47 protein-coding genes, 1 tRNA gene and 1 pseudogene (1 of these 49 running past the window's edge) are annotated in these 57671 nt (G+C 42.1%); 21 read left to right on the forward strand and 28 right to left on the reverse strand.

Annotation, left to right across the window (positions count from 1 at the left end; all coding sequences use genetic code 11):
• The first annotated feature begins 18 nt into the window (after nucleotides 1-18).
• The 9 genes from DW173_RS16160 (at nucleotide 19) to DW173_RS16200 (ending at nucleotide 10429) form a co-directional block, all read left to right on the forward strand.
• The gene (locus DW173_RS16160) at nucleotides 19-1359 is read left to right on the forward strand and encodes a hypothetical protein (protein ID WP_004309501.1); all 1341 of its coding nucleotides are present in this window, start codon (nucleotides 19-21) and stop codon (nucleotides 1357-1359) included.
• Nucleotides 1360-1365: 6 nt separating this feature from the next.
• On the forward strand, nucleotides 1366-3015 hold the full coding sequence (locus tag DW173_RS16165) for an MAC/perforin domain-containing protein (RefSeq protein WP_004309498.1): 1650 nt from the start codon (nucleotides 1366-1368) through the stop codon (nucleotides 3013-3015).
• A 94-nt stretch (nucleotides 3016-3109) separates the two neighbouring features.
• Nucleotides 3110-4219 carry a hypothetical protein gene (locus tag DW173_RS16170; protein ID WP_004309496.1) on the forward strand — a complete coding sequence of 370 codons (1110 nt, stop codon included), beginning with the start codon at nucleotides 3110-3112 and terminating at the stop codon, nucleotides 4217-4219.
• A gap of 54 nt (nucleotides 4220-4273) precedes the next feature.
• The gene (locus tag DW173_RS16175) at nucleotides 4274-4861 is read left to right on the forward strand and encodes a hypothetical protein (protein ID WP_008776054.1); all 588 of its coding nucleotides are present in this window, start codon (nucleotides 4274-4276) and stop codon (nucleotides 4859-4861) included.
• Between the two features lie 26 nt (nucleotides 4862-4887).
• The gene (locus DW173_RS16180) at nucleotides 4888-5613 is read left to right on the forward strand and encodes a DUF5036 family protein (protein WP_004315401.1); all 726 of its coding nucleotides are present in this window, start codon (nucleotides 4888-4890) and stop codon (nucleotides 5611-5613) included.
• An 80-nt stretch (nucleotides 5614-5693) separates the two neighbouring features.
• Nucleotides 5694-6443 (forward strand): hypothetical protein, encoded by a 750-nt coding sequence (locus DW173_RS16185; RefSeq protein ID WP_120144771.1) that lies wholly within the window; start codon nucleotides 5694-5696, stop codon nucleotides 6441-6443.
• Between the two features lie 23 nt (nucleotides 6444-6466).
• Nucleotides 6467-7186: a hypothetical protein gene (locus DW173_RS16190; RefSeq protein WP_120144796.1), complete on the forward strand. Its 720-nt coding sequence runs from the start codon at nucleotides 6467-6469 to the stop codon at nucleotides 7184-7186.
• A gap of 19 nt (nucleotides 7187-7205) precedes the next feature.
• Nucleotides 7206-8453, forward strand: coding sequence for a C10 family peptidase (locus tag DW173_RS16195; protein WP_120144772.1), 1248 nt, complete (start codon nucleotides 7206-7208; stop codon nucleotides 8451-8453).
• A gap of 236 nt (nucleotides 8454-8689) precedes the next feature.
• Nucleotides 8690-10429, forward strand: a complete 1740-nt coding sequence (locus DW173_RS16200) for an ATP-binding protein (RefSeq protein ID WP_049701641.1) — start codon at nucleotides 8690-8692, stop codon at nucleotides 10427-10429.
• A 35-nt stretch (nucleotides 10430-10464) separates the two neighbouring features.
• On the opposite strand, the gene DW173_RS16205 is transcribed toward DW173_RS16200, so the two are convergent.
• The 3 genes from DW173_RS16205 to recO form a co-directional block, all read right to left on the reverse strand.
• Nucleotides 10465-11691 (reverse strand): acyloxyacyl hydrolase, encoded by a 1227-nt coding sequence (locus tag DW173_RS16205; protein WP_118219513.1) that lies wholly within the window; start codon nucleotides 11689-11691, stop codon nucleotides 10465-10467.
• Nucleotides 11692-11713: 22 nt separating this feature from the next.
• A complete protein-coding gene (locus DW173_RS16210) occupies nucleotides 11714-12661 on the reverse strand; it encodes a hypothetical protein (protein WP_118219511.1) in 948 nt (315 codons plus the stop codon).
• A gap of 94 nt (nucleotides 12662-12755) precedes the next feature.
• Nucleotides 12756-13484, reverse strand: a complete 729-nt coding sequence (gene recO / locus DW173_RS16215; RefSeq protein ID WP_118219509.1) for a DNA repair protein RecO — start codon at nucleotides 13482-13484, stop codon at nucleotides 12756-12758.
• A 422-nt stretch (nucleotides 13485-13906) separates the two neighbouring features.
• Between recO and DW173_RS16220 the strand changes: the two genes are divergently transcribed.
• The 4 genes from DW173_RS16220 to DW173_RS23995 all read left to right on the forward strand — a co-directional run bounded on the left by DW173_RS16220 (nucleotide 13907) and on the right by DW173_RS23995 (nucleotide 16853).
• Nucleotides 13907-13978, forward strand: a tRNA-Glu gene (locus DW173_RS16220).
• Nucleotides 13979-14019: 41 nt separating this feature from the next.
• On the forward strand, nucleotides 14020-14274 hold the full coding sequence (rpsT, locus tag DW173_RS16225) for a 30S ribosomal protein S20 (protein WP_004309474.1): 255 nt from the start codon (nucleotides 14020-14022) through the stop codon (nucleotides 14272-14274).
• A gap of 198 nt (nucleotides 14275-14472) precedes the next feature.
• Nucleotides 14473-16431, forward strand: coding sequence for a DNA topoisomerase (ATP-hydrolyzing) subunit B (gene gyrB / locus DW173_RS16230; protein ID WP_004315406.1), 1959 nt, complete (start codon nucleotides 14473-14475; stop codon nucleotides 16429-16431).
• A 212-nt stretch (nucleotides 16432-16643) separates the two neighbouring features.
• Nucleotides 16644-16853 (forward strand): hypothetical protein, encoded by a 210-nt coding sequence (locus DW173_RS23995; protein ID WP_008770429.1) that lies wholly within the window; start codon nucleotides 16644-16646, stop codon nucleotides 16851-16853.
• On the opposite strand, the gene DW173_RS16240 is transcribed toward DW173_RS23995, so the two are convergent.
• Nucleotides 16850-17431, reverse strand: coding sequence for a DUF3109 family protein (locus tag DW173_RS16240; RefSeq protein ID WP_074706947.1), 582 nt, complete (start codon nucleotides 17429-17431; stop codon nucleotides 16850-16852). The genes DW173_RS23995 and DW173_RS16240 overlap by 4 nt on opposite strands.
• A gap of 66 nt (nucleotides 17432-17497) precedes the next feature.
• Nucleotides 17498-19012: a 2,3-bisphosphoglycerate-independent phosphoglycerate mutase gene (gene gpmI, locus DW173_RS16245; RefSeq protein ID WP_120144773.1), complete on the reverse strand. Its 1515-nt coding sequence runs from the start codon at nucleotides 19010-19012 to the stop codon at nucleotides 17498-17500.
• A gap of 172 nt (nucleotides 19013-19184) precedes the next feature.
• Here gpmI and DW173_RS16250 point away from each other — a divergent pair, with 172 nt between their 5' ends.
• Together DW173_RS16250 and DW173_RS16255 are read left to right on the forward strand one after the other, a co-directional pair.
• Nucleotides 19185-21644 (forward strand): TlpA family protein disulfide reductase, encoded by a 2460-nt coding sequence (locus tag DW173_RS16250; RefSeq protein WP_120144774.1) that lies wholly within the window; start codon nucleotides 19185-19187, stop codon nucleotides 21642-21644.
• A 244-nt stretch (nucleotides 21645-21888) separates the two neighbouring features.
• Nucleotides 21889-22818: a magnesium transporter CorA family protein gene (locus DW173_RS16255; protein ID WP_008770430.1), complete on the forward strand. Its 930-nt coding sequence runs from the start codon at nucleotides 21889-21891 to the stop codon at nucleotides 22816-22818.
• A gap of 138 nt (nucleotides 22819-22956) precedes the next feature.
• Here the strand turns inward: DW173_RS16255 and DW173_RS16260 are convergent, their stop codons facing one another.
• The 4 genes from DW173_RS16260 to DW173_RS16275 form a co-directional block, all read right to left on the reverse strand.
• A complete protein-coding gene (locus DW173_RS16260) occupies nucleotides 22957-24498 on the reverse strand; it encodes a DUF5723 family protein (protein WP_120144775.1) in 1542 nt (513 codons plus the stop codon).
• A gap of 180 nt (nucleotides 24499-24678) precedes the next feature.
• A complete protein-coding gene (locus DW173_RS16265; RefSeq protein ID WP_117809337.1) occupies nucleotides 24679-25281 on the reverse strand; it encodes a ribonuclease HII in 603 nt (200 codons plus the stop codon).
• 90 nt (nucleotides 25282-25371) lie between these two features.
• Complete coding sequence (locus tag DW173_RS16270; RefSeq protein ID WP_120144797.1) at nucleotides 25372-27576, reverse strand: sodium-translocating pyrophosphatase; 2205 nt, start codon at nucleotides 27574-27576, stop codon at nucleotides 25372-25374.
• A 596-nt stretch (nucleotides 27577-28172) separates the two neighbouring features.
• On the reverse strand, nucleotides 28173-28325 hold the full coding sequence (locus DW173_RS16275; protein WP_369904721.1) for a helix-turn-helix domain-containing protein: 153 nt from the start codon (nucleotides 28323-28325) through the stop codon (nucleotides 28173-28175).
• A gap of 51 nt (nucleotides 28326-28376) precedes the next feature.
• Between DW173_RS16275 and DW173_RS16280 the strand changes: the two are divergent.
• Together DW173_RS16280 and DW173_RS16285 are read left to right on the forward strand one after the other, a co-directional pair.
• A pseudogene (locus tag DW173_RS16280) lies at nucleotides 28377-28754 on the forward strand (TonB-dependent receptor); the annotation flags it as partial.
• An 82-nt stretch (nucleotides 28755-28836) separates the two neighbouring features.
• Nucleotides 28837-31026 carry an alpha-galactosidase gene (locus tag DW173_RS16285; protein ID WP_120144776.1) on the forward strand — a complete coding sequence of 730 codons (2190 nt, stop codon included), beginning with the start codon at nucleotides 28837-28839 and terminating at the stop codon, nucleotides 31024-31026.
• Nucleotides 31027-31132: 106 nt separating this feature from the next.
• Here DW173_RS16285 and DW173_RS16290 read toward each other — a convergent pair whose 3' ends face one another.
• The 9 genes from DW173_RS16290 to rimP all read right to left on the reverse strand — a co-directional run bounded on the left by DW173_RS16290 (nucleotide 31133) and on the right by rimP (nucleotide 42455).
• On the reverse strand, nucleotides 31133-31459 hold the full coding sequence (locus tag DW173_RS16290) for a heavy metal-binding domain-containing protein (protein WP_004315412.1): 327 nt from the start codon (nucleotides 31457-31459) through the stop codon (nucleotides 31133-31135).
• Between the two features lie 280 nt (nucleotides 31460-31739).
• On the reverse strand, nucleotides 31740-32951 hold the full coding sequence (locus tag DW173_RS16295; protein WP_120144777.1) for an aminotransferase class V-fold PLP-dependent enzyme: 1212 nt from the start codon (nucleotides 32949-32951) through the stop codon (nucleotides 31740-31742).
• Between the two features lie 19 nt (nucleotides 32952-32970).
• Nucleotides 32971-34314: a Fe-S cluster assembly protein SufD gene (gene sufD / locus DW173_RS16300; RefSeq protein ID WP_120144778.1), complete on the reverse strand. Its 1344-nt coding sequence runs from the start codon at nucleotides 34312-34314 to the stop codon at nucleotides 32971-32973.
• 13 nt (nucleotides 34315-34327) lie between these two features.
• Entirely contained in the window at nucleotides 34328-35080 is a 753-nt protein-coding gene (gene sufC / locus DW173_RS16305; RefSeq protein ID WP_004307398.1) for a Fe-S cluster assembly ATPase SufC, read from the reverse strand.
• A gap of 214 nt (nucleotides 35081-35294) precedes the next feature.
• Complete coding sequence (gene sufB, locus DW173_RS16310; RefSeq protein ID WP_004309458.1) at nucleotides 35295-36797, reverse strand: Fe-S cluster assembly protein SufB; 1503 nt, start codon at nucleotides 36795-36797, stop codon at nucleotides 35295-35297.
• Nucleotides 36775-37305, reverse strand: a complete 531-nt coding sequence (locus DW173_RS16315; protein WP_004309457.1) for a CvpA family protein — start codon at nucleotides 37303-37305, stop codon at nucleotides 36775-36777. The genes sufB and DW173_RS16315 overlap by 23 nt, the downstream gene beginning before the upstream one ends.
• Before the next feature lie 204 nt (nucleotides 37306-37509).
• A complete protein-coding gene (gene infB / locus DW173_RS16320) occupies nucleotides 37510-40605 on the reverse strand; it encodes a translation initiation factor IF-2 (protein ID WP_008642742.1) in 3096 nt (1031 codons plus the stop codon).
• Between the two features lie 105 nt (nucleotides 40606-40710).
• Nucleotides 40711-41985: a transcription termination factor NusA gene (gene nusA, locus DW173_RS16325; protein ID WP_118195439.1), complete on the reverse strand. Its 1275-nt coding sequence runs from the start codon at nucleotides 41983-41985 to the stop codon at nucleotides 40711-40713.
• 2 nt (nucleotides 41986-41987) lie between these two features.
• The gene (rimP, locus tag DW173_RS16330) at nucleotides 41988-42455 is read right to left on the reverse strand and encodes a ribosome assembly cofactor RimP (protein ID WP_008642741.1); all 468 of its coding nucleotides are present in this window, start codon (nucleotides 42453-42455) and stop codon (nucleotides 41988-41990) included.
• 172 nt (nucleotides 42456-42627) lie between these two features.
• Here rimP and DW173_RS16335 point away from each other — a divergent pair, with 172 nt between their 5' ends.
• Nucleotides 42628-43023: a hypothetical protein gene (locus DW173_RS16335; RefSeq protein WP_120144779.1), complete on the forward strand. Its 396-nt coding sequence runs from the start codon at nucleotides 42628-42630 to the stop codon at nucleotides 43021-43023.
• Nucleotides 43024-43181: 158 nt separating this feature from the next.
• Here the strand turns inward: DW173_RS16335 and DW173_RS16340 are convergent, their stop codons facing one another.
• Nucleotides 43182-43880: a SprT family zinc-dependent metalloprotease gene (locus DW173_RS16340; protein ID WP_118195441.1), complete on the reverse strand. Its 699-nt coding sequence runs from the start codon at nucleotides 43878-43880 to the stop codon at nucleotides 43182-43184.
• A gap of 129 nt (nucleotides 43881-44009) precedes the next feature.
• On the opposite strand from DW173_RS16340, the gene DW173_RS16345 reads away from it, so the two are divergent.
• A complete protein-coding gene (locus tag DW173_RS16345; protein WP_120144780.1) occupies nucleotides 44010-44792 on the forward strand; it encodes a head GIN domain-containing protein in 783 nt (260 codons plus the stop codon).
• Nucleotides 44793-44974: 182 nt separating this feature from the next.
• Here the strand turns inward: DW173_RS16345 and DW173_RS16350 are convergent, their stop codons facing one another.
• From DW173_RS16350 to DW173_RS16390, 9 genes are all read right to left on the reverse strand, one after another.
• Nucleotides 44975-45454: a hypothetical protein gene (locus DW173_RS16350; RefSeq protein ID WP_004315419.1), complete on the reverse strand. Its 480-nt coding sequence runs from the start codon at nucleotides 45452-45454 to the stop codon at nucleotides 44975-44977.
• On the reverse strand, nucleotides 45444-45953 hold the full coding sequence (locus DW173_RS16355; protein WP_120144781.1) for an RNA polymerase sigma factor: 510 nt from the start codon (nucleotides 45951-45953) through the stop codon (nucleotides 45444-45446). Before DW173_RS16355 ends, DW173_RS16350 begins: the two co-directional genes overlap by 11 nt.
• A 61-nt stretch (nucleotides 45954-46014) precedes the next feature.
• Nucleotides 46015-46788, reverse strand: coding sequence for an acetylglutamate kinase (argB, locus tag DW173_RS16360; RefSeq protein ID WP_044129844.1), 774 nt, complete (start codon nucleotides 46786-46788; stop codon nucleotides 46015-46017).
• A 56-nt stretch (nucleotides 46789-46844) separates the two neighbouring features.
• Entirely contained in the window at nucleotides 46845-48737 is a 1893-nt protein-coding gene (gene speA / locus DW173_RS16365; RefSeq protein ID WP_120144782.1) for a biosynthetic arginine decarboxylase, read from the reverse strand.
• A gap of 69 nt (nucleotides 48738-48806) precedes the next feature.
• On the reverse strand, nucleotides 48807-49877 hold the full coding sequence (locus DW173_RS16370; RefSeq protein ID WP_055236082.1) for a hypothetical protein: 1071 nt from the start codon (nucleotides 49875-49877) through the stop codon (nucleotides 48807-48809).
• A 9-nt stretch (nucleotides 49878-49886) separates the two neighbouring features.
• Entirely contained in the window at nucleotides 49887-51653 is a 1767-nt protein-coding gene (locus tag DW173_RS16375) for an HSP90 family protein (protein ID WP_117809341.1), read from the reverse strand.
• 9 nt (nucleotides 51654-51662) lie between these two features.
• Nucleotides 51663-54161, reverse strand: coding sequence for a tetratricopeptide repeat protein (locus DW173_RS16380; protein WP_120144783.1), 2499 nt, complete (start codon nucleotides 54159-54161; stop codon nucleotides 51663-51665).
• Between the two features lie 135 nt (nucleotides 54162-54296).
• Entirely contained in the window at nucleotides 54297-54824 is a 528-nt protein-coding gene (locus DW173_RS16385) for a shikimate kinase (protein ID WP_004314493.1), read from the reverse strand.
• Between the two features lie 115 nt (nucleotides 54825-54939).
• The gene (locus DW173_RS16390; RefSeq protein WP_120144784.1) at nucleotides 54940-55542 is read right to left on the reverse strand and encodes a nitroreductase family protein; all 603 of its coding nucleotides are present in this window, start codon (nucleotides 55540-55542) and stop codon (nucleotides 54940-54942) included.
• 139 nt (nucleotides 55543-55681) lie between these two features.
• Here DW173_RS16390 and DW173_RS16395 point away from each other — a divergent pair, with 139 nt between their 5' ends.
• Both DW173_RS16395 and DW173_RS16400 read left to right on the forward strand, forming a co-directional pair.
• Nucleotides 55682-56317 carry a viroplasmin family protein gene (locus DW173_RS16395; RefSeq protein ID WP_120144785.1) on the forward strand — a complete coding sequence of 212 codons (636 nt, stop codon included), beginning with the start codon at nucleotides 55682-55684 and terminating at the stop codon, nucleotides 56315-56317.
• 29 nt (nucleotides 56318-56346) lie between these two features.
• Nucleotides 56347-57671 carry the 5' portion of an ArnT family glycosyltransferase gene (locus tag DW173_RS16400; protein WP_120144786.1) on the forward strand. The gene runs 448 nt beyond the window's last position, so the window shows 1325 of its 1773 coding nt (coding positions 1-1325); it begins with the start codon at nucleotides 56347-56349; the stop codon falls past the right edge of the window.

Below are 57671 nucleotides of genomic sequence, written 5' to 3' on the forward strand. Positions count from 1 at the left end.
CCTATAAAACTAATAATTATGGGAAACATTTTTAGATTCTTATTGGTGCTGCCTTGCATCACCTTGTTATTGTACTCTTGCGAAAGTGAGATTGAAAATGAGATCCAGTCATCTACAGAAAAACTGAACTTATCAGGATTGGAATCGGATAGCCTTCAATTAGAAAGTTATGAATTGTCTGAAATGACAGATGAGCTAAAAGCATTAAAAGAAAGGATAGATGAACTAAAGAAAGCGAAGACACGATCAGTAGCTTCAAGTAACTATAGCCAATATTTTTCAGAAAATATGTGGGCTATTAGAGAGTTACCCTTCACACTTAGCACTGGAGGTGGATATTTATCATGTACTGGTTGGGGACAGAGAGTGACCTATGAGGGATATAATCCTGGCTCTTATGGTAAATTCTATGTCCAAATTCCCTCATCAATTACCGGCATACCCTATTTAATTTATTCAAACTACTCGAAAACTCGTCTAGCTGTAGGACATTACACTAGTAATCCGGAATCAAAAATATTACTTGCAATGAGCAGTAATTCCACTACAGGAGCCATGGATTCCTGGGACATTATACCTGCTACTAATAATCCAGGAACTTATGTCCTTCAAAATGAGCTATATCTTGGCCAAGGAAGTAGTGGTTCATGGTGGGATGTATTCAATTATGTGGTAGATATACAAGCTAATAATGTTGGTTTCAGCCAATATACACAAAGAGCCCAACAGGAATTTACTATCACCCCTGATGCTGTATTCACACTGAAAAGCCTAGAATTTATCAATCCATATTCCGCAACTGTGACCCAAAGGGAGAATGTCTCTATCAAACGAGCCATAACAAACTCTTCATCCCAATTTATACGAGAGAACCTCGTATTTGAAAAGGCTATACAAGAGGACTCCTATTTTAAAGAAGAAAAGGGAATAGCATTTAAGGTTCCAGCTTCAGATATGCTATTTGCACGCCCTACAGTTACATTAGGAGAAATAGATCTTGTTCCTAATGCAAGTATACCAATTGATACAAAATACCAGCCCAATGTACGCAGAGTAATGGAAAATACATTAAAGCATATAGAACCTGTCAAAGTTTCTCCACGTACAAAACTCACGGTGACCTATTATTTTAAAGAGTATGATGTATCAGTAGACTATGTTGCCACAATTGAATATAAAGAAAAAGATAAAGATGCTAGAATAGCCAAATTGCCTGGACGTTGGAGCGGAAGGATTCATGTAGATGAAATATCCGATGTTGATTTAGAAGAGACAAACTTGGATACTCAACAAAGTGTAAAAAGAAGAGTGAACACCAGAAATGCAAGTCAATCATCACCAATCATATTAAAAAAATAGACCTATATGAGAAAATTTACTATATTTTCATGTATCATATTGTTTGTTATAGCATCATGTAACAATGAAGACGAAATAAGTGATTCTGCTTCGCTAAACAATCAGGATGATTCAACATCAGAAATCATCTTGCAAGAACGTGACCCGAATCTACCAAAAGTTTGGTCTAAAAAGATAGCACCCAGACCCAGTACTAGGACATCATTTACCGATGCTACTGATTTTCTTGGAAATTCTTATGCCATAGAAAACGGAACATCAATTATCGGGGACTTTTCAAATGCGAGATTTCCAATTGTTAATATGGAAAAGCTACTTGAAAGATATCCTTCATATATAATTGCCAAAGAGTTAAGGACAACGTCAACAGAAGCCATGTCATACGCCAGCTTCGAACGCTTAGAAACAACTTCATCGTTTACTAAAACTGTCAAATCCGGATTCTCACTAAATATTGGTCCGTTCAAACTGGGAAGAAAGAAAACTGTAACCGATATTTTCAAGCATAACACAAGTAATTCCGAACAAGCAGTACACGGAGAACTTAGTGTTGAAGTTATTAATGGAATGATATCCTTACAAACAGCACCTAGTGCATTGAGAAGAATTTCGGCAGATTATTTGGACGAATTATTTGTAGATGCCCTTTATAATTCATCCATGGTAGAATTAATTCAAAGTTACGGAGAATTTGTCTTAACAAGCTATTATACAGGTGGGCGGGCATCGGCTTTATACTATGGTCTTGACACACAAAGTACAGATTTCAATAGTAAAGAGCGCGACATGGATAAATCAATAAACGCAACTTATTCATGGAACAAGGACTCTGTTTCAGGAGATTTTTCTGTTGGAACAAAAGATGGCAATTCTTCTACAGAGACTAAATCTTTTTCCGAATTACATGTATCTATCAAAACATTGGGCGGCGCTTATGGTTATAATGTTGCAACACCTCCTTATGACGTTAAAAGTACATCCATTAATTTAACGAGTTGGCTTCAATCATTAAATGATTCAAGAACACATACAATGATTGACATTCAAGATGGTGGGCTCTATCCAATATCGGATTTTATTTTGGAAGAAAACTTTAAGCAAAGATATAACGACACCCACATGGATTTTCAGCACCAAGAACAACTTGAAGAACCGTATATAGAAATAATGAAAGTATACGTCCGCAAAAGTAGCTCGGGAGAGAAATTATATGATATTGTACCTGTGCTAAATACAAGACAAGGAGATAAGCTCATTTTCTCAAATTCAAGTGCAGCAAGTCAATCCGATGCAGAATTAAAAGCGAACAGTGTTGCCACAACCTTTACCGAAAAAAGTAATGCTATAAAAGATGAAAAGAGCAAATATTATAAACTAGCTATCAAAGCTAATCCGAATAAAGTAATAAATCCTATCCTACAAACCACATTATCATTTTCAATAAACGATGTAGATGAGGCTGGAATGTACAAGTTTAAAAATACAAACACCAATATTTGGTATATCTACAATCCGACATCGTTATATTGTTTTGCATACTACGACGATGACTATATTCTTGATGCATACGGAATCTTAGATTGGGTAAACAGCATACCTGTAAAATCTGTTTCAATGACGACTTTATATCAACGATATAGAATATTCGGTTTGTAATGAAGAGCATTAATAGATATTCACCAATAAAAAAGACAATCCTTTTAAGGAAGAGGTAAAATACGTATCATTTATTAATTCAAATTATCCGCTTATGAAAAAATTATTGTTACCTTTGACCATTCTGCTGTTTTTCGGATTAGTCGTATCATCATGTTCTTCAGACGATGTACTTCAAAGAGAAAACAACGAACAGCCAAACATTGTAAAAAGAAACAATGAAAAAGCTCGTGAGGCTGGTATAAGATTATTAGAATCATTTGGAATGACAAAAACTCGTTCATTAAGTACTAGTGACTATCCGGACTATTATGGGGGAAGTTATATTAACGGGAATGGTAAACTTGTTGTTTTTCTTAAAGGAGAAATAGAAAGTACCAAAGCCACTCTTATAAGGTTAATAGGTGAGAATGATGTCATATATACACAAGGCAATTATTCTTATACGGAGCTGAATAATGTTCTAACCAAAATAACTTCATTTATTAGCAGTAATAAAGATTCTCAAATTGCCAAGAATATAAGATACTATTATCTAAATGATTTTGAGAACTGTGTCGTGGTAGAACTTGACAAATCTAATGAAATGGAAATAAAAGAGTTTAAATCAGAAGTAGTGAACTTTTCAGGAATTGTATTTAAACAATGCACAAGAGAATTTCAAAACCACTCATTATCGCCAGGAAGTTCTATAGGCACACCTAAAGGCACTGCGTCAATGGGATATAGAGCTACTAGATTTAACACTGACGGTTTTGTTACTGCAGGACATGCTTATAACACGGGTGACCCGGCATATTATAATAACACACTAATCGGTAGTTGTGACTTTTCAATCCAAGGTGGTTCCGTTGATGCAGCATTCATTAGTATAACTAATTTCTCCATCGTTCCCAATAATGGAAATCTTACTGGAGAAGAATATAATATTTGGGCAGGAGATAATGTAACCAAGTTAGGAGAGACTATAGCTCAATCTGAAGGTTATATTACAAGTACCAATGCAAATGTAAATGCCGATGGAATATACTATACAGATATGGGTGAAGCTACATATTTAAGTGCGTTCGGAGATAGCGGGGGACCAGTATATCTTACAGATAGTAAAAAAGTAATAGGTATACATAAAGGAAGCACAGCTTTCACATCTATATTTGTTAAGGTTGATAATATAGCATCAAAACTAAATGCTCATTTCAACTAATAATTACCAATGGATTGGATAAGTAACTTATCCAATCCATTTCATACTTAACTTATGCTCAAATTAATATCGATTTTGCTAACCAATGGAATTGTTTTATTCATGCTAATCAGTTGTCATAATAAAACAGGCAATTCTAAAAGCACTGTAAACCTTGAATATGAAAATAGTATCGACTCTCTTAATTCATATAAAATGGATATATCACATTTCATTAATTCCATCGAACCAGGAGAAACGATTGTAGAAGAAAAACAAATGCAGGGGGAAGAATTTATTACAAGAGAAAATGAGAATATAAAAGTACGCTTTTTATTAAAAGACTCCTGCTCAAAAGACGGATTCTTGAAAACAGAAATTATTAATAATACAAACGATACAATTATCTATATTAGCAATACTTTCTTACACTATAGAGAAAGTAATAATTCATGGATTCCTTTAGTTTATCCAGATAATTATGTAAAAAATGATCTTGGATATTTAATACCTTCTCATGAAAGCGTCAAAATAAGGTTCTTTTTACCTTCTCAAGAAAAATATCCTAAAGGGAAATACAAGCTTCAACTATTATTCCGCAATACTTCCAAGAGTATTGACTATTATATCGATAAAATATTTCTAAGCAACAAGTCAAACTAAGTTCCTGATAAATTAAAAATTAAAAAATGAATACAAAGAAAATAGTTGGGATTTTCTTATTATCCCTTTGTACTATGTGTTTCGTTAATTGTAGTGATGATGACACACCAGATGATCCGGCAGACACCATCACACTCAATATGCTTAATGAGCACAATGGAAAAACCTATTTAGGTGAATCAAATGTTTACATCAATGAAGCCAATAATTTTATCACATCTAAAAATTTCATTTCTGACGTAGGAAATGGCGCAGGAGTTGGAGCAAATATTCTACCCTCGTTAACCAACCTCACACACGAAGTGGCGGTTACACCCGGGCATATTTATCAGATTTTTGATAAAAATACACTGATAAATTTTCCGTCAGGCAATTACGCTATTCAAGTAGAAACAAGTTATTATCAAGCCTATGTTGTATCTAAAATAGTAAATAGTGACATGAATATCGGTGCAATTGTAAAATATATATCTGTTTTCCCTAACAATAATGGACTGCCTGCATATAGGTATAATATTGGAAGCCTTTACCGCATAGGTGAAACGGTTGAATTAGCATTACCCCAAGATATTGAGTTTTTCTTGAAAGAACATAGCGCAGGTATAAAAGGATTAAATGTAACATATGCCAATAACAAATTAAGAATAACCCTAACTAAAGCACCTGACATTGTCAACGGACCTTATGGAACATTTGACCTTTATATCCGTTCAAACAATGTCTTTACGATCGTAGAAGTCCACGTGGAATAAGCAATAAAGACTTTATTAGCCAGTAAAACAAAGGGATTATCACCCATATTAGCATATATTTGCAACAAACATTTAAAAGTATGAGAATTGATAGATTTTTACTATTCGTATTATTACTGGCAACTTCGTATGGTTGCTCTGAAGAACAACCATACGAAGTTGAAAAGGAATCAGTTTCTATATGGGAAGGAGACACAAGGCATGTCATCATAGAAACAGACTTAACAGAGCACAACTATAAGTTAGAATCAGAAAATCAAGAAATTGCAACTGCAACTCTTGACGTAATGGGCGTATGCATCGCTACATACAAAAGTGGGAGCACCATGATACGACTTATTGATACTGACAATAATAAGATAGTATGTGAGATCTACGTATATGTAATATACTTCAACAGCTCGGAAATTATCAATTGGGGAATTTCGTTCGAAGGTCATCCTGGTTCTCCGGGAATAATAATAAAAGCAATAGATCTAAAAATCCCTCCAGAGATAGAAATTGAGTTACGAGAAAAAGAAAAGCCATTCATCGGTGCCACTTATACATTCAATCAAGAAACCAAAAAGTTCACAATGAAAACTGATTCGGGGATATTCAAAGAAGGTACATACGAATGGGACATTACCTCTTTAACCCTAATGTATGACGATAAAACAGAGAAATTCGGCTTCAAATTTGCTACAGGAATGTCACACGGATATATTCTACAGAGTGACAAAACATCAGAATATCAGCAACGATATCCTGATGCCGGTATCACAGAAGTAAAAGTTAATTATGTCTGGAAGGATAATGAAATAATTCAATTAGGAGGGCTTACATTTTGATCGATACAAAAGTAGATAGACAAGTGAAACTGTTATTTCTGATATTCTGTATATTTACAATTAGCTGCTCAAACGAAGACAAACTAAATTGTGAACCCATTGAATTAAGTAGCAACTCCATACATATTTTAGCAGGAGAAAAAAGAATTGTATATATATTGTCTGATTTAGAAAAATTCCAAATGGGGCTTGGATTACAGTCTGAAAATCCTCGAATAGCAACAGTTGAACCTCAAAATGATAGTAAGGCAATCCTAATCACAGGAAACAGTGTAGGAAACACTTCCATATATCTGCGTGACTTAAGAAATCCTGATAATTTTGCAGAGATTGAAGTTATTTCCGACTACCTTTCCGGAAAGTTCATAGAAAAAGGAGATTCCTCCAGCACTTGGATAAATGGTGGTGACCTGCACATTCGAGAAATAATAGAGAGCGAATTAAAAGAAATTGCCAAGAACCGAACGGGAATACTATACTCTTTTGATAAAGATACTAAAGCTGTGGAAATTGATTACTCTTCATCCGACTATGACAATAATAAAAAGGCCGGAACCTACGAGTGGGATAAAGACAGCCTCACCTTAAACTTTAACAACAACATATCTAAACACGGATTCGCCGTAGTAAACGACCATGCAATTATCATTGTATTAGACTTTACTGAAAAGTATAAATCAAAATATCCGAATGCATCTGTAAGAGGTGCAAAAATCCAATGTTTTCTATCAGCAATTGAATAATTAAGTAAACAAAAACATTATGAGAAAAAACATATTTATATGTATCATTTTTGCTGTATCAATTTCAGCATGTACAAATGAACTAGACAAAGAGATTAATATAGAGACTAATAGTAGTCTTTATGATTTGTCAGAAAGTGAAGCACTTACAATTGCCAAAACGTTTCACGAATCTGTAACATCCGAACCACGAACTAGAGATAATAATACTGCATTTGGTATAAAAAGTACATATAGGCTACACGCTTCTGAAAAAACAAGAGCTTTATCAAGTGAAAAACTCCCCTTAATTTATGAAATAGAAATAAATAACGGTCCGAAGAATGGGAGAATTATTGTTTCCGGAGATAAAAGATTCCAAAAAGTACTCGCATATATACCTTCATTCAATGATTCGGTTTATCAAGTCTCTTTAGGGCCCAACATAATGATGCAAATGGCCAAAAATATTTTAATGGAAAAAATTCAAAACTACAAAGATACATCATCAACACGTTCTCGTCCAGTAGAGTCTATACCTGGGGAAGTAAGCGTAATGATTGTATCATTTTGCAGAACAAACTGGCATCAATTTACTCCATATAACCAACTATTGCCTCAAGCTTTCGTAGAACGTTATGAACGCATATCTCCTAACAGACCTGGAGGAGCTCTATATGGCAACTATCCTACAGGACAAGCTTCTATTGCTATTGCCCAAGCTATGGCATATTTAAGACCTTATTTAAACATTGACGGAATAAATATAAATTGGGAAATATTAACCATGGAAAAAGAAGCGACACAATCCAATGAAAAAATGATCGCAACTTTACTAAAATATGTCTACAATACAATTGGTGCATATCCAGTATGGGGAGAATGTTATAATTATGATAAATGGACTGCTACTGGACCTTCCACCGAGATTGTAAATTCTGTTATTGCAGTGAAAACCCCAATAAGAAATATTTCAAGACAAATAAATACTTCTCAATGCGGACTGACTTGCGATAATGATCAAAGCTGGAATTTAGAAGTTGTAAAAAAATCCCTACTTTCTCTTTATCCTGTTTTCGTAGGTGACCTAGACAAAGTCGCTTTTTTAGTTGATGGATATGCCATTAATGAAGAAAACTCCGTTTACCTCCATTGTAACTTTGGTATGAATGAGAGTTTTAATGGCTATTACATGGTTAATGATAACGGAAGCATAGTATTTGAGCCCGGTGGTTATTTTTATAGAGACATAAATCTTGGTATAATCGCTAATATAAGAAACCGATAAACTCAAAACAACGTTATTTACACATTAGTTGTCCACCTCTTTTATCACTTTTTATATTTGCAAGACATATATACTCAATCCTGCGATGAAAGAGATGAACAGTCAATAGAAACTAAGAAGGGGAAATAGTTTTCCCCTTCGGCAAATTTACAACCAACGCTGGAATAAGTCTCTATTTGATTGTCGGATAGAAGAAAATAAGCTAACTTTGTTCTCTATAATTAAAAAGGGCAATTATGGAGGCAGCAATCAAGAAAATACCATACGGGATGACGGACTTCGAGTCTATCATCCGTGATGGTTATTATTATGTAGATAAAACCCAATATATAGAGAAAGTAGAAAATATAAGCCGTTTCTTTTTCTTTGTCCGTCCCCGTCGTTTCGGGAAGAGTCTTTTCCTGAACATGCTGGGTCTTTACTACGACATCAACAAGAAAGACAAGTTCGAGGAAAGCTTCGGAGAATTATATATAGGCAAACATCCCACGCCCAACCGTAACAAATATCTGGTGTTGACGCTCAACTTCAGCAGTGTAGCCAGCGATATGGAGACTTTGAAACAGACTTTCAATACCTATTGTAAACTGGTGATGAGTGCTTTTGCCAAAGATTATAGTGACCTATTAGGGAAAAATATCGCAGAAGAACTGGAAAAATATGATACCGCAGCCGAGATATTGGGATTCTTATGCTTGTCCGCCAAAAGCAAAGGATTGAAAATATATCTTATCCTTGACGAATATGACAACTTCGCCAATAACATTCTGGTAGATTACGGCAATGAACGTTATCACAGCATCACCCACGGCAACGGATTCTTCCGCGGATTCCTCAAGGTAGTGAAGGATTATTCAAACTCTGTCATCGAGCGAATCTTCCTCACGGGAGTCAGTCCTGTGACAATGGACGACCTGACAAGCGGATTCAACATTGCGGATAATTATAGCAGCAACTCCATATTTAATAATATGATAGGTTTCAACGAATACGAAGTGCGCGATTTGATAGATTATTACAAAGAACGCCGGGACCTACCGCACTCTACAGACGAACTGATAGAAATCATGAAACCGTGGTATGATAATTATTGCTTTTCCACCGAAGCACTGGACGAACCGTCCATGTACAATTCGGACATGGTGCTCTACTTCATGAACCGCTATCTGCTAAACATGCGCATACCCAACACAATGCTCGATGCCAACATCCGTACCGACTATAACAAACTGCGCCACCTTATCCGCGTAGACAAGACTTTTGGAGAAAATGCAAGTGTCGTACAGGAAATAGTAGAGAAGGGCGCCACTAGCGGAATCATTGCCGACAGTTTCCCGGCCGAGAATATTATAAAAACCGAATACTTCAAGAGTCTCCTCTATTATTATGGTATGCTTACCATCAACGGCACTAGAGGCCCGATGAATATACTCTCCATCCCCAACCAAACGGTGCGCGAGCAACTCTATGGATACATGATAGACATCTACAAAGATAGCTCCGGTCTCAATTTGGAAGTGGAAAAGCTAAACATACTGATGTATGAAATGGCATACGAAGGTGATTGGAATCCTTACTTCGAATATATCGTCGAACGCCTGAACAACCAAAGCAGCATCCGTGAATTTATAGAGGGGGAAGCACACGTGAAAGCTTTCATTCTCGCTTATCTGGGACTAAATAGTTACTATATCGCACGCCCCGAATACGAAAGCAACAAAGGATATGCCGACATCTTCCTCCACCCCCGCCTGATGCAGCTTCCCGACATGGCATACAGCTACTGCATTGAAGTGAAATACGCCAAACGGGACGCTTCGGATGCTGAAATCAAAAAGCTACTGTCTGATGCAAAAACGCAACTGAAACAGTATGCGGCAAGCGAATGGATCAGGCATGACAAGGGAACGACAGAATTGAAATGCATCGCATTGGTATTTCAGGGTTGGAAACTGGTGAAAGTGGAAGAGGCATAAACAGCTAAGCCCTCCCTATACCTTATCATACTCTTTCATCGTTTATCATGGAATCTATATCCAAGCCCCAGCATCAGATTGTTGGGGTCTTTAAATTTGCTCAACTGATACCCCACGTGTAGAAACAAATGACGGGTGACATAAGTCTTGAGAGCCAGAACTTGGTAGAACCCTTTTGTATCATCACCGCTGTATATCAGGTTCCGACCGACGCCGACATTGATAGAGAAAACAGGCATCACCAGCTCTGCCCGAAGAGATAAACCTACGGAAAACTGCTCGCGGAAAGGAGGACGATGAAACTTCAAATCGCCCGAGTAATACTCGCCCACTCTATACTCTTTAAGATTGGCACTCTCATCATATTGCGCATCCGCAGAAAGCCCTGCCCGAAAATAGTTGTTGAAATTATACATCGGGGCGAAATTGATGCCCGCCACACCAAACGAACCGGGAATCATACTCGACACATCGTCTCCAATCAGTCCTCTTTTGCGGGTGGCTCCGTAGATCACCAGGTCATAGCTGACGTGAGGTTTTATAAAGAGCCGTCCGGGAGTGATGGGACCGGGTCCCTCATCCACGCCCAAAGTACGCACGATGCCGATTCTTCCTCCAATAACATTAAGGCCGCCATTAGGATAATGCGTGTTTCCATTGGAAAAATGGGTGAGATCTACACCTGCCGCCAGTTTCCAGTACTTGTGAACTTGCCAGTTCAGCAAAAAGCCGAGATTGATGTACGCATTGATTTTGGAGCCAATCAGCACGTTTTGCGGATTGGATAGTTCATCATATTTCTTCCAGCCAAAAGAAGCCCCGAAGTTCCATTCGTAATCGAGCGACAAACGGGGGGACAGTTGCGCGATACGTGACCCTTGAAAAGCGTATACCGACACGGGATTTCCCAATTCAGCGGGACTAAAGAAAGTATGGTAGGAAATGCCAATACCCTGATAGGTATGGGGAAAGAGCCTGCCGAGATTGGATTCTTTGCTGAATCTGAAAGCGTACTTGAAATGGAAGGAAAGCGATTGGTCGATTTTCTTTTGCTGCGCATTGTCTCCTTGCAGAAAACTATGGGTGGAGACGATATATCCCGGACGGATGTCGAAGCCAAGCTGATGGCGGATCAGGGGATGGCTGACGCTGTCGTTCCGTTGCCCGATGATTGTCCGGGCTTCCAGATTTGCGTTGATTGCCGGATGTACCAGGATGCAAAAGAGGCACAGCAACCGTATGGCGTTTCTATTTCTAATCATTGATATATTAGTTGTTGAAAGGTTAGTTTTTGAGAGAGACATCCCTGTGTGTTATGTGATATTTTACAGGCATTTCGCTATGCAACGTGCCGCTTACGATTCGTTGTTTCTTGGTTTTGGGGTGAGAAACATAGAGGGTATACCGCGTTTCCAACCAATCATACACCATCCATAAGGTATAGATTCGAGCAGTCCGGGGAGGAATTATGTCTTCTTCCTGCTCCGTACTGGAGCAAGGCAACATTTGTTGCGCAGAAATGAACGGCGCCCGCTTGCCGTTCATCCCTAAATATCCGTCTTTCATGCTTGGTATTTCCACCGTCAGACCGGCTTCGCCCAGTAGTTGAAAAGCTTCGGGCACATCGCTTTTGAATCTCATAAAATGGTAAAAAGACTCGAAAGGGGAAAACGTGTATGTAGAAAAAACATCTGTAAAGTTATGAAAGGAGACGCCTTCTTTTCTCTCTGTCCTGTTTTCTGGATTGTAAGAATATGCATTCAAAGAATAAGTGATGCTATCCATCACATATCTGTCTGTCGGAGAAATCTCGACGCGTATCTCCTGCCACTCATACTCGTTGCTCGCCCTGAGCTGGAATTGAAAAGGAGCGGAAAGGGCATTCTCGCCCACCGTTATCTTCACTTCTTTGGGATGAACGCGTTCGATGGTGAAATCAATCATCTCTCCGGTGCACACAATCTTTCCCAACCCGTTCAGCGATGGACCTTGGTCGGTTGTTATCAGGCGATTGTCCGCATCATATATGTTATATTGAATGGGAAAATCGAAGGCTACATACATCCAATCCCAATTGGCAGCTGCAAATTGAATAGTGGCAACATCCCCATTCCCGTCCAGCGTCAGTTCGGAATCGGAAGAACGGAAGTCGTCGACAAACACGTCTCCGTTACAACCATAAAACTTCCCTAGGATAAAAAAACAGACCGTCAGGTACAGGAATCTTTTCATATTGTTTCTCGCTTGTTCATTCTCTTTTGTTCTCTACCGACAAAAGTAACATATATTTTCAGGAACAGCATACAAACCTGCAAGAAATTACTAATTAATCAAACAGTTCTTTCAACACCTCCAATGATTTCAATGCCGGGAAGTCGGGCAGATGCAAGCGGTAATAATCATTCATAATCGTCAGGCAACGGGTACGCTCCGCACGGCTCATGCCAAAGAGATGCATTGTCTCATAGTTCATGCGCATCAGTTGACGGAGACGAGCAGCCTCTTCGGGATTGATATAGGAAGAATGCAGCTGGGGACGAATAGAAGTGAAGCAGGCATTCAATAAATCAAAGTAATCGCCGGTATGATAATCCTCCAGATTCGGATAAAGTCCCAGGAAACGGGAAAGACGCATCAAGAACACCAGATGAAAATTGGCAAAGCCGTCTCCACACTCATCCAGCCAAATGATGGAATGTTGCAGATAAGCAAATAACGGACGATTCTCCGCCTCCTCCCGGACAGCCCTGTAAAGAAACTCCGACAGGAAAAGTGCCATCGAAGACTTATACGGATCGTATGGAATGGAAGAAAAAGGATAAAAGGATTTCGCTTCCTTCACACGATAGAGAGTTGCGTTGGGGCGATAGTCGGCCTCGAACTCAATAAAAGACAACGGCTGGAAAAGTACGGATTTTACAGCCGCTTTCCGCGAACGGGGTACTGCTACAAGGAAAGAAGCCCTGCCGGACAACTCTGTATACATATCCACAATGATAGATGTATCATTGTATTTTAATGTATGAAGAACTATTCCTTTCGTTTTTTGCAGCATAGCCGAATAATCTCGTTTTCAATCCGAGGCAAAACTACAAAAAAATACAAGGTAATCAGAGACATCCAGCGTTAAATATCGCTTCCACATCCTTATTTTTCGCGTGCATAAAACATACCTTATGTTACAAAAGAAGTCACAAATAATCTGACTTTTTATTTCTTTATAATATAATAAGGTATATAAGAAAGCATACTCTCTACCGTTTTTCACAGAAAAGATACTTTTTCCCTAAAAGTGAAACTTTATATTTCACTGAATATCAACAGAAAAGAGAGATCATTTTGAAAAAAGTCACATATTCAATGAAAAAATTTCTATGAATCATTTGCCAGTTTCAAAAAAGTTCCTACCTTTGCATCCGCAATCGAGAAACAAACACAGATTCGAGAAAGCAAAAAGCAGAAATGCTACAACAGGATGGCCCGTTCGTCTATCGGTTAGGACGCAAGATTTTCATTCTTGAAAGGGGGGTTCGATTCCCCCACGGGCTACAAGTTAAAAGAATAAAGAACTAAAAAATAGATTAGTCGAGATGGCAAATCATAAATCATCACTGAAAAGAATCAGACAAGAAGAGACAAGAAGACTTCACAACAGATATTATGGCAAGACCATGAGAAATGCTGTTAGAAAGCTTCGTGCAACTACTGATAAAGCAGAAGCAGTTGCAATGTACCCAGGCATTACAAAGATGTTGGATAAGTTGGCTAAAGTGAACATCATTCACAAAAACAAAGCTAACAATCTGAAATCTAAGTTGGCTCTTTACATCAACAAGCTCGCTTAATAACAAGAATTTAACAATTCTATATAGCATCCAGGCTGAACTTTTAAGTTCGGCCTTTCTTGTTTATAACCCACTGAATATCAAGCCTATCAAGAATACAGAGAAACCGCCCGCATTCTTTATTTTTCACTGATTATTCTTCGTCAAGTCGACAATTTTCACTATATTTGCTCTGTTATTAAAGTTAGAAAGGCAATTATGAGCGAAGAACAAATCACTCCCAATAACGGGTCTTATTCTGCGGATAGTATCCAAGTATTGGAAGGTCTTGAAGCAGTAAGAAAACGCCCTGCGATGTACATTGGTGACATCAGCGTCAAGGGACTTCACCACTTGGTATACGAAATCGTTGACAACTCTATCGACGAAGCATTGGCCGGCTATTGCGACCATATCGAAGTAACGATCAACGAAGACAATTCAATCACAGTACAGGACAACGGACGCGGTATTCCGGTTGACTATCACGAGAAAGAAAAGAAGTCGGCACTGGAAGTAGCCATGACCGTATTGCACGCCGGAGGTAAATTCGACAAGGGTTCTTACAAAGTATCCGGAGGTTTGCACGGTGTAGGTATGTCCTGCGTAAACGCGCTGTCTACCCACATGACTACACAAGTATTCCGTAATGGCAAAATCTATCAGCAGGAATACGAGATCGGTAAACCGCTTTATTCTGTAAAGGAAGTCGGTACAGCCGACATTACGGGAACCCGCCAACAATTCTGGCCGGATGGTACCATCTTTACTGAAACGGTATACGACTACAAGATTCTGGCTTCACGTCTGCGCGAATTGGCTTATCTGAACGCCGGTCTTCGTATCTCCCTGACTGACCGTCGGGTAGTGAACGAAGACGGAAGTTTCAAGAGCGAGCAATTCTATTCAGAAGAAGGTTTGAGAGAGTTCGTGCGTTTTATCGAGTCTTCACGCGAGCACTTGATTAACGATGTGATCTATCTGAACTCGGAAAAACAGGGAATTCCTATTGAAGTGGCTATCATGTACAATACCGGATTCTCCGAAAACGTTCACTCATACGTCAACAATATCAACACCATTGAAGGTGGTACACACTTGGCAGGTTTCCGCCGTGCGTTGACTCGTACGTTGAAAAAATACGCCGAAGACAGCAAGATGCTGGAAAAGGTGAAAGTTGAAATTTCGGGAGATGACTTCCGTGAAGGTTTGACTGCCGTTATTTCTGTAAAAGTAGCTGAACCACAGTTTGAAGGACAGACTAAAACGAAGTTGGGTAACAACGAAGTGATGGGTGCTGTTGACCAGGCAGTGGGCGAAGTATTAGCATATTATCTGGAAGAACATCCGAAGGAAGCCAAAACAATTGTCGACAAAGTGATTCTTGCCGCTACTGCACGTCACGCAGCAAGAAAAGCCCGTGAAATGGTACAACGCAAGTCGCCGATGTCGGGTGGTGGTCTGCCGGGTAAGTTGGCCGACTGTTCGGATAAGGATCCTTCAAAATGTGAATTGTTCCTCGTCGAGGGAGACTCGGCAGGTGGTACTGCCAAACAGGGACGTAACCGTATGTTCCAGGCTATCCTCCCATTACGCGGTAAGATTCTGAACGTAGAAAAAGCCATGTATCATAAGGCTTTGGAAAGTGATGAAATCCGCAATATCTACACAGCTCTCGGTGTGACTATCGGAACTGACGAAGACAGCAAGGAAGCAAACATACAGAAGCTGCGCTATCACAAGATTATCATCATGACCGATGCCGACGTCGATGGTTCTCACATCGACACACTGATCATGACGTTCTTCTTCCGTTATATGCCGCAGGTTATCCAGAACGGTTATCTGTACATCGCCACTCCCCCGCTCTACCTCTGCAAAAAGGGTAAAGTAGAAGAGTATTGCTGGACAGATGCACAACGCCAAAAGTTTATTGACACTTACGGTGGTGGTTCAGAAAATGCAATTCATACACAACGCTACAAAGGTTTGGGTGAGATGAACGCCCAGCAGTTGTGGGAAACAACTATGGACCCTGAAAACCGTATGCTGAAACAAGTAAATATTGACAACGCCGCAGAAGCTGATTATATCTTCTCTATGTTGATGGGTGAAGATGTAGGGCCACGCCGCGAGTTTATTGAAGAGAATGCAACGTATGCAAATATCGATGCATAATTTTAATATTACGTTTTTATAAACCAACCTCACATCTTACAACGAGGAAACGCCGATGGCGAAGGAACATCCTTCGATCGGCGTTTTTCTTTTGTCTGAAGGGGCTTTCATGTTCGAATCGTTCAACCGCCCATCTCTTAATAAAACCTAACAGCAGAAACGTTTTCCATACAAAATCACTATCTTGCATAAAAAGCAAAGAAAACATAACTATGAAAATGAAAACTACTGCGCCCAATCCGTTATTTGCAAAGATCAGGTTGTTTCTTATTGTACTGACTTCCTGCGTGATCGCGACTTGTATCTTCTTGATTATTATCCATCCGGAAGCATGGATTATGCCGGCATGCGGAATCATAATCGCATTGTGCATTTTGCTCTATCAGCTATATTGCATACGCAAGAACCGGAAGAGAATTTAAATATATTGTTGCTTTTTCAGCTCTTCAGCAACAGTGACCAGCTCTTTGTACCATTCTTCACCGAACTTACGGATTAAAGGTTCTTTCAAAAACTGATATACGGGAAGATTCTCTTTTTTCCCCAGCAAAACCGCTGCTTTACATACGTCCCAACGATTATAATTCACCGCTTTATAGGGTCCGTAATCGCCGATCCGGATAGGATAAAGATGACAGGACACCGGTTTATAGAAGTCTGTTTTCCCCTCCCGATAAGCCTTCTCAATAGCACAGTAGCAACAGCCTTTCTCATCGTAGCAGGTAAACACACAGTCTTTATTATTAACAATAGAAGTCACTAGATCACCTTCCTCATCCGTATATACTACTCCTTGCTTTTCAATCACCGCACGTGCTTCCGGAGCCAGTTCATCCCAAATAATCGGCAAAACTTCTTCCAACTCCATCACCTCGTCCAGCTCTACCGGAGCACCGGCATCACCTTCAATACAACAAGCTCCCTTGCAGGCGCCCAAATCGCAAAGGAACTTCTCCTGAAATACATCAAGAGACACTACTACATCACCTATTTGTATCATTTTAAACCTTATGTGAGACAAAAAGGGCGGAGTTCTACTCCGCCCTCCCAATTATAGAAATCTAAATTACTTAATCAAAACGTTTCCGTCCATTTCAGCCGGAGCAGCCAGCCCCATAATCTTCAGAATAGTTGGAGCAACATCTGCCAAACGACCATCTCCTACTTTCGCAGCCTTGTTCTCTGTCACGTAAACACAAGGAACAGGGTTCAAAGAGTGAGCAGTGTTCGGAGTACCGTCTTCGTTCAAAGCATGGTCAGCATTACCATGATCGGCAATAATAATTGCTTCGTAATCTTGTGCTTTAGCGGCTTCGATTACATCTTTCACACAAGCATCTACAGCAACAACCGCTTTCTCGATTGCTTCGTAAATACCGGTATGACCAACCATGTCACCATTAGCAAAATTCACTACAATGAAATCATATTTGTTCTCGTTGATGGCAGCTACCAGTTTATCTTTTACTTCAAAAGCGCTCATTTCCGGCTTCAAGTCGTAAGTAGCAACTTTTGGAGAAGGAACAAGGATACGTTCTTCTTTATCGAACGGAGTTTCACGTCCACCGTTGAAGAAGAATGTTACGTGAGCATACTTTTCTGTTTCAGCGATATGAAGTTGGCTCAAACCTTTGGAAGCAAGATATTCGCCCAATGTGTTGGACACGTTTTCTTTGTCGAACAGGATATGAACGCCTTTGAAAGATGCATCATACGGAGTCATACAGTAATATTGCAGCCCCGGGATGGTATGCATGCCAGCTTCCGGCATATCTTGTTGAGTCAGTACGACAGTCAACTCTTTAGCACGGTCGTTACGGTAGTTGAAGAAGATCACTACATCACCCTCTTTGATTGTTCCGTCACAGTTAGCGTTTACAATCGGTTTGATGAATTCATCTGTCACGCCTTCGTCGTAAGACTCCTGCATTGCCTGAACCATATCAGTAGCTTTCTTGCCTACACCGTTTACGAGCAGGTCGTATGCTTCTTTTACACGTTCCCAACGCTTGTCACGGTCCATTGCATAATAACGGCCGATGATAGAAGCAATCTTTCCTGCTGATTTCTCGCAGTGTGCAGAAAGTTCTTCGATAAAGCCTTTACCACTCTTCGGGTCAGTATCACGACCATCCATGAAGCAGTGGATAAATGTATTGTTGATGTTGTATTCTTTTGCGATATCGCAAAGTTTGAAGAGATGAACGAGTGAGCTGTGTACACCACCGTTAGAAGTCAGCCCCATAAAGTGAATATTCTTTCCGTTTTCTTTTGCATAAGAGAAAGCAGAAACGATTTCAGGATTTTTCATGATGCTGTTGTCCGCACATGCACGATTGATTTTCACCAAGTCCTGATAAACCACGCGTCCGGCACCGATATTCAAGTGACCTACTTCCGAGTTACCCATCTGTCCGTCGGGCAAACCTACGTTTTCACCGCTTGCCTGAAGTTGAGAGTGAGGATAAGTACTCATCAGATAATCCCAATAAGGAGTGGGAGTGTTGAAGATTACGTCGTCTTTCTTTTGGTCACCTAATCCCCAACCATCGAGGATCATTAAAAGGGCTTTCTTACTCATAATATTTTAATATTTAAATTATCACACTGATTTTCGGGCGCAAAGGTACAAAAAAGATGGTTACGTAAACGTTTAATCTATGTTAAGTTACAGGGCAGAAGTGTATCAGTTCATGGATATTTTTCTTACTTTGTAAAATTACTTTCAACATGTTTATCGAAAAACTATTATTATGAAAACAACCCTATTTTGCATCTTCCTTTTGTTATCGGGTATAATATCCGCACAAACAATCGACAATCCTCCTTTCAAAGCCCGATCAGGAAGTATTTCCAACATCACCCGCATAGAACGTACTCCCGAAAACACAAGAGTATATATTCATGCCATCTTCCGCCCGCACTGGTGGATCATGGAAGATGGGGATACCTATCTGGAAGATGCTGCCACCAGAAAGAAATATATGTTTAAAAGTGCCGAAGGCATCGAGCTCAAAAAAGAAGTCTATATGCCGGCTTCAGGCACGATGGATTATGTTCTTGTTTTCGAACCGTTACCGTCAGAAACGCAAACGATTCATTTTCTCAATCCGACTGACCCCGAAGGCAATATTTACGATATATCGCTGGTACCGCAAAAGAAGAAAAAGTCTTCCCCTTTAGCCATCATCAAAGGCAATTGGTTCAAGACGGACGGTTCCGGTTCATGGGAATATGGAGTTTACGACTCCATCAGCATTCTGAATAACCGGATATACACCAATGAAAATATCCGAAAAAAGGGAAAGCGGATTGAAATGGCTTTAAAAGACAAACAGAGTCATGAAGAAATTGCTTTATCATTTACTCCACAAAAAGACGGAACGTGTAAGATTCAACAGAAAGGAACAGAAGAAATAGTATACAGCAAGGAAAGAACTCCGGTGACACTTGTTAATGCGGAAAATGACTTTCAGCAGTTCTTCCGTCAGGATTCAGCTTACCTGCAAGGGTATATAGACGGATACGATCCCCGTTTAGGGTTCGACACCGGTCTTATTTACCTGTCAAACGAACTCACTCGCGAAGATTATCCGACCGTTATCCAAATAGCTCCGAACGGCAGTTTTAGCTGTCGATTTATTATTAATCATCCGGTAGAATCATCGGTAGTACTGGGAAACAACTGGATTCCATTCTATATCGAACCCGGACAAACTCTCACCATGTATATCGACTGGGAAGCAGTAATGGCACGCAGCCGTGCACGCGACCATTACTTCCCTATCAGGAACACAGCATATATGGGACCATCTGCACCTCTCTCCTACTTACTGAAAGACCTTGACAAACTGATTACTTATCGCTACGAAGCTCTCACTAAAGCACAAAAGACACTGACTCCGAACCAATATAAGGAGCACATGAAACCTATCATTGCACAGTGGAAACAGGTCGCAGATTCCGTAAGCCAAATCTATCAGCCCTCCCTCAAGGCTGTTCATCTGATAAAAAACAAAGTAGATTTGCAAGCAGGAAACATGTTTTTTGACTTCTTGATGAGTAGGGATTACTATGCAAAACAGGATAGCACCAATCAGGTGTTGAAAGTAAAGGAAGACAACTCGTATTACAGCTTCCTGAAAAATATGCCACTCGACGATGCAACTGTACTTGCAAATACAAACGCAAGCACATTTATCAACCGCTTTGAATACATGGATCTGTTCCGGAAAGTGTATCCCGGTTATTCCTTTTCTCTATCAGACAGCATCGACTGCACGTATCCGGAGAAATCTCTGTTGACTTTCCTTAAAGAAAAAGGCGTGAAACTGAATGATGAGCAGGAAAAAATAAGACTTGAACAGGAAAAGTTGGCCGGAACTACTGTCAAAACCATCATCAAACAGATAATTGATGAAAACAAGAAGATAACACCACTCTATGAAAAGGAAGAAAAACTCGTACAAGAATATGACGCTTTATATACGAAGAAATTGGGGAAGAAGGAGAAATCCCAACAAGATAAAGACAGAGCCTTAATAAATTCGGACCGAAAATATGCTTTCAAGAAAGACTCTATCATTGCTCTATTATATCCTATTCCGAATCCAATACTCTGGCAAATAGCCAAGGTGCGGAGTCTTAATTATAGTTTGGAGGAGATCAAAGACAGGCAAATAGCACATGAATATGTGGACAGTATCAAACAAATATTCACCGAACCGTTTCTCGTAACGGAAACCAACCGAATATTAGAAAAAATACACCCGATAAATATAACGAACTCTTATCAGCTGCCTGAAGGAAAAGCAACTGAAGTATTCCGCAACATCATAAAGGATCATTCAGGCAAGGTTCTTTTTGTAGATTTCTGGGCAACAACTTGCGGACCTTGCCGTGGTGGAATAGAAGCAACTGCCGACTTGCGAAAGAAATACAAAGACCACCCGGAATTTCAATTCATCTATATCACAAGCCAGAAAGATTCGCCCGAGAAAGCCTACAAAAAATATGTAGAGAAGAATCTAAAAGGAGAAGCCTGTTACTATGTATCGGAAACAGAGTTTAACTACCTTCGCCAACTATTTCAATTTAATGCTATACCGCACTACGAACTTGTTGAAAAAGATGGCAGTATATCAAAAGAAGGTTTAAGCAGCCACAGTATCAGGAAATATCTGGATAATCATTTCGAAGTAAAAGGTGAATAGTATCAGGACCTCTAAATAACGGATGCCAATATAAGGCCACCCATAAAAGAATATCAAAAAAAGCAATGCAAAGCACGGAAACCATCTCATTTTTCCGTACCTTTGCATCGCTTTTAAATTAAAATCATAGAAATATGGACGATTCAAACCCGCGAACGTGCACAACTAGTATTAATTAAAGCGAACAGAGCCATTGAAGACCGATGCCTCTGCTCGTGTCAAACAAACGAAAGGAGGCAATAAGATGAGAACGTATCTTTATTGTGAGGCTGGCTTTGTGGAAAAAGCACAATGGCTTCCCAACAGCTGGGTAAATGTAGTATGCCCAAACAATGACGACTTTGAATTTCTAACTCAAACTCTCAACGTACCCGAATCATTTCTGAACGATATAGCCGACACGGACGAACGTCCGCGTACGGATACGGAAGGCAACTGGTTGTTGACGATTCTTCGTATCCCGGTAGTGAACAAACAGAATGGCAGTCTGCCTTTCGACACCGTACCGATTGGAATTATCACTAATAACGAGATTATTGTGTCCGTCTGTTATCACAACACGGATTTGTTACCGGATTTCATAGAGCATACCCGTCGAAAAGGGATCGTTGTACGCAACAAGCTGGATCTGATTTTCCGGTTAATCTATTCTTCTGCCGTGTGGTTCCTGAAATATCTAAAGCAGATAAACATAGACATCAGTGCCGCAGAAAAGGAACTGGAACGAAGCATCCGTAACGAAGACCTGCTTCGCCTGATGAGACTGCAAAAAACACTTGTCTACTTCAACACTTCCATCCGTGGAAATGAAGTAATGATCGGTAAGTTAAGGACTATTTTTCAGGATACGGATTATCTGGACACTGAATTAGTGGAAGATGTAATTATCGAGCTGAAACAGGCGCTCAATACGGTGAATATTTACAGTGATATCCTCACAGGGACAATGGATGCTTTTGCGTCTATTATCTCCAATAATGTGAATACGATCATGAAACGTATGACAAGTCTGTCCATCGTCCTAATGCTTCCGACATTGATTGCCAGTTTCTATGGCATGAATGTGGATATTCACCTGGAAGAAGTGCCCTTTGCTTTCTCTTTGATTGTGCTCTTTTCCATCGGATTGTCAACGCTTGCGTTTGTGATATTCCGAAAGATTAAGTGGTTCTAAAAGGAGAACATAAAAAAACAGCTTACCATCTATGATCCTTTATAAGGATTCTTTATGACGGTAAGCTGTAATTATACGTTTTTTATTCTATAGAGAATTAATTAAAAGAGAATGTTTAGAGAGAGAAATTAAAATATTTTATCCTTCTTTATTTGCTTTTCTTCCACCCAACGGAATAGATACCCCAACGAATCCATTAACAGAGTTAGAGTTCTTTCCTAAGAACATGTAGTCAGTTCCGACAAACACAGGACCTAATTTCAGACCCAAACCGAAGGATTTACCAGCTGACTGGATAGCTGAATAGCTAAGCGCTACATTGAACCAGCTTTTCGGACGGTAGTTTGCGGAGAATGTTAATTCTGTAAGAGCATCAGGCTGTACAAAACGAGTTGTTGACAATACACCGACTGCTAATTTGTTATTGAAGAATCCGTATTCTGCACCTAGTACAAGAGTAGAAGCAAGACGAGATTTACGAGATTCTTTAGCATCACTTACTTCGAGTTGCAACATGTCATAGTCAAGTACATCACCATTTGTTACACGGTCCATATATCCTTGAGCGTCATTCTGCAACTGATTTACAGCGTTCATAACAGTATTCGGATTATTCGGATCAACCATATTTGCATAGGTACTTCCTTTAATATCAATCGGATCCGGGTTAGCTGACGCGATTTTTGTGCTTGATTTCGACCAAGAAATAAAACCGAGATCAAGAACAGATGCAGACACTGTCAGATTATCCAATATTTTATAAGAAGCTCCCAAGTCGATACCAAAACCATAACCTGCAATACCCAATTTACCACTGTCAAAGTCGAAATCTGTAACATAGTCTTTACCTTCTTCTTCTTTCAATTCCAAACCTTTGAAAGAACTTTTCAGTTCTGCGCCAACAGTCAAGTTTGCATGATAATTATCAAACTTAGTTTTCAGTTCCTGTGCAGCTCTTATTGCTTCGGGAGTACTCATAGAATTCCAGTAGCTCTCACTAGACCATTTTGTGATTTCTGCATCGTTAGGTAAATTAGCATTCATCGCAACTTTATTAAGTTTCAACTCCATGTTGCCAATACCCAATAATGCTTTCACTCTAGCACCAACAGTCAAACGACTGTTAATTTGACGTGAAAGTCCTAAACCGACTTCTGTATAAGCATTAATGTTCAATCGCTGACCACTAATATCATAGTTACTGTTTCTCCAGTTTTCTTCAACTGTTTCCATCTCATTTAAGAAGGTAAACATATTCTTAGTCAAGTTAGCACCGATATCTGTACGCAGACCGATATTGAATGACCAGAAGTTCTTACCTTTGTACCATCCTGCAGAAAGAATCTCCGTACTGAAGTTCACATTCAACTTATTATTATCTTTCAGACGATTCATAAAATCTGGTTTAGTATAGAAATCGTCACCATCATCAATGATATCAATGATATCTTGATAACCTAATGAAGTAGAACCGACAGTTGCATTAACAGCGCCAATCACCGGAAGGTTGAAATAACCTTTCGTCGGTGTTAAAGCCGGATTTAGTTGTTGACGATAATGAGTACCTTCCATGAAATAAGAAGTACGTAAAAACTGTGCATTTGCAGAAAGAGTGCAAACCAACATCATAAAAAATACCCCAATAATTTTAGAAGACCACAATAGTTTGTTCGTTGCCATGATTTTAAACTTTTTAATTCTTATTATTGTTTGCAAAGATATAGTATTTCAATAACAAATAAAAGCACTAGGCAACACTTTTTCAGCCTAAACAGAACAATTTTAGGGTTATCCGTAACAAAATCGTGCTTATTTTGCAAAAAAATGTAGAATGTTTGTGCAAAATGAAACAAAGTGACTTTAGAAGTTCAAAGTTAGCTGCCCATCTCCTAATAGATTGAACGTCATTCGATGGTAAGGAGTGGTTCCACGTTCGGCAATGGCGGCGCGATGTTTTTTAGTTGGGTAGCCTTTATTGTGATCCCAGTCATAATAAGGAAACTCTTCGTGGAGACGGTTCATATAATCATCTCTGTATGTCTTAGCTAAAATAGAAGCCGCAGCTATTGAAAGATATTTCCCGTCGCCTTTCACTACCGTGGTATGGGGGATGCCGGGATATTTAGTGAAACGGTTTCCGTCGATCAGTAAATGCTGTGGGCGGGTAGTCAGTTGGTCCACTGCACGATGCATGGCTAAGAAAGAAGCCCGCAGGATATTTATTTCATCAATTTCTTCCGGTGACACGACGCCAACCGCCCAGGCTATCGCTTCCTTCTCTATTACCTCACGCAGTGCATAACGTTGCTTTTCCGACAGTTGCTTGGAATCATTCAACAGTTCATTCTTAAAATCTTTTGGAAGAATAACCGCAGCAGCGTATACTGCTCCCGCCAAACATCCACGACCGGCCTCATCACATCCGGCTTCAATCAGATTCTCGTTTAAATAAGGTAATAACATATTTATCGCTTCTATTTTGACACAAAGGTAATTCAAATTAAAAAAGGAGACTTGTTTTGCCTCCTTTTTCTTACTTCTTTCCTGCTTTTTTTAGAATAAACTCCAGGCAACCGTAAGCCCTGCCATTACAATGGCTACCATGCTCATTAGCTTTATTAAGATATTCAAGCTCGGCCCGGATGTATCTTTAAACGGATCGCCCACGGTATCTCCTACTACGGTTGCTTTATGAACTTCACCGCCTTTTCCTCCAAAGTTTCCTTCTTCTACATATTTCTTTGCATTATCCCATGCACCACCGGCATTAGCCATAAAGATAGCCAGTACGAAGCCACTGCTCAAGCCACCAATCAGCAAACCGAGCACACCGGGAACACCGAAAATAAGACCTGTAAGGATAGGGGCAATAATAGCGATTAAGGAAGGCACAACCATTTCACGTTGCGCACCTTTTGTTGATATTGCAACACAACGTTCGTAATCCGGCTCCGCTTCTCCTGTCAAAATACCCTTTATTTCACGGAATTGGCGACGTACTTCATCTACCATGTGCCCAGCTGCACGTCCTACGGCATTCATTGTCAATCCACAGAACAGGAAAGCCATCATGGAACCGAGGAACATACCCGAAAGAACTTTCGGATTCATCAGATGTACTTCATAATAATCCATGAAGTCGATAAAAGTAGCATTCGCCACACTGATGGAGCTACCATCCGCAAAGGTCAGATCTACATTACCAAGCCGTGTAAGGCCGATTCGGATTTCTTCAATATAAGAAGCCAGCAAAGCCAACCCTGTCAATGCAGCAGAACCGATTGCAAAACCTTTTCCGGTGGCAGCAGTCGTATTCCCCAATGAATCGAGCGCATCGGTACGTTTGCGGACTTCGGCACCCAAGCCGGACATTTCCGCGTTACCTCCTGCATTATCCGCAATCGGGCCGTAAGCATCCGTTGCCAGAGTGATGCCTAAAGTAGAAAGCATGCTGACAGCCGCAATACCGATTCCATACAGTCCCATACCGACATTGGCAAAATCGCCGGCGGAAGCCAACAGATAGGAAGCAATGATACCAATCACGACTGCAATTACCGGAATAGCCGTAGAAAGCATACCTAAACCGATACCGGAGATAATTACGGTGGCGGGTCCGGTCTTACCGCTTTCACTTAGTTTCTGGGTAGGGCGATAGGATTGGGAAGTATAATATTCTGTAGAACGTCCAATGATAATACCTACCAATAGTCCGACTACTACGGCACAAGAAATCCAAATCCAGTTATCAAGTTGCAGAAGCCACAGAATAAGGAATGTAGCAGCAACAATTAATACGGAACTAAGATTCGTACCGAAAGCCAACGAACCGAGCAGGTCCTTCATTGTCGCATTCTCCTTGGTACGGACAGCGAATATACCTATAATAGAAAGGATAATACCAACAGCCGCAATCAGCATCGGGGCGATCACTGCCTTGAATTGCATCACTGTATCTGCCGAATGGATAAAAGCAGCAGCACCCAGAGCGGCTGTTGCCAGAATCGAGCCACAGTAAGATTCGTATAAATCGGCTCCCATACCGGCCACGTCGCCTACATTATCGCCCACATTATCGGCAATAGTGGCAGGATTACGAGGGTCATCTTCCGGGATTCCGGCTTCTACTTTGCCTACCAAGTCGGCTCCGACATCGGCTGCCTTTGTATAGATACCACCGCCTACACGGGCAAAGAGCGCCTGGGTAGAAGCTCCCATACCAAATGTCAGCATGGTGGTAGTGATTACACAGAGTTTATGAGTAGGTGTCAGTGCATCAGCAGGAATCACTGCATTCAGCAACAGATACCAAAAAGAAATATCGAGCAGCCCCAGGCCAACGACCACCAGTCCCATCACGGCACCACTTCGGAAAGCAATTCTTAATCCTGCATTCAGAGAAGTACGGGCAGCATTAGCGGTACGAGCGGACGCGTATGTCGCCGTCTTCATCCCCAGAAATCCGGAAAGTCCGGAGAAGAATCCACCTGTAAGGAAAGCAATGGGAACCCAAGCATTCTGTACATGAAAACCGTATGCCATAATTGAAAACAAAATAACCAGCCCCAAGAATACCCAACCTACTATTTTGTATTGTTGTTTTAGATAAGACATAGCTCCTTTGCGTACAGCAGCAGCTATTTTTATCATTTGGGGTGTACCTTCACTCTCTTTCATCATTTGCTTATGAAAGTAATAAGCAAAGCAGAGGGCTAACACGGAAGCGACTGGAACGAGCCAGAAAAGAATGTTGTCCATAGGGTCAATTTTTAAAGGATTACGGAGGCTAAAAGTATGGAAATCAATCGAAATAAGCAAGTAAAAAAGAAAGAATTTACAGAGTTGAATCATTCTATTTTTATACGTCACTTTGGACAAATGAGCAGATGGTAGTTATTTTTAGACATAAGAACAAAAGAACATAAAAGCTGCGCTTTGAAAATTATTTCTGTTGCTTATTGAACGGCTATTCTATTTTTTGTTCTTATGTTCTTCTGTCTGAATTAAATTTCTATTTAACCAGAAACTGCCTGGTTTGGGACCAATTGCCACTAATGATTTTATTAGTTATTTTTAAGCAAGTGTTTACCTATTAATAGTTATTTCATTGCCTAACAAATTTTCGTTTGACTATAGTCAAGCGATAGTTCAACATATGTCAAGCGTTCGTTCAACTATAGTCAAACGAAAACTCCTTAGGCAATTGAAAAAATAATATAAGCAAGAGAAAGAAATAAAAGCTGCATACTGACGAGTTATTGCCAGCAATAGTATCTTGGGATATTTCTGTATAGAAATGAACTAATTTCAGTTCAAATTCAAACAAGAAGGCAACGAATGACAGTCAATAACGACTAACTATCTGCCATTCTCTGCTTATTTTGCTGGGCAAACTCCGTAGGAGTAACTCCAAACTGTTTCTGAAATACTTTGGCGAAGTAAGAAGGTGACTGAAATTCTACCCTGTCACAAATTTCATTGGTGCGCAGTTCTCCCTCCTGCAACAATTCCGCAGCATGTTTTAGCCGGATGATACGGATAAATCGAGTGAGGAAAGGTCGGTCAATGCCAACGAAATGATCGTAAAAGAGATCCCGCAGATACTTGTCGAACTCGACCCAAGCTACAACATCACGAACGACTTACGCCTCTGGCTTAGTTTCCGCTATTTCGGCAAGACGTACGCCAATCTTCAGGAAGCGCTCTACTTCAACGGCCGCTGGGAAACGTTCGGAGGAATCAACTGGAACGTAAACAAACACCTGTCTCTAGGTGCAACAGTCATCAACTTCCTGAATCAGAAAGGAGCCAGCGGAACCATCAACGGTTCGGAACTGATTACGAAAGAAGAAGCTGCCCAGTACGCCGGAAATTATATGAGTGGAAATTATTTACGCCCATTCACCGTAGAATTTAGCGCAAGCATCAAATTCTAGTTCATACCAAACAAATTATAATTATCTTTGTGGCATTATATGCCCACAAACTAACTAATACCTAATTAATTATTAAAAAACCATGAAGAAACTTTTCGTATTACTTACGGCATTGTTTACCCTGGCACAAGTGAACGCCCAGGAAAAGAACGTTATCCGCATCGCAACGGACAACACAGACTTAATTCTCCAAGTAGCTCCCAACGGACGACTTTATCAGGCTTATCTGGGCGATAAGTTGCTGAACGAGAAAGACATCAACAACTTTTCTCCATACGTGAAAGGAGGCAGTGACGGCAGCGTATCCACCCGTGGATGGGAAGTATATCCGGGCTCCGGCGCCGAGGATTATTTTGAACCGGCTGTAGCAATCACGCACAATGATGGAAACCCAAGCACGATTCTCCGTTATGTATCTTCCGAACAAAAAGCAGTGGCAGGCGGCACGGAGACAGTCATCCAACTGAAAGACGATCAGTACCCGGTGGAAGTCACGCTGCATTACATCGCTTATCCGAAAGAAAACGTCATCAAGACGTGGAGTGAAATCAAACATGCTGAAAAGAAACCTGTCACCATCTGGCGTTATGCCTCGACCATGCTTTATTTCTCGGGAAACGAGTATTATCTGACTGAATTCAGCAGCGACTGGGCTAAAGAAGCACAAATGAGCACACAACCTCTATTGTTCGGTAAAAAGGTGATCGACACCAAACTGGGAAGCCGTGCCGCCATGCATACCCACCCGTTCTTCGAACTTGGTTTTGAACAACCGGCACAGGAAACACAAGGACGTGCCATGCTAGGGACTATCGGATGGACAGGCAACTTCCAGTTTACCTTTGAAGTGGACAACGTAGGCAACCTCCGCGTCATCCCCGCCATCAACCCGTATGCATCTGATTATGAACTAAAACCGAACGAAGTATTTACCACTCCCGAATTTATCTTTACTTTCAGCAACAACGGTACGGGCGAAGCCAGCCGCAACCTCCACGCATGGGCACGCAACTACCAACTGAAAGACGGACAAGGCGACCGCATGACTTTATTGAACAACTGGGAAAATACGTACTTCAAATTCGATGAGAAACTGCTTGCCGAACTGATGAAAGAAGCCAAACATCTGGATGTAGACATGTTCTTGTTGGATGATGGCTGGTTCGGCAACAAGCATCCGCGCAACAGCGACAATGCCGGACTGGGTGACTGGGAAGTGATGAAATCCAAACTGCCGGGCGGTATTCCCGCACTCGTGAAGTCTGCCAAAGAAGCCGGAGTGAAATTCGGTATCTGGATCGAACCGGAGATGATAAACCCCAAAAGTGAATTATTCGAGAAGCATCCTGACTGGGCAATCACACTGCCCAATCGCGAAACATACTATTACCGTAACCAACTGGTGCTCGATCTTAGCAATCCGAAAGTACAGGATTTTGTGTTTGGCGTAGTGGATAACATCCTGACAGCGAACCCGGAAGTAGCTTTCTTTAAATGGGACTGCAACTCTCCCATCACAAATATTTATTCTCCCTATTTGAAGAATAAACAAGGACAACTTTATATCGACCATGTACGTGGTATATATAATGTATTGGAACGTATCAAAGACAAATATCCGAACGTACCGATGATGCTTTGCTCCGGCGGTGGCGCCCGTTGCGACTACGAAGCATTGAAATACTTTACAGAATTCTGGTGCAGTGACAATACAGACCCGATAGAGCGCCTGTTTATCCAATGGGGATTCTCACAAATCTTCCCTGCAAAAGCAATGGATGCACACGTAACCAGCTGGAACAAGAAGACAAGCGTGAAATTCCGTACCGATGTAGCAAGTATGTGTAAACTGGGCTTCGATCTCGGACTGAAAGAGCTGAATGCGGACGAACAGACTTTTTGCCAAAATGCAGTTGCCAACTGGACGCGTCTGAAGAAAGTGATTCTGGATGGTGACCAGTACAGACTGGTTTCTCCATACGATGGTAATCACATGTCTGTCATGTACGCCGCACCGGATAAGAACAAAGCAGTGCTTTATACCTACGATATCCACCCACGTTTCGGTGAGAAGCTGCTCCCGGTTAAACTTCAGGGATTGGATGCGAAGAAAATGTATAAGGTGAAAGAAATCAACCTGATGCCGAACTCTAAATCGAATCTTGCTGCCAATGAGAAGACTTATTCAGGAGATTATCTGATGAAAGTAGGAATCAATGCTTTCACTACCAATCAGGCTTTCAGCCGTGTGATTGAGCTGACTGCCGAATAATATTCACCACAGAAGTACGGAGGACACAGTGTTTTATACTATTGATACTAAACAAAGTATATGCGCTGCGTCTTCCGTGTTCTCTGTAGAAAAAAACAATAATCAATTAATCCTCTTCAATCTTTACGGCTGTGCCGTTAGCAGTCACCATCAGCATACTGCCACTACCTCCAACTGTCTCATAATCCAAATCAACACCTATCACGGCATTAGCTCCCATTTGAGCTGCTTGTGCCTCCATTTCCTTCAACGCTGTATCTTTTGCCATACGCAGCACTTCTTCATAAGAACCGGAACGACCACCCACAATATCCCGAATACTTGCAAACAAGTCGCGGAATACATTGGCACCTATGATTGTCTCTCCGGAAACTATTCCATAATATTTCACTATTCGTTTTCCCTCAATGATGGGAGTGGTTGTCATCAGCATAGTTTTTTCTTTATTAGTTATACGTATTTAGTTAGACGCAAGTCCCCCTAAAAAAGTTGCAGCTACACCGTAATTTCTTACGATATAGCTGCGATTAATGTTAAAGAGAGAGAATTTATATAATATGAGCATGGTCTCACGACCCTCCTAATATTCAATGAACATTTTGTTTCTTTACCTATTAGACGCACAAAAGCTCAAATCACTGCACTTGAAGGCATCTTTTTTTAGTTAAAGAATAAAAAAAGCCGCCATCCCACAGGAATAGCGGCTTATATTGTTAGAACATCTTGCTGACGCGTTCAATTCCCGCCACCAATGTATCTATTTCCGATTTCGTATTGTACATGGCAAACGAAGCCCGTACAGTTCCTTCTATACCAAGACGTTGCATGAGAGGTTGTGCACAATGATGTCCCGTCCTCACGGCAATACCCAAACGATCCAGCAACGTTCCGAGGTCGAAATGATGGATATCTCCTACCAGGAAGGAGATGACTGCTCCCCGTTCGGCTGCTTCACCGAATATACGCATCTGGGGAATCTCTTTCAGCCGTTGCAAAGCGTAAGTTGTCAGTTCATGCTCATGGGCGGCTATCTGCTCAAGTCCATGTCCATTCACGTAATCAAGGGCTTTTGCCAGTCCGGTAGTTCCGATATAGTCGGGCGTGCCGGCTTCAAACTTGAAAGGAAGTTCGTTGAAAGTGGTCTTCTCAAAAGAGACATGCTGAATCATCTCTCCTCCTCCCTGATAAGGCGGAAGGCGGTCTAACCACTCTTCTTTTCCATAAAGCACTCCGACACCTGTCGGACCGTATATTTTATGGGCAGAGAACACCAGAAAATCAGCATCCAACTCCTGTACGTCCACTTTCATGTGAGGGATAGACTGTGCAGCGTCTATCAGGCAAGGTACGCCGTACGCATGAGCCGTTGCAATCATTTCTTTCACCGGATTCACCGTACCCAGCACATTCGAAACATGAACCACGCTGACTATTTTCGTTCGTTCGGAAAATAGTTTTTCGTATTCATCCAGCAAGAGTTCGCCTTTGTCATTCATTGGAATCACTTTGATGGCAATTCCCTTTCGGGCAGCCAACAGTTGCCAGGGAACGATGTTACTATGATGTTCCATCACGGAAAGAATCACTTCATCCCCCTCTTCCATAAATTCGTCACCAAAGCTGGAAACAAGCAGGTTGATGCTTTCCGTTGTTCCGCGAGTAAAAACAACTTCGTTCGTGCTACGGGCGTTAATAAACTGACGCACCGTTTCACGGGAAGCCTCATGCAATTCCGTAGCTTGTTGCGAAAGATAATGCACACCGCGATGCACATTGGCATTAACGGAATAATATTCATCCACCAACGCATCAACTACCAGACGGGGTTTCTGCGTCGTCGCACCGTTGTCGAAATAAACCAAAGGTTTACCATAAACCGTACGGCTCAATATCGGAAAATCCTCACGTATCTTTTGAATATCCACGTTTATTAATTATTAGTGGTTACTTACAAATGGCACAGCCCTGACATCTATTCAGCTCGCCACGGAAACGTTTCTCTACCAACAGATGCAGGCGATCTTTCAGTGCCTCCAAACGAATGGTATCAATCACTTCATTGACAAATGCGAACATCAATAACAAACGGGCTTCTTTCTCTGCAATACCTCGTGAACGCATATAGAATAGTGCACCCTCATCCAACTGGCCTACCGTTGCTCCATGCGAACATTTCACATCATCCGCGTAAATCTCCAATTGAGGTTGTGTGTACATTCTCGCATCACGCGTAGCACAAAGATTCCGGTTAGTCTGCTGGGAGTTCGTATGTTGCGCATCGGGACGCACCAATACCAATCCGGCAAACGCGCCTACCGACTGATCGTCGAGTACGTACTTGAACAGCTCATTGCTTGTGCAGTTCGGTACGGCATGGTCGATGCTTGTATGATTGTCTACGTGCTGGTTCTTATCGGCAATTGCCATGCCACAGAGGTTTATCTCGGCTCCTTCTCCTGCCAACAATACTTCAGTGGTGTTGCGGGTAGTACCATTATGCAAAGTCATTCCATTCAACAATACATTGCTGTTTGCCTCCTGCTTTACATACAGGTTACTGATACGGACGGTGCTTGTATGTGTTTCTTCCAGTTCATACATATCGAATACCGTGTTCTCACCTGCAAAGACTTCAATCACTTGTGTTGCCAGGAAGTTCACGTTATCCATTGCATGGTCACAAATCAGCAGACGGGCTTGCGCGCCATCCTCCAGGATGATTAGTACGCGGCGGTTCACCATGAAGTTGACATCTGCACGCAGGATATTTACCAGCTGGATCGGTTTTTCTACCACTACATTCTTCGGCACATAAAATACAACGCCGTCTTGCGCAAAAGCTGTATTGAAAGCAGTCACCCCATCTTTGGAAGTATCTGCCAACTGGCCGTAATACTTCTTCACCAATTCCGGATGCTGTTCGGCCACTTCTTTCAAGCTGCCGAAAATCACACCTTCCGGCAGATTGACTTTAGGAAGTGCTCTATTATAAAATGCGTCATTTACCACAAAATACAGGGCGGTACTCATATTCGGCACATCGCACTTAAACACTTCATACGGATTGACCGGAATAGCCAGACGATTCAAGTTTAAACCATAATCCGGTTCAAAATACTTGCTCACATCCGTATATTTGTACTTCTCCATCTTACGGGTCGGAAATCCGAGGCGTTCAAAATCGGCAAATGCAGCTGCACGAGGCGCATTCAGCACTTCGGCGCTATGCTTGCAGATCATTGCTTCCGTCTGTGAGAAGAGGTCTATATATTGTTGTTCAACTATCATAACTTATTATTTGTTATTCCCCTACTTCTTTCTTGATCCAATCATATCCTTTTTCTTCCAGTTCCAGTGCAAGTTCCGGTCCGGCAGTTTTTACGATACGACCTTTATAAAGGACATGTACAATATCAGGTTTGATATAATCAAGCAAACGTTGGTAGTGGGTAATAACGATCGTGCTTGTTTCAGGAGTTTTCAGTTTGTTCACTCCTTCCGCAACAATACGGAGCGCATCAATATCCAAACCGGAGTCCGTTTCATCAAGGATACTCAACCGCGGTTCCAACATGGCCATCTGGAAAATCTCATTCCGTTTCTTTTCACCACCCGAAAAACCTTCATTCACCGAGCGGTTAGCCAACTTATTATCCAACTCTACTACCGCACGTTTCTCACGCATCAGTTTCAGAAACTCACTGGCTGTCAGCGCAGGCAGACCTTTATATTTGCGTTGCTCATTCACAGCAGCACGCATAAAGTTGACCATGCTCACACCCGGAATCTCTACCGGATACTGGAAACTAAGAAAGATTCCTTCATGGCTACGATCTTCAGGACTCAACTCCAACAGGTTCTTTCCATAAAACGTGACCGAACCTTTTGTTACCTCAAAAGCCGGATTTCCCACCAATACGGAAGAAAGCGTACTTTTACCGGAACCATTCGGCCCCATAATAGCGTGCACCTCACCGGGATTCACCGTCAGGTTAATACCCTTCAATATCTCTTTGCCATTAATGCTGGCATGCAGGTCTTTTATTTCTAACATGATTATATTTACTAATTAATCGTTTCTTTATATATTAATATTTACTTACTATAATAACCTTTTAGAAATTCACGTTTGATATGATACCAGGCTAATTTACAACCTTCAGCAATATATGCTGATATCAAAATTAACAATTTACCTAATGTTTTCATAAAGCAAGTATATTATGTATATTGTAATCTGATATAATGTAGTTTTCTACATTATATCACTATCCCACACTTCCTTCCAACGAGATAGTAAGCAATTTCTGTGCTTCTACCGCAAATTCCATCGGAAGTTTATTCAATACTTCTTTTGCATATCCGTTCACAATAAGTCCGATAGCATCTTCTGTCGGAATACCGCGCTGGTTGCAATAGAATATCTGGTCTTCACTGATCTTGCTCGTTGTGGCCTCATGTTCCACCACTGCCGTTTCATTGTGAATATCCATATAAGGGAAAGTATGCGCACCGCATTTATCTCCCAACAAGAGAGAGTCACACTGGCTATAATTACGGGCATTATCCGCTTTCTCGGCCACACGTACCAACCCACGATAGGAATTCTCACTATGTCCGGCGGAGATACCTTTACTTACAATCGTACTGCGAGTGTTCTTGCCCAGATGAATCATTTTCGTTCCGGTATCAGCTTGCTGATAGTTGTTCGTTACAGCTACGGAATAGAATTCAGCGGTCGAGTTATCGCCTGTCAGAATACAGGAAGGGTATTTCCAAGTGATTGCCGAACCAGTTTCCACTTGTGTCCAGGATAATTTACTATCCACTCCCTTGCAGTTACCGCGTTTAGTCACAAAGTTGTATACACCGCCCTTACCTTCCGCATCGCCCGGATACCAGTTCTGAACAGTACTATATTTTACCTCTGCACGGTCGTGCACGATTATCTCAACGATAGCGGCATGCAACTGATTTTCATCCCGCATCGGCGCCGTACATCCTTCCAGATAAGAAACGTATGAATCGTCGTCTGCCACAATCAGCGTACGTTCAAACTGCCCCGTGTTACGGGCATTGATACGGAAATAGGTGGAAAGTTCCATCGGACAACGTACACCTTTCGGAATATACACGAAAGAGCCGTCAGAAAAGACAGCGGAGTTCAACGCGGCAAAGAAATTATCCCGGTAACCTACCACCGAGCCCATATATTTCTTCACCAAATCGGGATGTTCCCGCACGGCTTCACTGAACGAGCAGAAGATAATTCCTTTCTCCATCAGCGTTTCCTTGAAGGTAGTCTTTACGGAAACGGAGTCCATAACGGCATCCACCGCCATTCCGCTAAGAGCCATCTGTTCCTCCAAAGGAATACCCAGTTTATTAAACGTCTTTATCAATTCGGGATCGACTTCCTCCATGCTCTTCGGTCCTTCTTTCTTCTTCGTCGGATCGGCATAATAAGAAATCGCCTGATAGTCAATTTCAGGGATACGGAGATGTGCCCAAGTCGGCATCTCCAGCGTCAGCCAGTGGCGGTACGCTTTCAGGCGAAACTCCAGCAACCACTCCGGTTCGTCTTTTTTCGATGAAATCAGACGAATGACATCTTCATTAAGTCCACGCTCAATGATATCTGTATGCACCTCTGTGGTGAAGCCGTATTTATATTTCTCCTCCGCAAATTTCCGGACAAACTCATTATCAGTCTTCTTTTCGAGTTCGTCTTTCTGATTGGGTTTCATTTTATTGGGTTCTTCTTGTTGCATCTTTATTCTCTAATATATATTGTTGCGTCATATTCTTCGCAGCAGGGAAAAAGATCCCCGCAAACGTTTCCATCGGATAATATAACAAAGATTCTTCCTTTTTTGTTGCACTAATTAACTTATTATCGCTGTCTACAAACTCTATCGCACCGATCACTACACTCGTTAACAACAAAAACTTAAGTGCTCCCAGCCCACTCCCTAACCAGCGGTTCAGCCAGTTCAGCGAAATTGCCTGCATTGCTTTTGTCAATAACGAAGCTATCAGTACAAAAATCAACGGCACGGCAATCCAAATCATGATAAAAGCCAACACCTGCGCAACTGTCATCGAATCCGTCACTGTCGGGCAAAGTTTCTCCGCCAAAGAGGCATACAAAGCTTTCGCCGCCAACAGCCCGACTATTAACCCCAAAATAGAGGCCAACTGACGGATAAAGCCTTTTACAAAGCCTACCACCGCTCCGGCGCCTATTACAATAAGGATAATGATATCAATCGTTGCCACGTTGTGATTTATGATTTGTGATTTATGATTTATGTTCCTGTGATTTATGATCGATGATTTATATTTCTGTCAGGTGATAAAACAATAAAGTGGTAAGGTGGTGTCCCATATAAAATAGTACCACATTACCACCCATCTATTGTTGCAACCATTACTTCGCGAATGGCCTTATACCCTTATAATTCATAAATCATAACTCATAAATCATAAAGTCTGTTTCACTTCTATTTCTTCGAATGTCTCGATCATATCGCCTACCTTCATGTCGTTGCAGTTCACCAGACTGATACCACACTCGAAGTTTGTACCTACTTCCTTCACATCGTCCTTGAAGCGCTTCAACGCGTTGATGTTTCCGGTAAAGATGACGATACCATCGCGGATCAAACGAGCCTTGTCGCTTCGTTTCACCTTTCCGGTCTTCACCATTGCACCGGCTACCAAACCCACCTTCGTGATGTTGAATACTTCGCGGATTTCGATAGTTGCCGTGATTTGTTCCTTCAGTTCCGGAGCCAACATACCTTCCATAGCAGCCTTCACCTCTTCGATTGCATCGTAGATGACAGAGTACTTACGGATGTCGACACCTTCCTGTTCAGCCATCTTAGCGGCAGCACCCGAAGGACGCACCTGGAATCCGACGATAATCGCATCCGAAGCGGCAGCCAGAGAAACATCCGACTCGGAAATTGCTCCCACACCCTTATGGATGACATTTACCTGGATTTGTTCCGTAGACAACTTGATTAACGAGTCGCTCAATGCTTCAACAGAACCGTCCACGTCACCCTTAACGATGATGTTCAATTCCTGGAAGTTACCCAAAGCAATACGACGGCCCAACTCATCCAACGTAAGGATCTTCTGCGTACGCAAGCCCTGTTCACGAGCTAACTGTTCACGTTTGTTGGTGATTTCACGAGCTTCCTGATCGCTTTCAACAACATGGAATGTATCACCTGCAGCAGGTGCACCATTCAATCCCAATACCAAAGCCGGTTCAGAAGGTCCTGCTTCTTTGATGCGTTGGTTACGTTCGTTGAACATAGCCTTCACACGTCCGTAGCTGGTTCCTGCCAGTACGATGTCTCCCACTTTCAGAGTACCGTTAGATACCAATACAGTAGCTACATATCCACGTCCCTTATCCAGTGAAGATTCGATGATGGAACCCGTAGCATTACGGTCCGGATTTGCTTTCAGGTCGAGCATTTCTGCTTCGAGCAATACTTTTTCCAGCAAATCTTCCACACCCATACCTTTCTTGGCAGAGATATCTTGTGACTGATACTTACCACCCCATTCTTCAACAAGGTAATTCATTGCAGCCAGTTCTTCTTTAATCTTATCCGGATTCGCAGTCGGTTTATCCACCTTATTGATTGCAAATACAATAGGTACACCGGCAGCCATCGCGTGATTGATTGCTTCCTTTGTCTGCGGCATCACGTTATCATCGGCAGCCACAATAATGATAGCAATATCCGTTACTTTCGCACCACGTGCACGCATAGCGGTAAACGCTTCGTGACCCGGAGTATCGAGGAACGTGATACGGCGACCGTCTTCCAGTTGCACGTTATATGCACCGATATGCTGTGTAATACCTCCGGCTTCACCGGCAATTACGTTCGCCTTACGGATATAGTCGAGCAAAGAGGTCTTACCGTGGTCAACGTGTCCCATCACTGTAACAATCGGAGCGCGCGGTTGCAAATCTTCCGGTGCATCTTCTTCTTCAACGATAGCTTGTGCCACTTCCGCACTTACATATTCTGTCTTGAATCCGAACTCTTCTGCCACCAGATTGATTGTTTCCGCATCCAGACGCTGGTTGATAGAAACCATGATACCAATACTCATACAAGTAGCGATAACCTGATTGACAGATACATCCATCATCGTTGCCAGTTCGTTAGCCGTAACAAACTCGGTCAACTTCAATACCTTGCTGTCTGCCATTTCCTGATCTTCCAATTCCTGCATACGGTTGGAAGCCATTTCACGCTTTTCTTTACGGTATTTGGACGTCTTGTTCTTACCTTTGGTTGTCAGACGTGCAAGAGTTTCTTTTACCTGTTTTGCTACGTCTTCCTCGCTCACTTCCTGTTTGATAACCGGCTTCTTGAAGCGATCCTTATTATTGTTGTTATTTCTTCTGTTATTATTTCCTTGTCCGCCCTGACCGTTGTTATTGCCATTACCATTGCCGCCTTTACCTTGTATATTAGGTCTCGGCGCAGCAAAGTTGGAAGTCGCAACGTTATTAACGTCTACCTTTTCTTTATTGATACGGTTACGTTTTTTCTTAGCAGCATCCGCGCTTTCTTTCGGACCGTTCTTCACCACTTTAGAATCATCCTTACGGATTTCTTTGATGATGGCTTCCTTCATCAGTTTCTTCTGATCCTGACGGATTTTCTCTTTCTCTTCACGTTCGCGACGCTTCTCCTCCTTCGATTTCTTCTTCGGACGAGTAGACTGGTTCAATGCAGCCAAGTCGATCTGACCGATCACATTGATCTTCGCGCCTAATTCCGGTTGACGGATTTTGAAAACACCATCATCCTCCGGAGCTTTTTCTGCTACCGGGGTTACTTCAGCCTGTGCAGTTTCCACCTTTTTTTCTTCTTTATGTTCTTCCGCCTTCACAGGTGCAGTTTCTACTACCTTCGGCTCTTCTTTTTTCACTTCTTCTACTACTTTTTCAACTTCTACCGGCTTCGTCTCCACTACAGGTTCCGGCACTACTACGGGCTCAACTACCACTGGAGTAGGCTCTACTACAGAAACAGGAGGTATCACCACCTCTTCTTTCTTCACCTCGGGTTCTCTTTTCTCGGGCTCCTTTTTTACTTCGGGTTTAACGACGGGCCGTTCTACAACAGGTTCTTCTTGTTTCTGTTCCGGTTCCTTCTCCACCTTTTCAGGTTTACGACCATTCAGTTTATCCAAATCAATTTTTCCGACAGGTTTAAACTTCGGACGTGCATCCTCAGGTACGACTGTCTTAATCACATCTTCCGACTTCTGTTTCTCCGGCTGCTTTTCGAAGCCTTCAATCGAAACAGACGCCTTATTACGTTCCTTATTCTGACGTTCCTGTATGAAACGCTCCGATTCAAGTCTAAGGTTCTTATCTGTACTAAACTCTTTTACGAGTATAGCGTATTGCTCCTCGCTAATTTTGGTATTAGGATTAGCCTCTACGGTATGCCCTTTCTTTTGCAGGAACTCAACTACCGTCGCGATTCCTACGTTCAAATCTCTTGTAACTTTGTTTAACCTTATCGTCATATTTTAAAATTAATGAATAAATGGAGCTTTAAGAAGTTGAGAGTGGAGAGTGGAGAGTTGAGAGTGAAATGAGTATGGATTTCTTTCACTCCCAACTCTCAATTCTCAATTCTCAATTTCTTCACCTTCTTCAAACTCCGATTTCAAAATGCGTATTACCTCGTCCACTGTCTCTTCTTCCAAGTCCGTCTTTTCAATCAACATCTCACGAGGAGCATTCAACACAGCCTTCGCTGTATCAATGCCGATAGCCTTGATGGCGTCGATCACCCATCCGTCGATTTCGTCTCTGAATTCGTCGAGATAGATATCTTCATCCGCTACATTCTCATCCAACTCACGGAACACGTCGATAGTGTACTCAGTTAACATACTGGCCAGTTTGATGTTCAAACCGCCTTTACCGATAGCCAGCGAAACTTCTTCCGGTTTGAGGAAAACCTCCGCTTTCTTCTCTTCCTCATTCAGACGGATAGAAGAAATCTTAGCCGGGCTTAAAGCGCGCTGTATAAACAATGAGATGTTCGATGTGTAATTGATTACGTCGATGTTCTCATTGCGAAGTTCACGAACAATGCCATGAATACGACTTCCCTTTACACCTACACAGGCTCCTACAGGGTCGATTCTGTCATCGTAAGATTCTACCGCGATCTTGGCACGTTCGCCAGGGATACGGGCAATCTTCTTGATGGTAATCAAACCATCATTAATTTCGGGTACTTCCATCTCGAACAAACGTTGCAGGAAAACGGGAGAAGTACGTGACAAGATAATCTTAGGATTATTATTCTTGTTATCCACGCGGGCAACTACTGCACGGGCCGTTTCACCTTTGCGATAGAAATCGCTCGGGATTTGTTCGGTCTTAGGCAACAGCAACTCGTTTCCTTCATCATCTAAGAGCAACATTTCTTTCTTCCAGATCTGATACACTTCTGCATTGATGATTGTACCTACCTTATCTATATATTTATTATAAATACTGTCTTTCTCGAGTTCTAGAATCTTGGAAGCCAATGTCTGGCGAAGATTCAGGATAGCACGACGTCCAAATTTGGCAAAGATCACTTCGTCAGTCACCTCTTCACCTTCTTCGTAGGAAGCATCAATTTTCTGTGCTTCGCTCAACGAAATCTGCATATTCGGGTTAGTCAAATCTTCATCGGCCACAACTTCACGGTTACGCCAGATCTCGAAGTCACCCTTATCCGGGTTCACGATCACGTCGTAATTCTCATCGGTGCCAAACATTTTCGCGATTACGCTACGGAACGACTCTTCGAGTACGCTAACCATCGTCGTTCTATCGATATTCTTCAGTTCCTTAAATTCCGAAAATGTATCAATCAAGCTGATTGTTTCTTCTTTTTTGGCCATAACTATTTAAAGCTAATTAAGTATTTAGTATATTTTATTTGCTCATAAGTAAAGGTTTCGTCCTCTTCTTGCAGTTTCGGACGTTTTGCTCCTTCTAGTTTTACTTTCTTTTGTACGGCTACCGTAAACTTCTCTTCATCGGCATCTTTCAGTATGCCGGCCAGTTTGCGTCCGTCTTTAGTCAATACCTCCACTTCTTGTCCGATGTGGATATAATACTGTTGCAGTACTTTAAAGGGCTGTCCGATACCGGCCGACCCTACTTCCAGTTCATAATCTTCCTCTTCACGGTTCAGTTTTGACTCTATGTAGCGGCTAAGCTCCACACAATCTTCGATCCAAACACCTTCTGCATGGTCAATTTCGACCACAATTTTGTCATCCGGGCTCACAGTTACTTCTACTAAAAAGTAGTCTTTTCCTTCCAGCCACTCATCTACAATCTGACAAACAGTTTTCTTTTCTATCATTTATTAACTATATAAGAACAAAAAAAGGAGCTTAATTGCCCCTCCACCTTTCATCCGTTTCCGGTTGCAAAGATATAAATAATCTATTCGACTACAAAAGATTAAAGAAAAAAAGTATGAATTAACAGTGCTATATTCGTATCTTTACGCCACAATTCAAAAAATAACGACTATGGCACATCGTCTCAACACAAATAAACAGTTTATGGTAGGTAACGGAATTCTTGCTTTTGCCGTCATTTTTGTCGTGGTTATTTTCGTATACATGAGTATGCGGCTACAACGGGAAAAGCAGGAAGAACGTCATTTCATCGAAAGCTACACAATCAGTCTGGTAAAAGGTTTTGCCGGAGATTCTATCTCTTTGTTTGTCAACGACAGTCTTATCTCCAATAAAACCATATCGGAAGAGCCTTACACGGTAGAAGTAGGACGTTTTGCAGAACAAAGCGCTTTATTGATCGTAGATAATAACACAGAATTAGTCTCTACGTTTGATCTTAGCGAAAAAGGAGGGACTTATCAGTTTGAAAAAGAATCGGACGGAATTAAACAATTAGCCAAATAATAAAGGCATATCCCCCTATTACGTATCATAACGAACCATTATCAGGAATGTATAAGATTTAGAAAACAGCCAGAAATAGGAGCTTACAAGGCTTTACCCAAGATAGAATAAACTAAGTTCGTGACAATGCGAGAATATTATCTTGGCTGTAAAGCATTTTATATTTCCGTACGGTACTTTCTCAATTCTCCCCGCAAGGCCAATGCTTTTCCTTCTGTAAATTGATTCAGCAATGCCCAGAATCGTTCGCTATGATTCATCTCGCGGGTATGGCATAATTCGTGCAACAACACGTAGTCTATCAAATGAGAAGGCAGCAAAACCAGGTAATAGGATAAATTAATAGCTTTTCGAGCCGAACAACTCCCCCATCTGCCCTGACTGGAGTTTATTTTCACACTCGAATAGGGCAATCCGCATTGCTTGGACAAAAAGGCCAAACGTGAAGGCAGAATACTTTTGGCATTTCGTCTCAATGATTCTTCAATAACCTTATGCAACCAGCTTTGCAGTTTCTCATCTGTAAAATCGGCATGAGGCGGACAAACGATCTCCATTACACCCAACCGGGAATTAGCCAGAAACTGATCTTTCTCGCCCGACACCAAAGATAGTTTAAAATGCTCCGCATCAATCTTATAATTCAAATCAATCAACGGACGAGCGATTTTTTGCCGGGAGGCCAGAAGTTTTCCACGCAAATTCTCGATGGCCTGTTTCACTTCTTTCAGGGTAGTACCGGGAGGAACTGAAACATAAACAGCATCACTCTTGGTACGAAACACAAGACTTCTCGCACGTGAATTGACGCGTATCACCAGACGCCCTAACTCATCATCTTCTATAATCTTATCCATTATAATCCTCCTATCAACAGCCACAAAAGTAATAAAAAAGAAGATGCTAACGAAAAACTTTATGGAAGATGCAACTTTAGATCAAGTTCTTACGTCTAACCATTATATCAATCATAGAAAAGCGTAATTATGAAAACAAGTTTATTGCTCGTATTAGTCACGGGAATGTTTCTAGTACTTACTGCCGGCTCTTGCTTGCAGGGAAAACACATCGTAGGCAGCAAGAATTACATCTCCAAAGAAGTGAAAGCCGACCACTTCAATGAAATCAAACTAGTGGGAAGTGCCAACATCAGTTATTGGCAAGACACATGCAGCCATGTCGAAATTCATGGTTCCGACAACATCATACCACTTATAGAAACGTATGTGGAGGGTAGTACATTCATTATAAAATTCAAGAAGAATGTCACTATCTGGAAAGGAAAACTGGAAATAAAAGTTTTTGCTCCGGAACTGAATAAGCTGTCGGTCAACGGTTCAGGAAATATAAGATTAATCAATGGGATACAAACCTCTAAAGATATTGAATTCCACATCAACGGTTCGGGCAACATTCAGGGAGAAGGATTCAATTGCCAAAAAATGGCCGTTTCAATTAATGGTTCGGGAGATGTAAGACTACAACAAATAGAGAGCCAGGAATGTCAGGCAAGTATTTCCGGTTCGGGCAATATCAATCTGAACGGCAAAGCCATTCAAGCGAGCTATTCTATTGCCGGATCAGGAAATATTCAAGCTGCCGATTTGCAAGCAGAAAACACAGATGCAAGCATTAGCGGCTCCGGCAACATCAGCTGCTATGCCAGTCAGAAGCTGATTGCCCGCGTCAAAGGAAGCGGTGATATTGCCTATAAAGGAGATCCTCAAGAAGTGGATGCTCCAAGAAAAAATATACGGCAGATCAAATAAAGACAGTTTAAATAAAGACAGTTTAAAAACATAAAAGGGCTACTGCATCGCGCGGTAGCCCATTTATTTAGTTAGTTTCATTATAAAAATTTGAGAGAATTGAAAACTTCACAGTTTCGCCTTCGTTGTTGTTTTAATTAAGCACACTAACTATATTATATGTTTAAAGCAAATGAAAATGTCTATTCGTTTATAACTTGCACCTTGTGGTTGATCTTCGCCAGGCTATCCGCCAGGACCTGTTCCGCTTTCACATCATTTGAGATAGCGACCGACGGTGCAGTTACTTGTTTACCAATGGTATCCGTAGCCAATACACTTCCATCATCTCCGGAGAAAGAATGTTGTGCCACATTCCCCAAAGAAAGGATGATTGCAATTACGGCAGCAGCCTTGAACAGAGGAATAAAACGACCGGTCAGTGTCAAACGTTTCGCTTTTACTACCGTAGGCTCCACCTCTGCCAGAATACGTGCATCAAAGTCTTCGCCCAGTCCTACTTCCTGCTGAACCTGCTGATAAACAAACAGATTCTTATAGCGAAGCAAATGAGCCGGAACTTCTTCCTTTGCGAAGAAGTCGCGCAATGTTGCTTCCTCCTCAACGGAAGTTTCGCATTGCCAGTATCGCTCGAGGAGCTGTTCTATATCCTTATAATCCATATTCGTCAATTTCTAAATACCTTTGTTTTACTTTTTGCCTGGCTCTGAAGAGATTCACTTTGACTTGTTCCTCTGTCAGATTCAGCAAGGTTGCAATTTTTTTATAGCTTTCACCTTCAATGTCCCTCAGTTGCATGATAAGCCGCTGTTTTTCGGGAAGTTCGTTTACCAGTTTATTAATGATGTTCATTCTTTCATCATGAATCATCTGGTCATACGGACTGTTTGCATCAGGTTCTTCCTCCATTTCGGGGGTGAGTTCCACGTTTTGAGCTTCTTTCTTTTGACTCCGGTCTATCGCCAGGTTCTTTGCCACTGTCAGGCAATAGGCTTCGACCGATTCAAATTGAGACCACTCATCACGCTTGTTCCACACTCTTATCATGGTGTCCTGAACGACATCCTCGGCTTCGGCCCTATCCAGGGTGATTCTGAGAGCCAATCGAAAGAGTTTATCCTTCAACGGCAAAATATCGTTTCGGAAGCTGATTTCTTGCATCTCTATAATAATGACGGGCTAGGATATGAAAAGTTACAGTCGCCCACTACTTTTTTTTGAATTATTTTTTTATTCTCGTTCCTCCAGAGTCATTAATCGCTGACGCTAAGGTGATTACCACTTCAGAAACTCCTGCATTTATTGCTTCAAAAGAATTTTCCAACTTAGGAATCATACCTCCTTGAATAACGCCATCGGCTACATATTGTTCAAATTCGGCACGGGTGATTTGAGGAATCACACTGTCGTCATCATTCTCGTCACGCAACACGCCTTTCTTCTCGAAACAATACACCAATGTCACATCAAACAGAGCCGACAACGCTTTCGCTGTCTCCCCGGCAATGGTATCTGCATTCGTATTCAACATATTGCCGTGACCGTCGTGCGTCAATGGAGCCATCACGGGAACAACGCCTTTATGTATCAAATCCGACAATAAAGTAGCATCCACCTGTTCCACATCTCCCACAAACCCGTAGTCTACTTCTTTCACCGGACGTTTCACCGAACGGATTACATTCATATCCGCTCCGGTCAATCCGAGTGCATTGACTCCGCGTGCTTGCAGACCTGCCACAATGTTTTTATTCACCAATCCGCCGTACACCATCGTTACGACTTTCAACGTTTCGGCATCGGTAATCCGACGACCATTTACCATTTTGCTTTCAATACCCAGTTGCGCGGCAATCTTTGTTGCCGAACGACCGCCACCATGAACCAACACTTTATGTCCGTCGATAGCGGCAAAGTCATTTAACAACTGACGAAGGGTGGCTTCCTCTTCTACGATTTTGCCACCCACCTTAATAACTGTTAGTTTTTCTCTCATTTCCTGATTTCTAATAAGTTCACCGAATGGAGAATCCGGCTCCGGCACCCTGCCGGTTATTCCAAATAAGTATATCCGTAAAGCCCCGAACGATAGTTGGAAAGGAATTCTTTTCCTTCTTCCAAGGAGATTTTTCCTTCTTTCACTGATTTCGTCACCCAAGTTTCGAGTGTACGTACCAGCTTCTTCGGATTGTACTGCACATAGTCCAACACCTCCGCTACCGTTTCTCCGTCGATAATCTGTTCGATATTATATCCTTTCTCGTTCACCGAAACATGCACGGCGTTCGTATCACCGAACAAATTATGCATATCTCCCAAAATCTCCTGATAAGCCCCCACCAGGAACACAGCCACATAATAAGGTTCTGTTTTCTTCAGTGCATGTACAGGCAGGTAATGAGCCACGTTACGGGTAGAGATAAAGTTGGCAATTTTGCCGTCCGAATCACAGGTTATATCTTGCAAGGTAGCCGAACGCTCCGGTTTTTCATCCAATCGCTGAATAGGCATGATCGGGAATATCTGGTCAATTGCCCAAGAGTCAGGAAGTGACTGAAACAGTGAGAAGTTACAGAAATATTTATCGGCAAGCAGTTTGGACAATCCACGGAATTCATCGGGCGCATGCTTCAAACCGGCGGCAATCTGATTAATCTCACGTGTAATAGACCAATACAGACGCTCGATTTGTGCGCGGGTTTTCAGATCCACGATTCCATGACTGAACAAGTCCAATGCTTCCTCCCTGATCTGCTGCGCATCGTGCCATGCTTCCAACATCTTGTTCTGATTCAGCGAATCCCAGATTCCATATAACTCCTGCACCAATTCGTGTGCATCCGGAGCAATTTCCTCCTCGTCATCCCATTCGGGTAAAGTAGCGGTTTCAAGAACTTCAAAGATGAGAACAGAATGGTGTGCCGTCAATGCACGTCCACTTTCCGTTATGATATTCGGGTGCGGGATGCCATTTTTATCGCTCACGTCTACCAGCGTAGAGATAGAGTCGTTTACATATTCCTGAATGGAATAGTTTACGCTACCTTCGCTATTGGACGAACGGGTTCCGTCATAATCCACTCCCAATCCACCGCCAATATCAACAAACTCCACCTTAAAGCCCATTGAATGGAGCTGCACGTAAAATTGTGAAGCCTCGCGCAAAGCCGTTTTGATACGACGGATCTTCGTCACCTGACTACCGATATGGAAATGAATCAGCTTCAGACAATCTTTCAAGCCTTTGCTCTCCAGAAAATCGAGCGCTTCGAGAAGCTCGCTGGAAGTCAAGCCAAACTTGCTGGCATCTCCTCCCGACTCTTCCCACTTTCCGCTACCGGAAGAAGCGAGTTTGATACGTATACCGATATTAGGCTGCACATTCAGCTGCTTTGCCATTTTTGCAATCAGCTTCAATTCGTTCATCTTCTCCACAACGAGATAGATACGTTTACCCATCTTTTGAGCAAGCAGAGCCAGTTCAATATAACTTTCGTCTTTATATCCGTTGCAAACAATCAATGAGTCAGAGTCCGTATTGACCGCAATCACCGCATGGAGTTCCGGTTTAGAACCGGCTTCCAGTCCGAGATTGAACTTCTTTCCGTGGCTGATAATTTCTTCCACCACAGGGCGCATTTGGTTGACCTTAATCGGATAAATAATAAAGTTCTGGGCTTTATAACCATACTCCTCGGCTGCCTGTTTAAAGCAGGATGACATCTTTTCAATACGGTTGTCCAAAATATCCGGGAAACGCACCAACATGGGAGATGCCACATCACGCAATTGTAACTCATCGACCAGTTCTTTCAGATCAACAGTCACTCCGTCTCTACGAGGTGTAACAACGACATGACCTTTGTCATTAATACCAAAGTACGAGGTACCCCAACCTGTGATGTTGTAGAGTTCCTCAGAATCTTCAATACGCCACTTTCTCATTTTCTGTTATTCAGTGTTTTTAGTAAATAATTGGACGGCAAAAATACGGATTAATCTACATGTTGGCAATTAATTAGACATTAATTGTTTCAAACGGTCCATATAACCACTATTTCCGTTGCGGGCGTCATAGCGAAGTGCCAGCTCTTCTGCCTGCTGATAGAAATAATTGCGAAGCTCGCTGACCTGATAAATTCCGTCCGGACGGTAAAGAGGGAATTCCTCCGGCAACGATAAGGAGACTTCCGGACGGGTCTCATACTTCAAGGCCTCTACCATATCGCAAGAGAAGCGATATTTCTTCAACGTATTCGTACGCAAACTCCAACCGATGCACCGCTCGGCATACTCCCAGCCTCTTTCCGGCTTCGTCATTATATTATAAGCAATAAACAATCCCAAGTAAAGCAAAAGATATTCATCCTTTTCTCTTCCCAGCAATGCTTCTTCGGCACGTGCACACATATCGGCGGCAACCTCCGGTTTACCAGCTTTCTGTGCATAATAAGAAAGCTTCAAGTAAGCCCGCAAATTGGCTTCATAACAGGTGACCTGTTTATTAATCAATGGCTGCGCCCGACTGTAAGCCTCATCAAACTGCCCTGTTTCCAGATAATAATCCAACATAAAATTCAGTTCGCAAGCCTCACACGACTGATCGTCTATCTTTTCATTCAGCATCTTGTCAATATATTCTTTCGCCTTGTCATACTGGCGCATCCAAATACATTCCACAGACCAGCGATGATAATAACTCCGCAAAGAATATCCATTCCGGAGAATACGGGTTTTATAATCCTCACCGATCGCTTTCACCTGTTCCATCGGAATTTCCGGCAGATCGAACGTACAAGCCCAGATCCATTTATATTTCCACAACAAATCCTCTTCTTTGATTACATCCTTGTGATTCTCGTAATCATCCAGGATTTTAGAGAACACTGTAATCTCTTCCGCATCTGCCGAAAGAAGATTCAGTTCATAGATAAGATCCAGTCTCAACTCCGTAGCCCATTCCACATCTTCGTTCTCATCAGCGATGCGGATAGCTTCTTTCAATAGATTGGCTTTTTCACGGGGATGCAGGCTGTCATTCTGTGTCTGCAACAGCAGTTTTTGTATTTCAAGTGTGTATCTCATACTCTTTTTTTAATTCAGGAAATTTATAAAATCATTCATTTTCGAAGTCATCAGTTCGCTAAGCGAACGGTTGAAAAGCTCCATTTCTTCACTGTTCACCGGATATTTACCTTGCAAAAGCGACTGTACATACAATATATGCACCACATGCTGAAACAGTTTATTGTCTCCCTGTATTTGCAATAAAGTCTGCACCATTTCGTTATCCGCATTAAAAGTGAGTGTCGGTGGAATCTGCTTGGCAGTATTCACAGCCCCCAATACAGCCGCCAACGGATTATTGGCACTTTTAGCTACATTCTCCTTTTCCTCCGCCACAAAGATTACCGGAATATCCACCGGAGTAAAATGCTTCAGACGGCAGACACAGCCAAACCGCTTCAACAACTCGTTCGCTTTCATTTCAAAAGCCTGAAACTCTTTATTCGCCTCCACTTCTCCAAACTGTTCCAGCAACCGTGAAGGAGATATTTCATCCAACGTAAGTTCCGGATTCAGACGGACATACTTTTTCAACAAAGTCTCATCAAAAGTGTAAGCAGCATTCACCACCAGCCATCCTTGTGCTCCGGCTATACGGCGCACCTGACGGAAATCTTCCAGATTCTTGGTATAGCATATCACATTGCTTGCCGAGCGAATACTTCCAAAACCACGCAGCCCCTTATTTGTTTCAAAAGGAAGGTAATCCATAAACAAACGGAGCAGTTCATTGTCTTCCGAAGCAATCGCCTTGATATGGAAGTGATGAACATCCAAGATCCGGTTGAACATGGCTCGGTCATTCTGCACCAATCCCCGCAAATAATCCTTGATAGCTATCCCGATCTCTTTCCGCGCATCCTTCAACTGGTCATTGCTCACCAAAGACTCGCGGGAAGCAGTAGACAGCAATCCGTCCGCATTCACCAGACAACGGATAAAGAAAGCCCACGGCGGCAACAGATTACAATCGTCCTCACTCAACAGCATACGTTTAAGGTAGACCTTATGGGAATTGCGTACTGAAAATTGTGTGCGGAAAGGCAAAACATAAAGCACCCCTTCTACCTTACCACTTTCAGTATAAATCCGGAAAGCATCAAGAGCAGACGACTGGAATACTTTTGCCCCATAATCCAGCAGTTCTTTGCGAGTCGCCTTCGGGTCAAGCCATACAGGTGAAGGCGTATTTACCAATTCTTCTTCCCCCTGATAATGCAGATAGATAGGATACGGCAACACTTCCCCGTAACTCACCAGTATCTTCTTAAATGTTTCATATTCAAAAAGATGCATCCAGTCTCCTTTCGGGTGCAATACTACCTGCGACCCGATAGGCCGTTCTTCATCTGATAAAGTCAGCTGATACGTCCCATCCACTTTGCCACACCAGCAAACAGGCTGTCCGCCCATTGCCGAACGACTCTCCACGGTGATTTCATTAGTCACCACAAAACAAGATAACAATCCGATACCGAACCTTCCGATAAAATCGTCCGCATCGGGAGTATCCCGTTTTGAACTCTCTCCGATAACCGTCAGAAAACGATAAACTTCCTCCTCTTTCAGTCCGATTCCATTATCCCTGAACACCACCGTTTTGTCCTCATTCAGAAAGACATCAATGCGTCCGTTGTAATTCTCATCGATATTGCGTAGTGCCGTGATAGCATCTACGCAATTCTGCAACAGTTCGCGAACAAAAGTATTCGGGTTACTATAAATATGCTCTGATAACAGAGCAATCATACCTTTAAGATTGACCTGAAACAGATTATTCCCTTCTTTTTCCATGTTCCTCTTTTACTTTCTCCTCCTTCCGGTAATTTTAAGAGCTTTCTCATTGCCATTCTCTGCGGCCTTTTCGAACCACTCCATTGCAATTTCATCGTTTTCTTCCACGCCTTTGCCCGTCAGATAGGCATTTCCAAGTTCAAATTGCGCTTTGTCGCTATTCTTTTCGGCAGCTTTCAGCAACCATTGCACCGCAGTTTCCGGATCAGGAGTACAACCTTCACCATACATCATCATCTTACCAAGATAATAAGTCGCAGCAATATTTCCATTCCCTGCCGCATCCGTAAACCATCGGTAAGCTTCGGCATAGTTCTGTTTCACGCCTACTCCGTTGTAATAGCAAAGTCCGGTACGATACATACTCGTCGTATTTCCATTATCCGCAGCCAGCGTATAATATTTAAAAGCTTCCGTTTCATTATCTTCCACTCCGATACCCATTTCATAACAGATACCCAATCCTTCGCTATACCACTCGTATTCGGCAGCTTTCTTGAAATAGGCAAAAGCCTTTTCCGATTCGTTCAGACTGTCATAATCATACAGGTAATACTCACCCATACGCAACATTGCCATTGGAATTTCGTTGGCCACAGCCTTCTCATACCATTCCATAGCCGTTTTATTGTCTTCCAGACAGGGACCGCAACCAAAGAAATAATAGTCTCCCATCTTAAACTGGGCATAACCATAGTCCTGCTCTGCAGCTTTCATCATATACTCCACAGCCTTTTGCGGATTTTCTTCCACGCCATTGCCATTTTCATAAGCCAAGCCCAGCTCTGTCAGACAACGGGACTCTTCCTTCTCCGCCCCTTTGCCGAACCATTCGAGTGCCTTATCCCAGTCTTCTGCCGTTCCGATTCCTTCTTTATAGCAGCGTCCCAGAGCAAAAATCGCATCATTATCGTCCGCTTCAGCCGCCTTTGTATACCAAGCGAACGCCTCTTCCGGTTTTGCTTCACCAATAACGCCCTTTTCCATATAAAGACCAGAACGGAACATTGCATAAGGATAACCCTGTCCGGCAGCCCTACTAATCAGTTCAAATGCCTTTTCATAGTTCTTCTCCACTCCATCGCCATTCTCATACAAGAACGCCAGTTCTACAAGAGCAAAACAAGAATCCAGTTCGGCTGCTTTTTCATAACATTCTCTTGACTTATCGGCATCTTTTACACCGCTATATCCATTAGCCAGATAAAGCGCCATCCGACAATATCCGTCGGCATTGTTCAGCGAAGCTGCCTTTTCATAATACTCAAACGCCTTCACATAATCCGGTTGTTCAGACAAGAAGCCACGCTCATACATCCAGCCTAGACGATAAGCAGCATTTCCCGAACCCAGCTCAATAGCCTTCTCCAACAATTCTTTCGCACGATTCATGTCCTCTTCCACCAAATCACCGTTGAAATAGACATTAGCCAATCCTTCAATACCTTGTATATAGTTATCTTCCACGCAACGGTTCAGACACATCAGTCCACGTTCCACGTTCTTATATTCATCATTATACAGGTAGATCAATGCTAATTCATACGCACTGTAAGATTCACAATAAAGCATCCCCTTTTCCAGCCATTCAATAGCTTTCGGCATATCCAGCCATTCTTCTTCCTGATAATTATATCCCAGGAAGTTGGCGGCAGACCACACACCTGCATGCCAGGCCTTTTCCCAAAGTTCGAAGCCCAATTCTTTCGGTTTATTCAGTTCCGGATAACGGAAATAAAGCGTAGCCAGATTTTTAAGACTATAAAGATTGGGAACTACCTCCAAAGACTTTTCGTAGTAAGCAGCTTCCTCTGCCACACTACCTTCCGCCCTATCGAGTGCGTCTCCCAGTGCTGCATATACATGAGCACGCAAACGTTCTCCTGCAGGCAGTTCGGCAAGCAGGTCATGACGCATCTGCAACGCCTTCGCTTTATCGCCTGTAAATTCTTCGACAAAAGCACGATAATGTTTTCCCCATAAAATAGCTTCGGGAGAAGTGAGAGCAGCAAAACGTCGTTCGCCCTCTTCTTTATTTTGCTCGCAATAGAATCCCATGTATCGCCAATAGGCAACAGTTGCTTCCGCTTCAGCCCAACCCATATCGGCAGCCTTTTCGTAATACGGAAACAAATAACTCATATCCCGCTTTCCATAACGAGCTTCAGAATATTGCGCACCCTTCTGTGCCCATCCCGCACCGCTAAACACAGCTACACGGTCACATACCTGTATCACCTTCTCCCACCAGAATTCATATTCTTCTGCATTGAGATCGACCTCTACGTTACAGTCAAAAGCACTGAATATCAGTTCAAAAAAATCTTCTGTCAGTTTCTCGTCTTCTTTTGTGTCCAAAGCATATTCACATACAGCCAATGCTTCCCACCAGTTTTCCGCATTTAATAATGAGGTCGGTGTATACTGTGGAAACCATACTCTTGCAGGCTGTCCGGATGCTTTAATTCTAGCAGATAACTCTCCAAATTTCTCTTTTAAAATTTTCATGATATAGACTTTACCTTAATTTTGTGTTATTAGTCAATAAAAAAATCTCATAACGAGTGCAAGGTACTAATATTGACTGAATGAACAATAAAGAGTATCAAAAAAATAAAGTCTGATATACAATTTAGGCACAGATTATAATCCGAGAAGTTGTTGCAAACGTTGCACCGATGTTTCAATCTGCCAACGGTCTTCCAATTCGTCTGCATTAAAGATATATTGTGCCTGGTGATAAAAAGGCGCGCGTTTCTCAAGCGCCTGAACGATGAACGCTTTCAGTTCGTCATCCTCTTTCCCCTGAAGAATAGGGCGTTGCTGTTTAGCCACACGCAAGCGTCTGAACAGCACATCCGGATGCACATCGAGAAAAACCGTCTTTCCGGTCCGGTTCATAAAGTCCATATTATCAAAAAAACAAGGCGCTCCACCTCCCGTCGAGATGACCACATTCTCAAACTCGGCTACTTCATGAAGCATATTCCGCTCCAGTTCCCTGAATCCTGTTTCGCCTCGTTCAGTGAATAATTCTCCAACGGTTTTGTGAAAACGCTCTTCGATATACCAGTCCAGATCAACGAACGGTATATCCATCTGCCGGGCAAATGCTTTACCCAGCGTCGTTTTTCCGGCACCCATATAGCCGGTAAGGAAGATACGAACCATAAATGACTAATTTTGTGAGCAAAATTAATCATTTAATGAAGAATGAAGAATGAAGAATGAAGAATTTTAGCCATTATGCCATCCAATTCTTCATTATTCATTCTTCATTCCCGATTTATTTAAAGATTCTCACCCGTTCTTCAAGCGGCTGAAATTCTTTTTCACCCGGTTTGCCAATAGGAAGTCCGAACGGCATTTCCGCAATCAGATGCCAATGTTCCGGCAAGTTCCATGTACGGCGCACTTCTTCATCAATCAACGGGTTATAGTGTTGCAGCGATGCTCCGAAACCTACATCCTCAAGCATCACCCAGATAGCCAGCTGGTGCATGGCAGAAGTCTGCAATGACCATCCCGGGAAGTTCTCCTGATAAGACGGGAAAGCCTCCTGAAGTCCTTTCACTACTTTTTGATCCTCAAAGAACAGTACAGTTCCGTAGCCACAGGCAAAGGAATGATCTATCTTCTCTTCTGTCTTTACAAAAGCTTCAGCCGGTACAATCTTCTTCAATGCATCTTTCACGATCTGCCACAGTTTCTTATGAGATTCTCCCAACAGGAGCACCACACGTGTAGTCTGTGAATTGAATGCTGACGGTACGTGGCGCACGGTCATATTAACGATACATTCGATCTCCTGATCGGATATAGGTGACTGATTAGTAATTGAATAGTAAGTCCGACGTTGTTTCAAAGCTTCACTAAAAGATCTTTCCATTATAGTTCCTTTCTTATTTTATATTCTTAAAACTCTCTTTTTTTTATAACAAGTATCCCCCCTAACTTGTTCAGTTAGAGAATATATTTGTACCTTCGCAGCGTCAATTCATTGACTATCTAAATTTATCGTCAGAAAAATGGCAAAACAAAAATTTTATGTCGTATGGGAAGGCGTCACACCCGGGATTTACACTTCCTGGACAGACTGCCAGCTTCAAATCAAAGGATACGAAGCTGCCAAATACAAATCATTCGATACGCGCGAAGAAGCGGAACGCGCGCTGACAATGTCTCCATACGCTTATATCGGCAAAAATGCAAAGTCTAAAGCAGGAGGTTCCAAACCTTCGTCAGATGCTTTACCCTCTTGCGTGATCGACAACAGCCTGGCAGTCGACGCAGCCTGTAGCGGCAATCCGGGACCGATGGAGTATCGTGGAGTACACATTGCCAGCCGGCAGGAAATTTTTCATTTCGGCCCGATGAAAGGCACGAATAATATCGGTGAGTTTCTAGCCATCGTACACGGGTTGGCGTTGTTGAAGAACAAAGGTTTCGACATGCCTATTTACAGCGACAGCGCCAATGCGATCAGCTGGGTACGACAGAAGAAGTGCAAAACCAAGCTCCCCCGCACTCCGGAGACGGAAGAACTGTTTTTATTGATCGAACGGGCAGAAAAATGGTTGCGGGAAAATACATATACCACTCGTATCCTGAAATGGGAAACGAAAGAATGGGGAGAAATTCCGGCCGACTTCGGCAGAAAATAAAAGAACATAAATTTCAATCATAAGAAAAGATGAAAACATTGACTTCAAACAAAGCTTTCTGGCTGTTATTAGTCATTTGCGTAGTTACTATCCTGCCTTTCCTCGGCTTGTCGGAATACCACACGAAAGGTGAGCCTCGCGAAGCTATTGTTTCCTATTCCATGCTGGATAGCGGAAACTGGATCTTACCCAGAAACAACGGAGGAGAAATGGCTTACAAACCGCCTTTCTTCCATTGGAGCATCGCTGCTGTATCAGCAGTAGTGAACGGAGGGCAAGTCACAGAAATGACCTCCCGCCTGCCGTCCGCCATCGCCTTGATTGCCATGACTCTCTGCGGCTTTCTGTTCTTTGCCAAAAGAAAAGGAGTGCAACTGGCGTTATTGGCCGCCTTTATTACCCTGACTAATTTCGAATTACACCGGGCCGGAGCCAACTGCCGGGTGGACATGGTATTGACAGCGCTCACCGTTGGCGCTCTATATTGTCTCTACAGATGGTATGAGAAGGGGCTTAAAGGTATTCCCTGGCTGGCCATTCTCCTGATGAGTTGCGGAACACTGACTAAAGGACCGGTAGGTACTATCATTCCATGCTTAGTTGTAGGCATATTCTTGTTACTCCGGGGTGTCAACTTCTTCAAGGCATTCCTGCTACTTTCCGCCTGGGCTATCCTTTCTCTCATCCTGCCTATCTGCTGGTACGTAGCTGCTTACCAACAAGGTGGAGAAGAATTCATCGCATTAGTGATGGAGGAAAACCTCGGTCGCATGACCAATACCATGAGCTATAATTCATGCGTGAACCCCTGGCACTATAATTTCGTGACCTTGTTTGCCGGATATGTTCCCTGGACACTGTTAGTCGTACTTTCCCTGTTCAGCCTGACTTACCATAAATTCAATATCCAGCCTGCCGCTTGGTGGAAACGTTTCACTGCTTGGATAAAGAATATGGATCCGGTGGATTTATTCTCTTTCACCAGTATTGTCGTCATCTTCGTTTTCTACTGCATTCCGCAGAGCAAACGCAGCGTCTATCTGATGCCTATCTATCCTTTCATTGCTTATTTCCTTGCCAAATATCTATTTTATCTGGTCAAGAAGCAATCCAAAGTCATCAAAGTATATGGAAGTATTCTTGCGGTAATCAGCCTGTTGCTGTTCACTTGCTTCATTGTATTAAAATGCGGGCTCATCCCTGAAACAATCTTCCACGGCCGTCACGCACAGGACAACATTAATTTCATGCGCGCCATACAAAATATCAGCGGTGCAGGAGCCTTGTTGCTGATTGCCGTTCCTACCGTCCTCGGTATCTACTGGTGGTTCTATCAACGGAAACATGCATTGAG

This window comes from Bacteroides sp. AM16-13, from assembly GCF_003602705.1.
GTDB lineage: Bacteria > Bacteroidota > Bacteroidia > Bacteroidales > Bacteroidaceae > Bacteroides > Bacteroides xylanisolvens.

What these genes read in the sequence shown, in the direction of transcription:
- speA (WP_120144782.1), bottom strand. Translation starts at nt 48,737, where the DNA reads ATGAGAAAGTGGCGTATTGAAGATTCTGAGGAACTCTACAACATCACA.
- DW173_RS16175 (WP_008776054.1), top strand. Translation starts at nt 4,274, where the DNA reads ATGCTCAAATTAATATCGATTTTGCTAACCAATGGAATTGTTTTATTC.
- sufD (WP_120144778.1), bottom strand. Translation starts at nt 34,314, where the DNA reads ATGATAGTTGAACAACAATATATAGACCTCTTCTCACAGACGGAAGCA.
- DW173_RS16380 (WP_120144783.1), bottom strand. Translation starts at nt 54,161, where the DNA reads ATGAAAATTTTAAAAGAGAAATTTGGAGAGTTATCTGCTAGAATTAAA.
- DW173_RS16260 (WP_120144775.1), bottom strand. Translation starts at nt 24,498, where the DNA reads ATGGCAACGAACAAACTATTGTGGTCTTCTAAAATTATTGGGGTATTT.
- DW173_RS16255 (WP_008770430.1), top strand. Translation starts at nt 21,889, where the DNA reads ATGAGAACGTATCTTTATTGTGAGGCTGGCTTTGTGGAAAAAGCACAA.
- DW173_RS16170 (WP_004309496.1), top strand. Translation starts at nt 3,110, where the DNA reads ATGAAAAAATTATTGTTACCTTTGACCATTCTGCTGTTTTTCGGATTA.
- DW173_RS16185 (WP_120144771.1), top strand. Translation starts at nt 5,694, where the DNA reads ATGAGAATTGATAGATTTTTACTATTCGTATTATTACTGGCAACTTCG.
- sufB (WP_004309458.1), bottom strand. Translation starts at nt 36,797, where the DNA reads ATGCAACAAGAAGAACCCAATAAAATGAAACCCAATCAGAAAGACGAA.
- gyrB (WP_004315406.1), top strand. Translation starts at nt 14,473, where the DNA reads ATGAGCGAAGAACAAATCACTCCCAATAACGGGTCTTATTCTGCGGAT.
- DW173_RS16375 (WP_117809341.1), bottom strand. Translation starts at nt 51,653, where the DNA reads ATGGAAAAAGAAGGGAATAATCTGTTTCAGGTCAATCTTAAAGGTATG.
- DW173_RS16205 (WP_118219513.1), bottom strand. Translation starts at nt 11,691, where the DNA reads ATGATTAGAAATAGAAACGCCATACGGTTGCTGTGCCTCTTTTGCATC.
- DW173_RS16240 (WP_074706947.1), bottom strand. Translation starts at nt 17,431, where the DNA reads ATGATACAAATAGGTGATGTAGTAGTGTCTCTTGATGTATTTCAGGAG.
- DW173_RS16200 (WP_049701641.1), top strand. Translation starts at nt 8,690, where the DNA reads ATGGAGGCAGCAATCAAGAAAATACCATACGGGATGACGGACTTCGAG.
- rpsT (WP_004309474.1), top strand. Translation starts at nt 14,020, where the DNA reads ATGGCAAATCATAAATCATCACTGAAAAGAATCAGACAAGAAGAGACA.
- DW173_RS16385 (WP_004314493.1), bottom strand. Translation starts at nt 54,824, where the DNA reads ATGGTTCGTATCTTCCTTACCGGCTATATGGGTGCCGGAAAAACGACG.
- DW173_RS16265 (WP_117809337.1), bottom strand. Translation starts at nt 25,281, where the DNA reads ATGTTATTACCTTATTTAAACGAGAATCTGATTGAAGCCGGATGTGAT.
- DW173_RS16180 (WP_004315401.1), top strand. Translation starts at nt 4,888, where the DNA reads ATGAATACAAAGAAAATAGTTGGGATTTTCTTATTATCCCTTTGTACT.
- DW173_RS23995 (WP_008770429.1), top strand. Translation starts at nt 16,644, where the DNA reads ATGAAAATGAAAACTACTGCGCCCAATCCGTTATTTGCAAAGATCAGG.
- recO (WP_118219509.1), bottom strand. Translation starts at nt 13,484, where the DNA reads ATGCTGCAAAAAACGAAAGGAATAGTTCTTCATACATTAAAATACAAT.
- DW173_RS16340 (WP_118195441.1), bottom strand. Translation starts at nt 43,880, where the DNA reads ATGGATAAGATTATAGAAGATGATGAGTTAGGGCGTCTGGTGATACGC.
- infB (WP_008642742.1), bottom strand. Translation starts at nt 40,605, where the DNA reads ATGACGATAAGGTTAAACAAAGTTACAAGAGATTTGAACGTAGGAATC.
- DW173_RS16335 (WP_120144779.1), top strand. Translation starts at nt 42,628, where the DNA reads ATGGCACATCGTCTCAACACAAATAAACAGTTTATGGTAGGTAACGGA.
- DW173_RS16270 (WP_120144797.1), bottom strand. Translation starts at nt 27,576, where the DNA reads ATGGACAACATTCTTTTCTGGCTCGTTCCAGTCGCTTCCGTGTTAGCC.
- DW173_RS16195 (WP_120144772.1), top strand. Translation starts at nt 7,206, where the DNA reads ATGAGAAAAAACATATTTATATGTATCATTTTTGCTGTATCAATTTCA.
- DW173_RS16165 (WP_004309498.1), top strand. Translation starts at nt 1,366, where the DNA reads ATGAGAAAATTTACTATATTTTCATGTATCATATTGTTTGTTATAGCA.
- nusA (WP_118195439.1), bottom strand. Translation starts at nt 41,985, where the DNA reads ATGGCCAAAAAAGAAGAAACAATCAGCTTGATTGATACATTTTCGGAA.
- DW173_RS16345 (WP_120144780.1), top strand. Translation starts at nt 44,010, where the DNA reads ATGAAAACAAGTTTATTGCTCGTATTAGTCACGGGAATGTTTCTAGTA.
- rimP (WP_008642741.1), bottom strand. Translation starts at nt 42,455, where the DNA reads ATGATAGAAAAGAAAACTGTTTGTCAGATTGTAGATGAGTGGCTGGAA.
- DW173_RS16160 (WP_004309501.1), top strand. Translation starts at nt 19, where the DNA reads ATGGGAAACATTTTTAGATTCTTATTGGTGCTGCCTTGCATCACCTTG.
- sufC (WP_004307398.1), bottom strand. Translation starts at nt 35,080, where the DNA reads ATGTTAGAAATAAAAGACCTGCATGCCAGCATTAATGGCAAAGAGATA.
- DW173_RS16390 (WP_120144784.1), bottom strand. Translation starts at nt 55,542, where the DNA reads ATGGAAAGATCTTTTAGTGAAGCTTTGAAACAACGTCGGACTTACTAT.
- DW173_RS16370 (WP_055236082.1), bottom strand. Translation starts at nt 49,877, where the DNA reads ATGAGATACACACTTGAAATACAAAAACTGCTGTTGCAGACACAGAAT.
- DW173_RS16350 (WP_004315419.1), bottom strand. Translation starts at nt 45,454, where the DNA reads ATGGATTATAAGGATATAGAACAGCTCCTCGAGCGATACTGGCAATGC.
- DW173_RS16290 (WP_004315412.1), bottom strand. Translation starts at nt 31,459, where the DNA reads ATGCTGATGACAACCACTCCCATCATTGAGGGAAAACGAATAGTGAAA.
- gpmI (WP_120144773.1), bottom strand. Translation starts at nt 19,012, where the DNA reads ATGAGTAAGAAAGCCCTTTTAATGATCCTCGATGGTTGGGGATTAGGT.
- DW173_RS16250 (WP_120144774.1), top strand. Translation starts at nt 19,185, where the DNA reads ATGAAAACAACCCTATTTTGCATCTTCCTTTTGTTATCGGGTATAATA.
- argB (WP_044129844.1), bottom strand. Translation starts at nt 46,788, where the DNA reads ATGAGAGAAAAACTAACAGTTATTAAGGTGGGTGGCAAAATCGTAGAA.
- DW173_RS16355 (WP_120144781.1), bottom strand. Translation starts at nt 45,953, where the DNA reads ATGCAAGAAATCAGCTTCCGAAACGATATTTTGCCGTTGAAGGATAAA.
- DW173_RS16285 (WP_120144776.1), top strand. Translation starts at nt 28,837, where the DNA reads ATGAAGAAACTTTTCGTATTACTTACGGCATTGTTTACCCTGGCACAA.
- DW173_RS16395 (WP_120144785.1), top strand. Translation starts at nt 55,682, where the DNA reads ATGGCAAAACAAAAATTTTATGTCGTATGGGAAGGCGTCACACCCGGG.
- DW173_RS16210 (WP_118219511.1), bottom strand. Translation starts at nt 12,661, where the DNA reads ATGAAAAGATTCCTGTACCTGACGGTCTGTTTTTTTATCCTAGGGAAG.